The following is a 53955-nucleotide window of genomic DNA, read 5'->3' on the forward strand; positions in this document are numbered from 1 at the left end:
ATCATGCTTCACTCTCAAATCAACGCGCATAAAGAAAGCCTCCCATTTCTCATGTCCAAGAAATGGGAGGCAGTTCAACTTCGTGCGGCGGGGGCTTTTTGTGCCGCGCCGATGCCCCGATATGGGCAAAACCAAGGCATGCTGCCCGCTGCGGATAGGTGGTGCACTTCCCAGCGTGCATTTTTGGGAGTATTCAGCAAGCTCTGAAAAATGCATAACGTTGTGAATGGGTCGTAGTGGCCCGCGGCGCCCATCGACAGCACTTGTGGGCGGGCTATCGATGGGCGGAGATGGCTGTCGCCGCGTTTTTGGTTTGCGCCGGCCTGCAACACTGCTGCAACCACATCGTTATGTCGTTTGTGATGGGGCCGTTGGGGCCCACGGTGCTGAATACTCCGTTTTTTGCACGGTCCAAGGTGGGGTACCCTAGGATGAGAGAAATTGATACCTCATATTTATGCATATATCGATATTTCTATGCAAGATTTGGATTGTAAACCGTGCGCGTGCATAAAACCGGTGTGGGGACGTCTGGAGTCGGCTCGGCTCCTGGGGCATTGCACGTGCAGAACGGTTAAAATCGGGACTCGGTCTTAGTTTTACTTGGAAGGATGCATATGGCTTCTAATGTTGATGCTTCTCTAGAGGAGACGCTCTCCTATATTACTGACCAGTTGAAGGCGCTTACCTCGATTGCTTCGCCTACGGGCTATACCCGTGCGGCGACTGATTATCTGATGGAGACCCTGCGCGATATGGGGTTTGGGCCCGAGCGTTCCAATAAGGGCAACGTGTTGGTTGAGCTTGGTGGCGAGGGTGGGCCGCTCGTACTGGCGAGCCATGTCGATACCCTGGGCGCCATGGTGCGTTCCATCAAGGACAATGGTCGCTTGCGTCCCACGACGCTCGGCGGGCATCAGTGGTCTACGGCCGATGGCGAGAACTGCACCGTTTACACGCGCGATGGCAAAGTCTTTACGGGTGTGGTCCTCAATACCGAGCCTTCGGCGCATGTGGCCGATGAGCCGGTCAAGACCATCGAGAAGAACATGGAAATCCTGCTCGACGAGAACGTTGACAGCAAGGACGATGTGCTCGAGCTGGGTATTCAGACGGGCGACATCATCGCTATGGATCCGCGTACCACGGTGACGGAGAGCGGCTACATCAAGAGCCGCTTCCTGGATGACAAGCTGTCGGCGTCGATTCTGCTGGGTCTGGCCCGTTCCGTTGCTGACGGCGAGGTGTCGCTTTCGCGCAAGGTGTCGCTGCTCTTTACCGTGTACGAGGAGGTCGGCCACGGCGGTGCCTTTGTGCCGGCCGACACGCGTGAGATGATCAGCGTTGACATGGGCTGCGTGGGCGACGACCTGGGCTGCACCGAGCGCATGGTGTCGATTTGCGCCAAGGATTCGGGCGGTCCGTACAACTACGACCTGGTAACCACGCTGTCCAACATCGCGCGCGAGCTTGAGCTCGATTACGCCATCGACGTGTACCCGCATTACGGCTCCGACGTCGAGGCCACGCTCTCTGCCGGCTACGACATCCGTCACGGCCTGATCGGCCCCGGCGTGTACGCGAGCCACAACTACGAGCGCAGCCACATCGACGGTGTGCGCAATACCTACGAGCTGGTTCGCGCCTACGTGCAGCGTTAGGGAGCAGCTCGCGACTCGGCTGACCAATTGCTCTAAGGCCCGATTGCTCGGGCCTTTTTTCTCTTTAGGACGTTTAGTATTATGATGTATGTAATCTATTAACTAAACGCGTAAATTACTTAACGAGGTAATGCGGCATATGAATACATCTGAGTACTTATCTATGGGTGACGCCGCCCACCTGTTGGGCGTTACGAAAGCCCGCATATCTCAACTTGCCGCATCGGGAACGCTCGCGTACGATATTGTGGGCGGACGGAAGATGGTTGAGTATGATTCTGCGGTCGCTTATCAAAAGGTCCGCAAACGTGGACGCCGTCCTGCGGCCGATGTGGGACGCAAGTTTACGCTGATGTCGGCCGACCATGAGGTCGCGCATGTCTCATTTGATCCGACACGTGAGTTTCCCTTCGAAATCGCCGAGGTCCTCGATGCGCAACGAATGCCGTTTGGCACATGCTCGAGCTCTTCTCCAACGGTGAATAAGCGGGAGCTCAACGCGTGGTGGGGGCATCGGTCGGTGCCCGATGTTCGCCCTGGGCTTATCTCGCGCTACCGCGAGCTGGGAATTGTCAGCGGCGTTGAGGCGCCGGTTCAGTGCCTGGGCCTCTCGCTTTCGGATTGCTATTGGCTGCGGCCGGCAGAATGCGACGGGCTCGAATGGCGAAACCTCAATTACTTCGAGAATGATTTTGAGCGATCGGCGCCCGAGGGGCGTTCGGGTTGGCTGGAGGGCATCGGTCTTAAAAATCCCGACAACACATCCGAGGGCGAGCTTCCTAAATCGTGGATGATTCGCGACGGTGTTCGCGTTCTGGTCAAGGGGTGCGGCATGGACGACCAACGGCCCTTTAACGAGGCGGTTGCAACGGCTCTACATCGCCGCTTGCTGTCGGAGGGCGAGTTTGTTCCTTATACGGTTGAGCGGATGTTCGATGGCCCCGTGTGCCTGTGCGAGGATTTTCTTGACGGCCGCGAGGAATATGTTCCGGCTGTTTACGTTAAGAACGCCCTTGGCGGCCAGCGAGGAAGCTCGACGTACGACCGGTACTGCCGCTTTCTTGGTAAACATGGAGCAGACGTGGCTGCCGTGAGAAGGTCTATGTCGCAGATGATCGTTTGTGATGCCCTTTTGGCTAACAGCGATCGCCATTGGCGAAACTTCGGCATCATCCGCAATGTCGATACCCTGGAGATAAGGCCTGCACCGCTGTTCGATAGCGGCAACTGTCTGTGGTATAACGTGCCAACTGTCGTGCTCGCAGCTGGGGAGTTTGGGTTTGCCGCTAAGCCGTTTGGGCCCAATCCTTCCGTCCAGCTGGCGCTTGCGGACTCGCTCGATTGGTTCGATTCATCGCGGCTCAACGGATTTGTTGATGAAGCGATCGAGATTCTTTCGCAGAGCAAATGGGCCACGGCGGAGGGCCGGCTCGAGTCCATTCGCCGTGGCCTGGAGCGTCGCGTTATCGAGGTGAATGCTGCTGTTGAAGTGCTTCGACACGTGCAGCGATAAACCCGCGGCTACTTAAGTGCGCCGGTCACCGTGCCGCCGCCGAGGACGATGTCGCCGCGGTAGACTACAACGGCCTGGCTGGGGGCGATGGCGCGCTGCGGCTCGTCAAAGGTCAGCAACATTTGCCCGCCTTCGCCGCGCGTAAGGGTCGCTGCCTGGTCTTTCTGTCGGTAGCGGTACTTGGCGCCCACGCGAATGCCGCCGGCATCCAGCTCGGCCTCCATGTGGTCGGCAGGGGCGCTCCAAATCCAGTCGTTGGCTGTGAGCGCTGTGGCCGTCAGGTCCTCGGCCTCGCCCAGATGCACAATGTTGTTGGCGGCATCGACGCCCGTTACGTACACGGGGTGCGCCATCGCGACGCCCAGGCCCTTGCGCTGGCCGATGGTATAGCGCAAGGCGCCATTGTGGCTTCCGACCACGCTGCCGTCGCGCCACACGATATCGCCCGGTGCAGCGGCATGTCCGCAGCGGCGCTCGATATAGCCCGCGTAGTCGCCGTCCGCGATAAAGCAGATATCCTCGCTCTCGGCCTTTTGGGCGTTGGTAAAGCCCTGATCGGCGGCTATGCGGCGCACGTCGCGCTCTTTGTCCAAGCCTGCCAGCGGAAAAATCGTGCGCGCCAGGCGCTCCTGCGTAAGCGAATACAAAAAGTAGCTTTGGTCCTTTTTGGGATCTTCGCCGCGATGTAGCTGCCAGGTGCCGTCTGCCGCTTGGCTTGTTTTGGCGTAATGGCCCGTGGCGATGTAGTCGCAGCCCATGTCCAGCGCCGCATCGAGCAACGCGCCAAACTTAATATGGCGGTTGCAGATGATGCATGGGTTGGGCGTCAGCCCCTCCTGATAGGCAGTCACAAATCGCTCGATCACGTTGCGGTCGAAGGTCTGCTGCAGGTCGAGCACATGGTGGGGTATCCCCAGGCGCTCGGCGACAGCCTTTGCATCGGCGATGTCGCGGTCGACTTTGCTCATGCCCGTGGCGGGATCGGCCTCGGGGCAGGTGAGGCGCATGGTGGCACCGACACATTCGTAGCCCTGGCGTTTGAGCAGATAGGCAGTCACGCTGGAATCGACGCCGCCGCTCATGGCGACGAGCACGCGTTTATTGTGCATGGGGAGGTTCTCCTTGGTGGCATGTGGCCAAAAAAGAAAAGCGGCGCGGGAGGCTGGTTCCGCGCCGCAGACATTGTAGCAAGTTCGGACGTCTCGTGGGACGCCCTGATGGGATGGGCTCAGACTGCCGGGAGAGAGAGGAGACCGGTTCGTCCTGGGCTCAACCTATGGGCGGCAGACCTTAGTCCTGGAAGAGCGCCGTGGACAGGTAGCGCTCACCGGTGTCGGCGAGCAGGGCTACGATGGTCTTGCCCTCGTTCTCGGGGCGCTTGGCCAGCTGCAGTGCGGCCCACACGGCGGCGCCGGACGAAATGCCCGCGAGCACGCCTTCCTTGTGGCCCACGGCGCGGCCGGTGGCAAAGGCGTCGTCGTTCTCGACGGGGATGATCTCGTCGTAGACCCGGGTGTCGAGGACGTCGGGCACAAAGCCGGCGCCGATGCCTTGGATCTTGTGCGGGCCGGCCTGGCCCTTGGAGAGCACCGGGGAGGTGGCGGGCTCGACGGCGACGACCTGAATCTCGGGGTTCTGCTCCTTGAGGAACTCGCCCACGCCGGTCACGGTGCCACCGGTGCCAACGCCGGCGACGAAGATGTCGACCTTGCCGTCGGTGTCATCCCAGATCTCGGGGCCGGTCGTGGCCTTGTGGATGGCGGGATTGGCGGGGTTCACGAACTGGCCGGCGATAATGCTGTTGGGCGTCTCCTTCTGCAGCTCCTCGGCCTTGGCGATAGCGCCCTTCATGCCTTTGGAGCCGTCGGTGAGCACAAGCTGTGCGCCGTATGCCTGCATGAGCTTGCGGCGCTCGACGGACATGGTCTCGGGCATGGTGATGATCACCTTGTAGCCGCGGGCCGCTGCCACCGAGGCGATGCCGACGCCGGTGTTGCCACTCGTGGGCTCGATGATGGTGTAGTCGCCGCCGCGCACGAGCTTGCCGGCCTTCTCGGCCTCGTCAATCATGTTCTTGGCGACGCGGTCTTTAACTGACCCGGCGGGGTTGAAGTATTCGAGTTTGACGATCACACGAGCCTTGAGGTCCTCGTCGGCCTCAAAGTGGGTGAGCTCCAGGAGCGGGGTGTGGCCGATAAGCTGATCGATGGACGTGTAAACCTTGCTCATGGTGAACCTCCAAAGTGTTCAAATGACTGGATACCGTGTGGTTTCACGGTGTGTGTAGCAGCTAAACCCATAAACCTTATATGTTGTTCGTTTAGCTGTTGGGAAGCATACTAGACACTAAAGCCTAGTAATGCAATAGGAAATAGGAGTTTATTGCAAGTTGATTAACCATCTTGACCGGAACGGGTATTTTCAAAGCCAATTTTTCGGCTAGAATTTCAACGGACTAAAAGACCGAAAGGCAGCACTATATATGTTGGTTTCTACTAAGGGTAGGTACGCCCTGCGCGTTATGGTCGATCTGGCCGAGCACCAGGCGACAGGCCGTATCCCGCTTAAAGAGATTGCGGCGCGTCAGGGGATTTCGGAGAAATATCTGGAGAACATTTTGGCCACGCTCGTGCGCGCCAATATGCTCTCGGGCATGCGCGGCAAGGGCGGCGGCTATGTGCTCACGCGCCCGCCCGAGCAGTACACGGTGGGCGAAATCTTGCGCCTGACCGAGGGCAGTCTGGCGCCGGTCGCCTGTCTGGATGGCGACTGCAAGGGTTGCTCGCGATCTGATGAGTGCCCCACGCTCGACGTGTGGAAGAACCTGGACAAGCTCATCAACGATTACCTCGACGGCGTGACGCTCGATCAACTTGTCGCTCCCAACCATGGCTACGACTACGTCATCTAGCCCCACCTGCCATTTGGGGACGGGGCAGAAATGGTAGATTTTCTTGCCCTCTGAGGCTTGACAAATGACAAGGCCGTCCATCGTTTCGATGGACGGCCTTCTTTAGGCGTGTTGTGGCGGTCCGAATCCGGTCGTTTAGTTTCCGGCGATGCTGTCGAGAATGCTGCGCATGATGGATACCAGGATGCTGCCCATAAAGGCCGATCCAAAGCTGGCGATGGAGATACCCGCGCCCAGCAGATTGACCGACAGGTAGCTGGCCAGCTCGAGCATAAAGCTGTTGACCACAAGCTGAAAAATACCAAGCGTGATAATAGTGAGCGGCAGTGAGATGACCGTCAAGAACGGTTTGACGAGCGAGTCGACGATATTGAGGAACAGTCCCACGAAAGCAAAGCAGACCCAGGCGTCGGCCATGCCGAAGGGCCGAATGCCGGGGACGAGAAACGTTGCGATCGCGATGGCGATTGAGGTAAAGAGCCAGTTAAGCATAAAGCGCATGGTGGAGATCCTTTCTTGCGCAAGACGTGGCAAAGAGGCGTGAGGGGCACATGCCTTTACAACTCGGATAGATGCGCGGGCACGGCCCTGTTTGGGCGCCCATTGTCTCAGATATTCGTGGAGCTTGCGTGCGCATTCGGTTTCAAAACGGCGTTCGTCCTAAAAAACGTGCCGCTGACAGAGAGTCTTGTCACTTTAGTTTGGTGGTGTGCTAAACTGCTACGGGCAAAAGCCACAGGCGTTGCCCTATTGCATAGAACGGGCGAACGATGCCCGATGTCAGTATCAACTTCGATGCCTTTTGGCGGGTTTGGCGGTGATCGATGAATATCGAGAACATGTTTGACAAGCCTGATGTCAAGCAGCTAGTCCACGCATTTAGCCTCTTGGACGACGAGAAAGATATCCAAGCGTTTTTGACCGATATCTGCACGCCGCGCGAGATTTGCGATCTATCACAGCGTCTGCAGGTCGCGCGTTACCTGGACGAGGGCGAGCCTTATGTTGAGGTTCAGGCCCGTACCGGCGCTTCGTCCACCACGGTGAGCCGCGTGTCCAAGGCGCTCAACGGCGAGTACGGTGGCTACCGCAAAATCCTCATTAAGCTGGAGGATGGCGAGTAGGCCGCGGCAAAACGAATTGTGCAAAACCGCTCCTCCGGGGGCGGTTTTTGTATGCCCGCAATCGGCTGGTGCGTTGGGGTCAGGTTGCTTTGCGCCAAAACATGGAGCTGAGGTAGCAATGTGTCCGCGTGGGCGGGTAGGATGGATGCATTGATTATTGCGAACAGTTTGAGCGGAGGACCATGCCTGTTCGAATCTATACCACCAATGCCGGCGCGGATTTGAGCGATGCCGAGGCGGCGCTGCTTGTCGACCTTGTTGCCCGCCACGGACGTGCCGTGCTGTTGGCGCCAACGTTCGCCGAGCTCGACCTGTGTCGTCACGATGCGGCGGAAGCCGGTGTTTCGCTGGGCATCGACTACAAGACACCTGCATCGTGGCTTCGCTCACTGTGGGAGCTTTTGGGCGACGGGCGCGGCTTCGTTGACAACCTGCAGCGCCATATGCTGTTTTCGGACAGGGTCACGCGTCTCGATGATGCCGACCTGCAACCGCTTTCGCGCAGCAAGGGCACAGTGCGCATGCTTGCGCGCATGGCCCGCGATGTGCTGCCGGGCGTGGCGGGGACGACGGCCGAGCGATGCCGTGGCAACAATTGCCAGCCTGAGCCAAAAAACGATGCTGAGGCTCGCGTGTTCGAGCTTTTGCGCGCCTACGCGGGCGGTTTGGACCGTCGAGATATGGTCGAGCCCTGCGAAGCCGCCGATATGATGGCAGAAGCCCTGGCGAACAACCTGCCGGGGTGCGCCCGTGCCGTCTGCGTGCGTGGTGTCACATCGTTTACGCACGGCCTGCTCGAGCTACTGTCTACCGTGGCGAACAACGGGGGAGAGGTCGTCGTGCTGCTTGCCCGCGAGCAGGCGGCGATGCGCGAGGAGCTTGTCGCGGCATTTGATGCCCGCGGTGTGCTGTTTGAGGTCGCGCCGCTGGGGGAGGATGCCGTCGCGTCTGATGCCGCTTGCGGGACCGCTGCTCAGCCTGCCTTCATTGAGGTCGCCGGCCCCCATGCCCGTGCTCGTGCTTATGCGGATGCGATTGAGAACCTTGTGCGTGCGTGCGAGGAGTCCAAGACGGACGGCACCGACGGTGCTCCCGTTCGCGTGCTCGTGGTGTCCGCCCGGGCACCTCAGCTGTTTGGCGAGCTCGCCTCTCGCTTGGCCGCGCGCGGCATTGCGGCCGAGACAACTGAGTTCACGGCGTTTTCCCAGTCCATCGCGGGCAGGCAGTTTACGGCGCTCGCCAACCTGATCGAGCGCATGAAGGCCGCCGATGAGGGCATGGCGTCAAAGACCGAGTGGTGGCCCGCGCCGGAGCTTACCGACTGGATCTACAGTCCGCTTTCGGGCGCTGATGCCGTTAATGCCCGCATCTTCGATAAGAATATGCGTCTCTCGCGCAACAAGACTACCGCGGGCGTTAAGAGCCTGCTTCAGAGCGTCCAAGGCCAGGTGAGGGGCGCGCGCAAAGCGGCGAGCGACGAGAATTGGTTTAAGAACGTGCCGTGTGTGGTTTCGGACGTGTTCCAGGCGCTGTGGCGTGACAAGCCCGTGACGGCGCTCAAGGCCATGCTTGCCGTTGCCGAGGCACTGCCCGATCGCGCACTTGGCGGTCTCGACGGTCAGGCCCGTCGCCAGGCGGAGGTGGCCCTGCTGCGCCACGTCATCGACATCCTTATGAACGATGCTCGCGCGCTCGACGTGTCGCAGGCCGCGACCGTGCCCGTGCTCGATGGCATTCGCACCAAGGTGGACAAGCGTAGCGCCGCCTACGATTACGAGACCTACGAGGTTGACCGTGCGCCACGCGCCCAGGTTCGCTTTGCTTCGCTTGCCGATGCGGCGGCTCTGCGCCCCGGCAGCTACGATGCCGTGCTGTTTGCCGATGTCGATCTGGACAGCTATCCGCTCTCACACGAAGAGGGGCCGCTGACCACGCTGACGGCGAGCCTCGGTCGCGAGGACGTGACGCTTGAGCCTGCGGCCTTGCTGCGCGCACGCTTTGGCCGCGCGATACAAGCGTCGCGTGGTCCGGTTACGCTCGCCCGTGTGACCCACGATCGTCAGGCGCGCGAGTGCTATCCGGCGGCCGTGTGGACCGAGTTGCGGGCGCATGCCGAGGCCGCTGGCACCGCCAAGGTGACATGCGTGGGCGAGGGCGATATCATCGCTGACTTTGATCCAGCGGCCGGCGAGGGCATCGAGTGCAAGCGTGTTGCGTGCGAGGCTCCTCAGCATTTGAGCGAGGCGGCCGTGCCGTATCTGGTGCTTCGCCGTCGCGACGGCGAGGGCGCGCCGCTCGTGCCGCGCCTGACGTCTGCCTCGCAGATCGAGGCATATTCCACCTGCCCGCTATGCTGGTTCGTCTCGTACCGCGTGAAGCCCCAGTCGATCGACGCTGGCTTTGGCAATATGGAGAAGGGCAACTTTGTCCACGACGTGCTGGAACACTTGCATGCCCGTCTGCCCCAGGAGGGCATGGAGCGCGTGACACCCATGAATCTGCCACGCGCGAAGGAGCTGCTGCGCGAGGTCTTTGACGAGACCTTGGCCGAGCATGCGGGCAAGCGCGGTACCGAGGGCCCGCTCGTGCCGCTCTCCCCGGTGGAGGAGCGCCAGGTGGCCGAGATTTTGCCGCAGCTGGAGGGCGTTCTTGCCTACGAGTCCGAGGCGCTCGCGCCCTTCGCGCCGCGCTACCTGGAGTTTGCGTTCAACGAGCTCCAGGTCGAGTATGCCGGCTGGCCGCTCGGCGGGCGCATCGACCGCGTGGATGTGGATGCCGAGAATCGCGCCGTGGTAATCGACTACAAGCATCGCACGGGCGTTGAGGAGTTTAAACTCGCCGACCCCACGGTGCGCGACGAGGAATCGGGCGAGGCCGCCATCGACGACCCGCGGTGGCTGCCGCCCCATACCCAGACGCTTATCTATGCGCAGGCCATGCGCCGGGCGCTGGATCTGGATGCCCGTGCGGCGCTCTATTTTTCGACCAAGGGCGGCAAACCGGCGCTGCGCGGCGCCGCGAGTGCCGAGCTGCTCGAGGAGGAGCGTGGTGACGGCCGCATCCCGGGGTTTAAGAAGGGCTTTCCCGGCGAGGGTGGCAGCATGGACTTCGACGCCCTGCTCGATCGCGTGGAGGCCGGCATCGCCGAGCGCCTGCACGAACTCGAGGCAGGCGACGTTGCCGCCGTCGACCCGACGTCGGCTCAGGCCGCGCATGCGCGCTGCTCGTATAACCACGAAGGAACGTTTGTAAGGAGGGACGTGTAGACCATGGATCTTTCGACTTTGATGCCGCAACAGCTGCAGATCGTCAAAACGCTCGACCGTCCGCTGTTTGTCTCGGCGGGTGCCGGTTCGGGCAAGACCTTTACCCTCACGCGCCGCATCGTCTATGCGCTCTCGCCCGAATCCGGTCCGTTTGTCGAGCATCTGGATCAGGTGCTCGCCATTACCTTTACCAAAGATGCCGCGGCCGAGATTCGCGACCGCGTGCGTCGCGCGCTTATCGAAGAGGGTATGGACGAGGAGGCCCTGACCGTCGACGATGCGTGGATCTCGACCATTCACGGCATGTGCTCGCGCATCCTGCGCGCACACGCGTTGGAGCTGGGCATCGACCCCGAGTTCACGGTGCTCACCGATACCGACGAGCTTATGGACCAGGCTGTTGAGCATGTGCTGGCCCGCGCGACGGCGCCCGATGCCGTCCCCGAGCTCGCGGCATCGCTCAAGGCCCTCTACGCCTGGTATCCCATGGCGGGCGAGGGCGGTCCCTTTGGCGCCGGCACGACCATCAAGGGTCTGGTGCGCGACCTGCTGGAGCTGTCGAGTCAGTTGCCGGGCGGTATGGACGACGTGTGCGTGGCGCGCGGCCAGGCCGATACCTCAGCGCTCGCCGATGCCTATCGCGCGGCGCTGGGCGCAAGCAAGGCCGCGACCGAGAAGGCGCAGACGGCGCTCGATGCCATCGACGCGTTCGAGGCGAGCGGCAAGACCATGGTCGATGCGGCGCGACTTATGATGTCGTGCACCATGCCGCGCGCGAGCAAGGCGTTTTCTAAGGAGCAGGTGGAGCTACTCAAGGCCGAGGCTGCTGATGCATTTATCAATATCGTGCTTGCCTGCGGTGCCCCCGCGCTCGATGCACTGGTGGGCCTGGCCCGTTCCGTGGAGGCCGAGTATCGCGCGCTGAAGGCCGGCCAGTCCGCGCTCGATAACAACGACCTGCTGCGCATGGCGTACGAGGCGCTGCGCGACTACCCGGCTATTCGAGCAGCCTATGAGGGCCGCTTTAAGATGGTCATGATCGATGAGTTCCAGGATACCGACCAGATGCAGGTTGACCTGATCCGTTACCTGACCGGCGCGGGTGAGCGTGCGCTGTGTACCGTGGGCGATGCGCAGCAGTCGATCTACCGCTTCCGTGGCGCCGAGGTTGAGGTCTTCCGCCGCCAGGAGCGCAAAGTGGGCTCCTCTGCTGCGCCCGAGACGGCTGCCGCATCCGATGCCCCCGCCGGCGAGCTCGTCAAACTCGTGCGCAACTTCCGCAGCCACGACGAGGTGCTGCGCTATGTGGCGCGCGTCTTTGACGGCGATACCGGTGGTTTGATGCAGGGGTTCTTGGATCTTGAGCCGAGTGACGATCGCGAGGACAAGCTCAAGGCAAAGGCGTCGCGCCGCCAGGCGGTCTTCGTTGCCGGCGGCAGCACCCAGGAGCGAACGCAGGCGAAAGCTCGTGCGATTGCGGAGCGATTCCAAGCGCTCGTTAAAGCGGGCCAGCCCCAGGGCAGCATGGTACTGCTACTGGGGCGCATGACCAATGCCGATGTCTACGCACAGGCGTTTCGCGACCAGGGGCTCGACTGCGTCATCGCGGGCGGCTCGGTCTTTGCCCAGGCTTCCGAGGTCCAAACGGTGCGTGCCCTGGGGTGCGCGCTTGCTAACCCGGCCGATACGGCGCAGGGTCTTATGCCGCTGCTGGCCTCGCCGATGTTTGCGCTCGGCGCTCAGGAGTTCCTGGCGCTGGCGACCAAGCTGGACGACCAGACGGGGGAGACCTCGCGCCGCAACATCGACGTGGGCATCATGAGCGATTGCGATGTGCCGGGGCTGCGGGATCTGCCGCTGCTGACGCGCGCCCGTGAGGTGCTGCGCTATGCACTTCGTCGCGTGGGGCGCGATTCGTTCGCCGCCATCGCGCGCGATACTGTCAACGCCTCCGGCTGGTTTGTGCGTCTGGCGCAGCGTGGTCCCGAGGGCAAGGCCATCGCCGCCAACGTGCTCAAGGCGCTCGACGCCGTGGCCGAGGCAGAGGCCGAGCTCGGCAATTCTCCGCGCTCCATCGCGCTCGCCTTCGACCGCTTCTTGGCGGGCAAGGAGGCCCCGGGCGCGCTCAACGAGGAGGGCGACGGCGCGGTGCGCATCATGACGGTGCATGCGTCCAAGGGTCTGGAGTATCCGGTCGTAGCGGTTGCCGAGTGTTTTGGCGTGCGCAAATCGTCCGGTGCGGCTCAGATGGGGCGTGTCGAGGGCGGAGCGCAGGTCGTGGCGCTGCCGGCACGCTTCGACGGCGTTAAACTCGCGGACGGCACGTTCGTGAAGGGCGATGACGTCAAAAAACAGTTTGAGCACGCGTTTAAGGGCAAGGGCACGTCGCTGTGGCTGCCGCCAGAGCTCATGGAGGACGTCTGTGCGACGGGCTCTCCCGCCGAGGCATTTGCCCGCCTGCGTAACGACGACCTGCAGCTTTCGCTCGAGGAGCGGGCTCGCTTGCTCTATGTCGCCATGACGCGTGCGCGAGAGCTGGTCATTCTGGCGATGGATGCCGGCGTGAGCCGCGGCAAGGTGACGGCGCCGACCTTCGACGTCGAGACCGATCTGACCTATGACGTGCTGCGTCGTATTCTGCCTACCGACGCTCTGGACATGCCGCAGCTCGATGCCGACCGCCTGGTGTTCGACAACTCCAAGCCGGGCGACTACGAGCTCATCTCGCTGGCGGACTTTACGTTTGGCGAGCAGGCGTTTGAGGCCAATGCTTCTCTGGATGCCGAGGGCAGGCTTGTCCGCGGCGATGCGGAGCCGGGGGGCGCCGGTGCGGATGCCCGCGCCGCCGTTCCCGGCCCTGCCGACCCCGAGCCCGATGCGTTTGAGCTCGTGTATCCCCAGACGGTGGGCGTGCGCATGGGCGCCTGCCCGTATCCGGTGCGCGATTCGTACAGCTACTCGTCAATTGCCGCGGCGCTGCATGCCGAGGCCGAGGACCGTGCCGCCGAGGCGCGCGTGCCCATGGACGAGGCTGGCGATGATGCCGAGTCGGATGGCTCGGAAATGACGGATGCGGACGTGGCCGCTGTCGAGCCCGCCGGCAATCCCATGGCCTTGGGTTCGGCCTTCCATGCCGCCTGCCAGTGGCTGATCGAGATGGGTGCCGATGAGCTGCCCGCCGAGCGTGCCGACGCCCTGGCTCGCCTGTGGCGCCTGACGCCGGAACAGCGCGAACGCTTCGACGTTGCCCTGGATCGCTGGCTCAAGTCGGCGGTCCGTGCCGAGCTACTTGCCTGGCCGTGCGTTCGCGCCGAGGTGCCGTTCTTTTCGCTGGGCTGCGAGGATGAAGACATCGCTCGCTACGGTGCATATGCCGAGGGCGCCATCGATGCTTTGGCGACGAACCCGGCGGATTCGTCATGCGCGCTGGTCATCGACTACAAGACGGGCGGCACGCCGGACGAGACGCCGGAACAGCTGCAGGAGAAGCACGCCCTGCAGGCGCGCGTCTACGCTGATGTTTTGCACAAGGCGGGCTTTGAGGCCGTGACCGTCAAGTTCGTCCGCGTGGAGCAAGTCGACCTCGCCAACCCGTGCGAGCCTCAGGTGGTCACCTACAGCCTCTAGCCCTCAATAACTTGCGGTGGAATACGGACTGTTTTGGCCAAAAAAGCCGCCAAACAGTCCGCATTTCACCGCAACTGCGTGAGTAGCCGTGTGGGTTTGGCTAGGTTCGGGTGCTGTCCGTGCCGTGGGGTAAAATCGTTCAGTCAGAACACGAACCCGCATCGGAGCTCATCACATGGCATTCGTCCATCTGCACAATCACACTGTTTTCTCCATGCTCGACGGCGCAACCCGTATCCAGGATATGGTCAACCGTGCCGTTGAGCTTGGCATGCCCGCCGTGGCCATTACCGACCACGGCTACATGTATGGCGTGCCCGACCTGGCGCTGGCCTGCGACGCCGTCAACCACAACACGCCCGAGTACAAAACCTGGAGCCACGACAAGGCCTTCTTGGAAAAGGATCGCCGCGACGAGCTGGTGGAGCCCGACCCCGAGGCAAGCCCGCGCGAGCATGCCCAGTATGTGAAGGACATGGCCATGTGGGACGAGAAGGGCAACATCGACGAGCTCAAGCCGCCCCTGGTCATCAAACCCATCTTTGGGTGCGAGGTCTACTTTACGCCGGACGAGACGCTCGCCCGCGACCATAAGCCCGAGCTCTACCACATGATCCTTCTGGCCAAGGACCAGGAGGGCTACGTCAACCTGATGCAGACGGTCTCCGAGGCCGCCGTGCAGGGCTTTTACTACAAGCCGCGCGTGACGCTCGACAACCTGCGCCGCCACGCCAAGGGCATGATCTGCACGAGCGCCTGCATCGCCGGCATCATCCCCAAATACATCGACCGTGGTGACATGGAGGGCGCCATCAAGTGGGCCGAGACCTTCCGTGACACCTTCGAGCCCGGCGATTTTTATATCGAGATCCAGGAACACGGCATCACCACCGACAACGGCCTGACCGATGAGCAGATGGACCGCACGCTCATTGACATCGCCAAACAGGTGGGCGTCAAGGTTATCGCCACCAACGACTTCCACTACCTGCGCCGCGAGGACGCGCCCGTGCAGGACGTCATCATGTGCATTGGCATGAACGCCAAAGTCGACGACCCCAACCGCATGCGCATGACTGGCTCGGAGTTTTACATGAAGACCGAGGAGGAGATGCGGGCGATGTTCCCGTATTGCCCCGAGGCCTGCGACAACACGCTCGAGATCGCCGACAAGTGCTACGTCGAGCTGGACTGGGACTCCATCATCCTGCCGCGCTTCCCGTTGCTCGACCCCGGCGAGACGCACGAGAGCCAGTTCCGCCGCGAGTGCGAGAAGGGTCTGCGCCAGCACTATGGCGACGACTGGGCCACGCGCGAGATCGGTGGCGTCAACATCAAAGAGCGCTTTGAGTACGAATACAAGGTCATTTGCGACAAGGGCTTTGCCGCCTACTTCCTCATCGTCGCCGAGTACGTGCAATGGGCCAAGGACAACGGCATCGGCGTCGGCCCCGGCCGTGGTTCGGCCGCTGGCGCTATCGTCGCCTACGCTATGAACATCACCGCGTTCGACCCGCTCGAGAACGGCCTGATGTTCGAGAGGTTCCTGTCCCCGCAGCGTACCGAGATGCCCGATATCGATATGGACTTCGACGATGAGCGGCGCCTCGAGGTCGTGGAGCACGTTCGCCAGCTCTACGGCCCCGAGAAAGTCACCCACGTTATCACCTACTCGACCATTAAGGCCAAGCAGGCCATCAACGACGCCGCTCGCGTCCTGGACTACCCGGTCTACATGGGCCAGCGTCTGTCCAAGATGGTCTCGAGCGACCCCAAGGTCAAGCTCAAGCAGGTGCTCGAAAAGCAACCCGGCAAAGAGGACCTGTTTAACCCCGATTTTGCCGAGGCATATAAAAAGGACGACGACGCCCGCCGCATCATCGACACGGCGCTCTCAATCGAGGGCCTCACCCGTGGCGAGGGCGTGCACGCGTGCGCCGTTCTGATCTGCCGCGACCCCGTCAACGAGCACGTGCCCACCAAGCTCGACACCAAGGGCGGCGTCGAGATTACCCAGTACGAGGGCCATACCGTTGCCGACATGGGCCTGCTCAAGATGGACTTCTTGGGCCTGCGCACGCTGACTGTTATCTCCAAGGCAAAGGCAAACATCAAGAAGAACTTCGGCATCGACATCAAAGAGGAAGAGATTCCCTTTGACGACCCCGAGATCTTTAAGCTCATGGGTTCCGGCCACACCGCCGGCGTCTTTCAGGTCGAGTCCGCCGGCATGACGGCCACGATCAAGAACATGAAGCCCACCGAGTACAAGCACGTCGTGGCATTGATCGCTCTGTACCGCCCGGGCCCGCTGGGCGCCGGCATGGTCTCGTCCTACATCAACCGTATGAACGGCAAGGAACCGGCGGTTTCCTACGACGACCGCCTGGACGACATCCTGGGCGAAACCTACGGCACCATGGTCTACCAGGAGCAGGTTATGCTCATCTCCGTCGAGATGTGCGGCTTCTCCAAGGGCGAATCGGACTCGCGTATCCGTAAACCCGTGGCTAAGAAAAAGATCAAGCTGCTCACGTCGACGGTGCTGCACTGGGAGGATGGCTCGGACGAGACCACCTACGACCACTGGATGAACGGCGCCATCAAGAACAACTACACGCGCGAGGTCGCCCAGAAGATTTGGGACGATGTTCTCGAGTTCGCATCTTACGCCTTTAACAAGTCGCACTCCGCCGGCTACGCCATCCTGGTTATGCAGACGGCGTGGCTCAAGGCGCACTATCCGCACGAGTACATGGCGGCCGTTCTGACGTCCTATACGGGCAAGACCGACAAGATCGTTCACTACGTCTCGGCGTGCCGTCACGACGGCATCCCCGTGCTGTCGCCAGATGTCAACGAGTCCGGTACCGAGTTCACGGCTACCAAGGAGGGTGTGCGCTTTGGTCTGGCCGGCATCCGCGGCGTGGGCACCGGCGTGGCGCAGGCGATTATCGCAGAGCGCGAGGCGGGCGGCCCGTTTAAGACGCTGCACGACTTTGTCGAGCGCGTGGACTCCAGCCAGGCGAACCGCCGCGTGATCGAATCGCTCATCAAGGCAGGCGCCTTCGACTCCACGGGGTATCCGCGTCGCCAGATGATGCACTTTGTGGATAAGAACAACCCCGAGAACATCATCGATGCCGCTGTGAAGCGCCAGAAGGATCGTGCGAGCGGCCAGACGTCGTTCTTCGACATGTTCGGCGATGTTGAGGGTTCGGGCTTCGAGGTCAGCGTGCCCGATCCGGACGGCCAGGAGTGGGACCGCCATCTTAAGCTGAGCCAGGAGAAGGAGGTTCTGGGCATCTATGTCTCGGACCACCCGCTGCGCCCGTTTGAGTATGCACTAGCCAAGGCACGCGACTTCTCGTTCTCGCAGATCGACACCGGCTACGAGGTGCAAAACCCCACGGGCGGTACCATCAACCAGGAGATTCCCGAGGGCAAGGCGCTGTGGTGGGCCGGCATGGTCTCGAGCGTGTCCAAGCGCGTGACCAAAAACGGTGATCCCATGGGTATTGTGCAGCTCGAGGACATGGAAGGCGAGGCCACGGTCGTGGTGTTCCCCAAGACCTATAAAGAGGCCGAGGGGTACCTGTACGGCGAGGTCGATCCCGAGACCGGCGCGCAGCTGTCCGATGCCTTTGTGCGCATTAAGGGCAAGCTCGAGCGCTCGGACCGCGGCGACCAGATCATCGCGCAGGAGATCGTGCCGCTCGAGCTCAACGAGGAGAACAACAAGCCCAAGGTGTTTGAGGTCATGGTGCCCAACAGCCGCTTTAGCCAGGGCAATATGGCGCGCCTGGCCACGGTGCTCACCGCTAACCCGGGCGGCGACCGTGTGGAGATCTTTATCGAGCAGGTGGACGGGCGCGTGCTGCGTGCCGAGGTACCTGCCAAGGTCAACGCGCGTTCGATTCCGCTGCTGGCCGAGGCCAAGGCCATTGTGGGTAACCAGGGCCGCGTGACGGTGATCTAAGCTACCCCGGGTGAGATTGGAGGAAGTGATGGCGCAGGGGACGTTTGTGCAGGCGCTTCGCAAAGAGGCGGCGTTGAGCGGCACCTTTATGAAGGGGCGTTCGCTCATGCTCAACGGTGCCGTGCTGTCGATTGAGGACAGCGGCTCGCGCTTCTCCAAAAACGTGACGATTGAGGGGTCGGTGCGCGGCTCGCGCGGCGACCTGTACAAGACGCACGTGGCGCTCGACATGGACGAGCACGAGGTGATCGACTACGACTGCGATTGCCCCGCCGCCTATCGTTACCCCGGTATGTGCAAGCACGCTATTGCCACGGCTCTGGCGTATTTGGATGCCAGCGGCGCCGAGCCCGTCGAAGGTTTGCGCACGCCGGTCCGCACGTTTACGGCGCAGCCGAAACAGCCCGCGCGCACCGCGTCCGCCGCGCCGGCCGTCAACCCCAACTTTCCCTTCCCGGCGCCCGTCCCCACGAGCCCGAGCCTTGTGGCGGCGCTTTCCGATCTTTCGGACGCGCGCATGGATGAGCTGGCGAGCATGCGCCGCAAGCTTGCCGGTGCCGTTGATCCCGACGCCCCCAAAGCGGCGTTGGAGCCCTCGTTGGTGCCGTACTACAATCCGCTGTTCGCTGACCGCTTTAGCTGGGCGCTCGAGTTCCGCATTCGCTGTGGATCGGTCTCCTACGTGGTCAAGGACATCGACGGCATGGCCGATGCCTACGTGCGCGGCGGCACGTTCTCCTATGGCAAGAAGCTCACGTTTGTCCATTCACCTGAGGCCTTTGACGAAACATCGGCAAAGCTGCTCAACCTTGTTGTGACGACAGTTGCCTATCTCGATGACATCACAAGCTCGCGTTCGGCGTCGTACGACTTTGCCCGCAGTGGTTTTGTTGCCGAGCGTCAGTTGCCGCTGTCCGAGCATAGCATCGTATATGTGCTGGACCTGCTGCGCGGCCAGACCATCTCCTTTGAGCCCGCCTGGTCGCGGGGGATGACGACGCATCGCACCTACGACGTGGCGGTTGAGCTGTCTCCGCAAGGGGAGGACGAGGCATCCGCTAAGCGCCCACCGCTGCTTGCCGCCAAAATCGCGCCGGCGGCTGGTGGTAGCTATGACCTGCGCCTGCCCGCCGATATGTACTGCTTTGCGTCGGGCGATGCCGCCTACTTGGTTGACACGCGCCGCGCGCGCCGTACCGACGCTGCATTTGCTCAGCATGCCGCACCTTTTTTGTCGCGCTTGCTGCCGTGCCGCACGCCCGCCCATATTGCCGCCGAGCAGGTGGGTGAGTTCTGCCGTATGGCGCTGCCCATTTTGCGCGACTACACCGACCTCACCGCGCCCGCCGCGCTCGATACCGTGGCACCCGAGCCGAGCTTTGCTATGGCGATCGGCGTCGACGATGGGCTCGTGACCTGCAAAATTACGGTTACCTACGGCGATTGGTCGGCGGATCTCTTTAGCCTGGGCGCTCCGGGCAGCCCCTTCGAAGAGCAGCGCCCCGGTGTGCCGCCCCGCGACGAGGTGGCGGAGTTTCGCGTTATGGATACGGCGGCCCTGTACTTCGATTTCTACGAGCGCGGCCTGGCGTTTGAGGAGCGCGATGACGCCCGCTTGTTCTGCCTGCTGACCGAGGGCCTGTCTGCCCTGTCCGAACTGGGTGAGATCATGCTCAGCGACCGTCTGCGCCAGATCTCGGTCCGCCCCGCGCCCAAGCTCTCGGTTCGTGCGACCGTTAAGAGCAATCTGCTCGATGTCGAGCTGGGCGCGAGCGGGCTTTCGGCCGCGGACCTTGCCGTCTATCTCGATTCGTACAAGCGCCATCAAACGTTTGCGCGCCTTACGTCCGGCGACATCATTCGCCTGGACGAGGGGGCGCGCGCCGCGTTTGGCCTTGCCGAGGACCTGGGTGTCGATGCCGTCGACCTGCTCGACGGCGTGTCGCTTCCCGCGTCGAGCACCCTGTTCGTCGACAGCATGCTCGCACGCACGCCGGCGCTCGAGGCCGATCGCGACGCTGCGTTCCGCCGTACCGTCGAGCGCCTGGACACGCTCGGCAAGATGGACTTTACGGTGCCGGCATCGCTCAAGGCAACGATGCGCGGCTACCAGGTCGACGGATACCAGTGGCTCGGCTCGCTCGAACACCTGGGCCTTGGCGGCATCTTGGCCGACGACATGGGCCTGGGCAAAACGCTCCAGATGATTGCGCATATCCTGGCGCGCGTGGAGGCGGGGGACACCAAGCCCACGCTCGTGGTATGCCCGGCCTCACTCGTGTACAACTGGACTGCCGAGCTGGAGCGCTTTGCCCCGTCGCTCGATGTGTGCGCCATTGTGGGCGCCAAGGCTCAACGCCGCGTGCAGATCGCCGGCGTGGCCGAGCATAGCGTGGTCGTGACGTCGTATGACCTTATGCGGCGCGATATCGACGAGTACGTCGAGCGGGATTTTGCCCGCGTGGTGCTCGATGAGGCACAGTACATTAAAAATCCGCTCACGCAGGTGGCGCGCGCCGCCAAGCGCCTGCCTGCCGGCGTGCGCTTTGCCCTGACGGGCACGCCCATCGAAAACCGCCTGTCCGAGCTCTGGAGCATCTTCGACTTTTTGATGCCGGGCCTTTTGGGGACGCGCGAGTCGTTTGCCAAGCGCTTTGAGAGCCCCGTCGAGCATGCCGAGGGCGATAGCGCCGCTCGCCTGCAGGCGCTCGTGTCGCCGTTTGTGCTGCGCCGTGTTAAGGAAGACGTGGTGGCCGACCTGCCCGAGAAGATCGAAGACACCGTCATGGCGCAGCTTACCGGCGAGCAGCGCAAGCTCTACCTGGCCAACCAGGACCGCATCGCCCAGCAGGTGCAGCACCGCGAGGCTGGGGAGTTTAAGAAGGACAAACTCAAGGTGCTCGCCGAGCTCACCAAGCTGCGCCAGATCTGCTGCGACCCGCGTCTACACTACGAGGATTACAAGGCGGGGAGCGCCAAGCTCGATACGTGTATGGAGCTCGTGCACGGCGCACTCGACGGCGGGCATCGCATCCTGTTGTTCAGCCAGTTTACGGGTATGCTCGATATCATCGGTAAGCGCTTGGCCAAGGAGGACATCGCCTTCCTTAAGCTCACGGGCGCTTCGTCTAAGGAGAGCCGCGCCAAGATGGTCGCGCAGTTCCAAGCGGGCGAGGTTCCGGTCTTTTTGATTTCGCTCAAGGCGGGCGGCGTGGGCCTTAACCTGACGGCGGCCGACGTGGTCATCCACTACGACCCGTGGTGGAACGTGGCAGCGCAGGACCAGGCGACCGACCGCGCGCACCGTATTGGCCAGCAACATACCGTGACCGTGTACAAGCTCATCGCCAAGGACACGATCGAGGAGCGCATTATGCAGATGCAGGAGTCCAAGCGCGACCTGGTCAACAGCGTGCTCGGCGGCGACGGCATCTCGTCGGCGCTGTTTACCCGCGAAGATGTTCTGGCGCTGCTGGGCGGCGACGGGCGCTAACCCGCTCGGGTGGGGCCGCCAGGGCGGATAGCGCACGCTGCCCCATCGTCCCCGCCCGTTATGTGTTCATTTGCAATGCCGTGGATGGTTTGTCTGCCTTTGGGCATAAGAACCATCAAGAACATTGGCACGTCAGCAAAGGAGAACATCATGGCGAAATTCTTTAAGGACCCCGACGGTAAGCTCATCGCTGCCCTTGGCGACGACGTTGCGACTCCTGCCGGTTGCACGGAACTGACCGCAAACACTGAGGACGCGGCGCACGAGAAGCACGTGCCTGTTGTCGAGACCGAGCGCGACGGTCACGTGATTCGCGCACGCGTTGGCTCGGTCGAGCACCCCAGCCTGCCCGAGCACTATATTGAGTGGATCGCCCTTGAGGCCGAGGGCCGCTTAGAGGTCCATTACCTTGAGCCCGGCATGAAGCCCGCGACATTTTTTGCCGGCGGTTCCAAGACCGGTACCGTCTATGCCTACTGCAACCTGCACGGGCTGTGGTCCGCGACGTTCTAGGAGCGCGCCCCCGCTCGGGGTATCATAGCTAGCATATGCACATGCGAGCGCCGACTGCATCATGCGGCCGGCGCTTTTACTACGATTTCGATGGTTTACGACGGAAAGGGCTGAGCCATGAAGCTCGCGCTTGCACAGATCGATATGCGCCTGGGTGATATTGAGGGCATTTGCGGCCGCATCGAGGACCAGGCTCGTCTGGCCCACGAGCGCGGGGCGCGCGTGCTGTGCGTTCCGGCTCCGCTCTTTATGGGCGCCATGCCCGGTGGCCTGGTGGGCGCTGCCGACTTTGAGCACGACATGCTTGCCGGCTTGACTGGTGTCGCCGAGCGCATCCAGGAGCTTGACATGATCTGCATCGTGCCCGCGGCGGTTTCGTTTGAGGGTCAGCCGCTGCTCGACTACATGATGCTCAAGGACGGTCATGTGGTGCCGGCGCGTTCGAGCATTGCCCTGCAGCGTGGCGAGAACAACGACACGCGTTGGGCGCCGCCGGTGTTCGACGTGGACGGCGTGCGCATCGCCGTGATTTTTGACTTGGACCGCGAACTCGAGATGTTGCCGACCGGTGTTGACCTCATTGCGTATTTCCAATTCAATGCGTTTGACATGACCGACCGCGAGACTGCCGCCATTGCCGCCGTTCGCAGCGGCGCCTACCGCAAGATCGCATCCAAGCGCAGCGTGTGGTTTGCCTGTATGGCGCCGGTCGGTGCTTATGACGAGTCGGTGTATACCGGCGGTTCGTTTGTGCTTGACGACTGTGGTCGTGTGGTGGCCCAGGCGCCGTGTTTTGAGGAGAGCCTGCTGGTTCAGGAGATTCAGCGCGGCGTGATGCTCGATGCCCTGGAAGATCACGAACTGCCCGAGTTCCGTTCCGAGGAGTGGCTGTGGCAGGCGCTGGTGCTCGCCGTGCGCGACAACGCCCGAGCCCACGGTGCGTCGCGTGCTGTGGTGGCGCTCGAGGGCGACTTGCCGTCGTCCCTGCTGGCGGCGCTGACCGTCGACGCTCTGGGCCCGCGTAATGTGATTGGCCTGGTGCTGGGGCGCAACCGTATCTTTACGCCGGCGCAGGAAGAGGCCGAGGCTGCCCGCTGTGCCGCCGTCCGCGCCATCGCCGAGCGTCTGCACATTCGCACCGTCGAGCGCGATGCACCGGATGCGGCGCGTGTGCTCGATCGCGACGTGTCGGCGGGCGATGCCGAGCGTCTGCGCTCGCGCACGCTGGGCCTCATGCTGGAGGACACGGCGCTCGAGCTGGGTGCGATGGCGCTGAGCCCGCTGTCCAAAACCGAGTACGCGCTGGCGGCGCCGGCGCTTTGCGGCGGCTACCAGGGCGATTACGCGCCCTTTGGCGATGTGTACCTGTCGACGCTTGAGTTTGTGGCGCGTGTGCGCAACCGCACGTCTGCCGTGGTGCCCCAAGAGCTCGTGACGCTCAACGCGGTGGAAGATTGTATGGAGCGAGTGCTGGCGCAGGCGCTCTCGACGCTCGACGGTCCGGTCGATATGCTCGACCGCGCGGCACAGCTGCTCGGCGGGCTTGAGCCGGGTGAGGTCGATGGCGCGCTCGAGGCGCACGTGGACCGCAATCGATCTTTCGACGACATCCCGATGGCCGCTGGCAAGCCTGAGGCCTGCTCGCTGCTGCTGATGCTCGTGCGTCAGGGCGAGGCCGCCCGCCGCATGCTGCCGACGGCGTCGATCGTCTCAGCCCGTTCGTTTGTCGAGCGCGCCTGGCCGTACATGCTCGCGTGGTCCGACCTGGGGCTTAACGGCAAGGAGCGTATGACGGTCGATTCGCTGGCGCGCGCCGAGGTGCGCCGTTTTGCTGACGAGGATACGAGCGAGCGCGTGCGAAACGAGATGATGGGCGTGCTGGGCGAGCTACTGGGTATTTCGCCCGAGCAGATGGAGGAGCTGCGCTCCGAGGACGGCCAGCGCCGCCTGCACGAGGGTATGAAGAAGTTTGAGGGCGAGGTCCAGGACGCCATCGATAAGATGATGGGCGGCCAGGGTGGCCCGCAGGGTGGGCCCCAGGGTGGCCCGATGCCGCATCCGCCGGTGGATCCGAGGCAGTTTCCCTTTTTCTCTCAAAACTAACTATGGGATAGGATTCGCTTCCAACCCCGACGCTTCAACTAAGCATCTTGGCCCCGTTGTGTTATTCTAGAACAGACGTTCGTGAATGATGCTCGGGGCCTTGCCTTGTGCTGTACTTGTGACGAGGGGAGGTTGGCTTGGTCATTTTGGGTATCGACCCCGGTTTGGCCCATACGGGTTGGGGGATTATCGAGGAGCGGCGCGGCGAGGTTCGCTGCCGTGCCTACGGTTGTATCGAGACCAGCGCGGGTAGTCCGCTCGCGGTGCGCCTGTCGCATATCGCCCGCGACCTCAAGGGCGTCGTGGAGCGTTATCGACCCGATACTGCTGCTATCGAGAGCATCTACTTTGGCGCTAATGTCCGCTCGGCAATCCCCACGGCACATGCCCGCGGTGCCGCGCTCGTGGCGCTTTCGGAGTGCGCGCTCGAGATCGGCGAGTACACGCCTATGCAGATCAAGCAGGCTGTGGTGGGTACCGGCGCCGCGGACAAGCGGCAGGTCGCCTACATGGTGCGCACGCTCACGCAGCTCGACCACGACCCTCATCCCGACCATGCCGCCGATGCCCTGGCTTGCGCCATCTGCCACGTAAACCTCAGCCGCACCCGCGCCCTCACCGGTGGCGAGTTCTATCAACAGAGAGGAACCGGATACTGATGATTTCCCAGCTCCACGGAACGCTTGTCGAGGCCACGATGAGCTCTGCTGTCGTCGACGTGTCGGGCGTTGGCTTTGAACTCGGCATTTCTGGCGGCACTGCGGCCACGCTGCCTACGCCCGGCGGTGAGGTGCGCCTCTATACCCGTATGCAGGTGCGCGAGGACGCTATGACACTTTTCGGTTTTTCCTCTAAGGATGAGCGCACGATGTTCGACCGGCTTGTGTCCGTCTCGGGCGTTGGCCCGCGCTTGGCGCTCGCCGTACTTTCCACCTATACCGTGGGACAGCTGTATTCCCTGGTGATGGCCGAGGACGACAAGGGCATGGCCAAGGTGCCCGGCGTGGGCAAAAAGACCGCCCAGCGCCTCATCTTGGAGCTCAAGAGCACCTTTGCCAAGGACAAGGGCTTTGTGCCGGTCGATGCGATCCCCGGTCAGGTTGCGATGCCCGTGCCCGCCGCCGCTCCTTCGGCGATCGATGACGCCCGTGCGGCACTCCTTTCCATGGGCTTTAGCCCGCAGGAGACCGATGTCGCTCTGAGCGGGTATGATGGGCAGGATATGCGTGTCGAGGATTTGCTCGGCGCGGCGCTTAAGCGACTCGGAATGGATGCGTGATGTGGGAAGCCGATGACTCTCAGGACCTGTGGGCGACGCCCGGCAACTCGCCGGCGGCATCCATGGCGCACGGCGAGCGCATGGTGGGCTCGGAGCTGACGGCCGAGGACCTCGATGTCGATCGCACTTTGCGCCCCCAGCGCCTGGACGATTACTGCGGCCAGGAGCATATCAAGCAGAGCCTGCGCGTGTTGATCGAAGCGGCGCAGAGCCGTGGGGAGACGCTCGACCACGTGATCTTCTCGGGTCCTCCGGGCCTGGGCAAGACCACGCTGGCCACCGTAATCGCCAACGAGTTGGGCGCTCAGATAAAAACGACGAGTGGCCCGGCCATCGCGCGTACGGGCGACCTGGCGGCCATCCTTACCAACTTGCAGCCGGGTGATGTGCTGTTTATCGACGAGATCCACCGCCTCAACCGTTCGGTCGAGGAAGTCCTGTACCCCGCGATGGAGGACTTTGCCCTCGATATCGTGATTGGCAAGGGTCCGGCGGCGCGCTCGATTCGCCTGGATATCCCCAAGTTTACGCTGGTAGCAGCAACGACCCGCTCAGGCATGTTGACCGGCCCGTTGCGCGACCGCTTTGGCATTTCATATCGCCTGGATTACTACACGGTCGAAGAGCTCGCGCAGATTGTGACGCGCTCGGCAACTATTCTGGGCGTGGCGATCGACCATCCCAGTGCACTTGAGATCGGCTCGCGTTCGCGCGGCACGCCGCGTCTTGCCAACCGCCTGCTCAAGCGCGTGCGCGATTACGCACAGGTGCGCGGCAACGGTCCCATCGAGCTCGATATCTGTCGCCAGGCGCTCGAGTTCTTCGAGATCGACGAGCTCGGCCTGGACTGGATGGATATTCGTATCTTGGAGACGCTTGCCAAGACGTTCTCCGGTCGTGCCGTGGGACTTACGACCCTTGCCAGCGCGGTGGGCGAGGACCCGGGCACGCTCGAGGATGTCTATGAGCCCTATTTGCTGCAGTGCGGGTTGATGATTCGTACGCCGCAGGGCCGTCAGGCAACCCTGCGCACCTTTGAGCACCTGGGGATTGAACCTACCGTTTAGGGCGCTTTGTTTTGGCGGGCTGTTGGGCTATCGCCGGGCATCGGGTAAACATATCGCCGTTCATCGGTTATGGGCGTTTTACTATTGCGCGCCCGTGCTATGCTGAATTGGTCTTTTTCTCATTCGGTAACGAAAGGACCGCCCATGCCTACTGACATCGAAATCGCACGTTCTGTCACGCCGCTGCCTATTACCGAGGTGGCCAAGAACGCCGGCGTCGACGTTAAGCACCTTATTCCGTACGGCTTCGACAAGGCTAAGGTCGACTATTCACTGCTCAACGAGCCGACCGATCACCAGGCCAAGCTCGTCCTCGTGACCGCTATCAACCCAACGCCTGCGGGCGAGGGCAAGACCACCACGACCATCGGTCTGGCCGATGGCCTGCGTCGTCGCGGCGTCAAGAGCGCCGTGGCCCTGCGCGAGCCTTCGCTCGGTCCCGTGTTTGGCGTGAAGGGCGGTGCCGCCGGTGGCGGTTGGGCCCAGGTCATCCCCATGGAGGACATCAACCTGCACTTTACCGGCGACTTCCATGCTATCGGTGCTGCCAACAACCTGCTGGCCGCCATGCTCGACAACCATATTCAGCAGGGCAATCAGCTCGGTATTGACGTTAAGCGCATCACTTGGAAGCGCGTCGTCGATATGAACGACCGTCAGCTCCGCCACGTCATCGACGGCATTGGCGGCAAGGCCCAGGGCGTGCCGCGCGAGGACGGCTTCGATATCACCGTCGCCTCCGAGGTCATGGCAATCCTGTGTCTGTCTACGAGCATCAGCGACCTCAAGGAACGCTTGGGTGAGATCGTCGTCGGCTACAGCTTTGCCGGCGAGCCCGTCCGTGCCCGCGACCTTAAGGCCCAGGGTGCCATGGCCGCGTTGCTTAAGGACGCGCTCAAGCCCAACCTGGTGCAAACGCTCGAGGGCACGCCCGCGTTTGTCCACGGCGGTCCCTTCGCCAACATTGCCCACGGCTGCAACTCTATCATGGCCACGCGTATGGCGATGCGCTTTGGCGATGTCGCCATTACCGAGGCCGGCTTCGGTGCCGATCTGGGTGCCGAGAAGTTCCTCGACATTAAGTGCCGCATGACGGGCGTTCGCCCCAGCGCCGTCGTGGTCGTCGCGACCGCTCGTGCGCTGAAGTACAACGGCGGTGTCGCCAAGGTCGACCTCAACGAGGAGAACCTCGAGGCCCTCAAAGCCGGCATGCCCAACCTGCTGCGTCACGTCGATAACATCCAGAATGTCTACGGTCTGCCTTGTGTGGTCGCCATCAACCGCTTCCCGACGGACACCGAGGCCGAGCTCGAGCTCATCGAGTCCGAGTGCCAGAAGCTCGGCGTCAACGTTAAGCTTTCCGAGGTCTGGGCCAAGGGCGGCGAGGGCGCGCTCGAGCTGGCCGATGAGGTCATGCGTCTGATTGAGCAGCCGAGTGAGCTCAAGTTTGCCTACGAGGACGGTGCCGATGTGGCCGACGCCCTGGAGGCTGTTGCCACCAAGGTCTATCGCGCCGATGGCGTCGACTTTACGCCGGCTGCCAAGCGTCAGCTCGCCGAGCTGCGCGAGAACGGCTTTGGCAACCTGCCGGTATGCGTGGCCAAGACGCAGTACAGCTTTAGCGACAATGCCAAGGCGCTGGGCGCTCCTGAGGGCTTCCGCATCACCGTGCGCGAGCTCAAGGTTTCCGCCGGTGCCCACTTTGTGGTCGCGCTGACCGGCAGCGTCCTGACTATGCCGGGTCTACCCAAGGTTCCCGCGGCCGAGAACATTGACGTCGACAACGACGGCAACATCACCGGCCTGTTCTAAGCTCGCTGCTCATAGCTGCTTGCCCGCCCCGCCGTGCTCACAAGGCATGGCGGGGCTTTTGTTTTCTAGCCGCGCTTGTCTTGTAGATACCGACGGGCTCTGCCCATCATAGGCTTTTGCGCGGGTAGAATGCATGCATAACTTGATGCTTACGGCGACGGAAAGGAATCGTTGCATGGACCAGGATAAGACGACCGTAATGGGTGGCTACGGTTCCGCGCAGGCTGGCGATAGCGCCGATGCGACCCGCGTTGTTCCCAACCCCGGTTATACCGACCCCGCCGCGACGCAGCCTTCTGCCGAGCCCACCCGGGTTATGGGCTATGGCGACTCGGCGCAGGATTCTTACGCTGCATCTTCGCAAGGCCCCTATGGCAACGCAGCTCCGGATCCGTTTGATTACGCGCCGCAGGATTCTTATGCTGCCTCGACGCCGAATCCCTATGATGACCTGCCGCAGAATCCCATTCCGCAGCCTCAGCAGACGACGTATATGCCTCGCACGGCGCAGCCTCGCTACGAGTCACGCGAGCCGTATCGCGAGTACCCCAAGTCGATTCCGCAATATGGCGAGGACGAGGAGAAGAAGCTGTCGCGTTCGTCGAGCGTGATCAAGAAGATTCTCATCGTGCTGGCGATCTTCTTTGCGCTGTCGGTTGTGTTTGCCATTGTGTCGGGCATGCTCAACAAGCGAGGGAGTTCAACGGCCGATACTACTGCCGAGCAAACCGAGTCCGCCTCGTCTAGCACCGTCGATCTGAGCGATATCCCGGGGCAGTACTGGTCCAACGCCAAGAAGCTCCTCAAGTCGCGCGGCGCCGATCTTTCGAATGCCGTGGTCCTGACTGATGATGGCTCAACGCCCGTCGTCGATGCCAACTGGGTCGTTACTTCTGCTTACTATAACGACAGCGGCAACCTCGAAATTCAGCTCACGCACAAGAACAGCTCGGGCAACTCGTCCGACGGCCAAAGCGGTACCGACAGCTCGAGCTCCAATACGCTGGAGGACTTGAGCAACAAGGCACAGGAGCTTGGGGATAAGGCCCAAGAGCTGGGTGATACGGCTCAGAACCTGGGCGACACCGCTCAGAACTTGGGCGACATGGCGACGGATGCCTGGAACGCCCTACAAAACGGCATCTCGGGCGCGCAGGGAAACTAGCTGTTAAGCGGGCTACAGCTGCTCGGCCGGACGCTCGGGCGAGCTGAAGCCCGAATCAAATGTGACGACGCACGAGACGTTGGGCCGGCGCTCGTGCACGATGCGCGTGACGAGCTCCAGCAGCTCCTCGTCGGATATATTAAAGCCGTCGGGACGCACCAGGTCAAACGAAACGAACCCGTCGTGCTCGTGCAGGTCGTGGATGGAGAGTGCGGGGTCGATCTGCATGATGCCGCGCTTGACCCAGCCGCGCAAATCATCGCCGGTTGTCGCGATGGGGTCGCAGTGCAGCGTGATGTCAATGCCCATCTGGCGCTTGATGTCGTGCTCGATGGTGTCCAGGATCTCGTGATGTTCAAACGCGTCGCCCTCGCCGGGCATCTCCACGTGGGCGCTGGCAAACTGACGACCGGGGCCGTAGTCGTGCACCATCAGGTCGTGTGTGCCCAAGACCTGCGGATAGGACATGATCTTGTCGCGGATTGCCTGGACGAGCTTGGGATCGGGCGCTTGCCCCAGCAACGGGCTGATGGCGTCGCGCACCAGGCCCATGCCACTGATGCAGATGAAGACGCCCACGCCCAGGCCCGCCCAGCCGTCGAGGCCAAAGCCGGTCGTCTGCGAAATAAGCGCTGCGGCCAGGACCGATCCCGAGGTGATGACGTCGTTTTTGGAGTCCTGTGCTGTGGCGATGAGCGTCTCCGAGTCGATGCGGTCGCCCAACGTGCGGTTGAACGCGGCCATCCAGAGCTTAACGAGCATGGACAAGACGAGGGCGGCTAAGGAGAGCACCGAATATGCAGTGGGGGAAGGCTTGATGATCTTAGTGACCGACTCGAGGATCAGGTTGATGCCGACGGCGCAAACCAGGACGGCGACGAACAGACCGGCTAGGTACTCGTAGCGACCGTGGCCATAGGGGTGGCCTTCGTCTGCCGGGCGGCTGGCAAGGCGGAACCCGAGCAGGCTCACGATGTTGCTCGAGGCGTCGGAGAGGTTGTTGAAGGCGTCGGCGATGAGCGAGACAGAGCCGGCGAGCAGGCCCGCGATGCCCTTGGCCAGGCACAGAGTGATGTTGAGGCCAATGCAGATGAGGCTTGCGGCGAAGCCCGCGTTGGTGCGGCAGGAGGTATCGACCGGCTCGCCCTCGCTGCCGGGAACAAGCGTATGTACCAGCCGATTTACAAATAGCATAGCGGTCGTCCTCACAATCATGTTTAAGGGGATAGTGTAGCTCGCGCGGAGGCGCTGTGCACCGATGCTCAGAAAATGCAGTAATGGTCTGCCGGTGCTAACGAGCGAGCCTTCTCGTCTGCCTGGGTGGTCCATTTTGGGCCACATGGGTATGGGCATGTGCCTGTTTGCTCGACATACTTAACGTCGATAGCCCCTGTGCAAAGGAGGACGTTTCCATGGACGAGATGTTTGCCATTAAATGTCAAAACTGCGGCGGCCCTATGTACTCGCACCAGGCTAAGCGCAGCTTTGAGTGCGCCTATTGCGGCGCGGTCATTCCGTGGCAGGCGGACGCCGGAGAGCCCAAGAGCGCTTTGGGCATTCGCCATACGCCGTTGACGGTGGTGGATGGACTGCTCAAGCTCACGCATGTGTCGCAACTCGAGCGCCCGGAGGACCCGGACTGGTATTTCTTCAATTCGCACTGGCGCAATCAGTCGGTCCTGGAACATCTGCTGTGGGAGGATCGCGGCACGGCGCAGGAGTTCCAAGAGGCCACGTATGTGAGCATTCCTTGCCCCTTCTGCGGAGCGTCCTTTGAGGGCGAGTCAACGCAGCGTGTGTTTGAGTGCCCGTCCTGCGGCAACAAGATCGGCATTGCCGACCTGCTCAAGCCCGGTACGTTTAGCAAACGTCTGACCATGGGTGTGGGTGCGGAGTATGTGCCGGAGCAGGGTATTCCCTGCGAAATCTCGCCGCAGCAGGCACGTGCCAACGCGCTGCAGCTGGTGCGCCAGTACCCGGATGCCTTTGCCGGGCACGACGTGGAAGACGCGATCCAAAACGACATGATGCTCTTCTATTTCCCCATGGCGCTGGCGGACCTGCGTATGATGGCGAGCTTCCCGGGCAAGGGCCTGAGCAAGGAGACCCTGGTGTACTACGAGGTGCTCGACTGGGCATACCCCAGGGCAAACTACCTGGACGTTCGTCTCATGGGCATTTTGGAGCCGTGGGACTATGCCAAGGTTGGGCCGTTTGACCCTGCCATGCAGGAAGGTGACTTTCGCGTCGTCTCCGTCGATGCGTCTGCCAAGGACCAGGTGGTCATTGATAAGCTGGCGCTCGACGTTGCGGGCAACGACGCCGAGGTTGTACTGGGGCTCAATAAAAAGAGCATCCGCACCTGGGCGCGCAAGGCTCGCAAGCATAAGGACGGTCTGGTGATGGTGCCGGTTTACTTTGTCGACCGTCCGGCAACGGACAGCCGCGACGGCGAGCAGGTGCGCATCGCCGTGAACGGCCAGACGGGCCGCGCGGCCGCGGTGGTGTTTAGCGACAAGCGCGAGACGCATATCGTGGCGCCGCTCAACCTGAGCCTTCATCTGTCCGGCGAGAGCACCGTGCACGCCACGCCCATCGAGGTCAAATACGTTAAGTCGCCGTTCCTATACCAGATTGTACGCCGCGGAGGTGGCGAGCAGCCGCGGCAGGTGGCAGCAGCAGCCGAGGGTTGCTACCGAGAGGAAAAGCCCAAACGCCGCGGTCTGCTGGGTGCGCTATTTGGGAAGTAGGGAAGCGCAGCATGGGACGGCTCGCAGGCATGCGGGCTGCCGTCCGGTAGTTTGGCAGGGGGTAGATGTAAATAAACGGTGGAGCGGCTGCAAAAGAGCCGCCTCGCTGGGCAAAATCAGGTTGTGCCGCGGAACCCGCTCCTCAGTTAGTCACACTTCGGAAGCGCGGGCAACGCAGACGCAAGTGTCTTAAGGGCCGGCTGCAACCGGCCCTTTTCTGTGGCAGCCAATGGGCCCACATCAGACGAAGGTCGCGTTTTTGCCTGTCAGGTCACGCTCGCCAGCCACGGCTAGAATGTCGTTGCCGGCGTCCATGACCGGTATTGTTTCGTAGCGTGCGCCTCAACCGCGGGTGCGCCTGCGACGGCTGCGGTGGTTTCGGTCGCAACGTGCTGCTACCCTTGCGTTTCGCCATTAGTCGCTTCGTTGATGGCGCGGTACTCGGCACTCAGCTCGCGCGCCAGCTCTTCCTTGCTTGGAAGATACGGCAGGTATTTGGCGGTAAACACTTGGTCGTTGTCTTCGGGCAGCGTGTACTCGACGATCGAATCGCTTTTGTCCGCGCAGAGCACGATGCCTATGGGCGGATTGTCGCCTTCGTTCATGAGCTCACGCGTGTAGTAGTTCACATACATTTGCATCTGGCCCAGGTCCTGATGCGTAAGGTCATCGGTCTTAAGGTCGATGAGCACGAAGCAGCGCATCAGATAGTTGTAAAAAACAAGGTCAATATAGAAATGGCGTCCATCAAAGGTGATGCGCTTTTGGCGCGCCTCGAAAGCGAAGCCACGGCCAAGCTCCAGCAGGAACTTCTGAAGATGCGTGATGAGCGCCTGCTCTAGATCGCTCTCGCGAAACGTAGCATCGTCCGAGAAACCTAAAAACTCCAGTACATATGGGTCGCGGATGATATCCTCGGGGCGACGAGCCGGGGCGCTCTCTTGGATTTCCTGGGTGACGGCCTCTTTGTCCTTGCTGGCAAGTAGGCGCTCGCGGAACATGGTGTTGATCTGGCGTTCGAGCTGACGCGTGCTCCAGCGAGAATCGGCGCATTCGTTCATGTACCAGGTGCGAGCTTCGGGGTCAGGAATGCGTATTAACCTGCGGTAATGTGTCCAGCTCAATTCGGGACGCAGTGAGTCCCGAATTGGAAATGCAAGATAGAACTGACGCATTTTGCGCAGCTCTCTTGCTTCAAAACTTTTACCAAAATCCTTGGTAAGTCTGATTGCGAGGGCCTTGAGCAGCGCCTCTCCATACTTGGCGCGCCCCTCTCCGCCCTGTTCATCAACAATACTCTTGCCGATCTCCCAATATGCCTCAACCATCGCAAAGTTAACGGCGGTATAGGCCTTGTCGCGAGCGGCGTTGAGAATCGAGGAGACCTGCTTGTAAAAACCTTCGGGCACGATTGCCGATTCTCCACGGTTTACCAGTTCGCCCATCACTGTCGCCCCACTTTCCTTTTGTGGAATGCGTCTTTATCGCATTTAGTTTAAAGCCTCGCGCGGACACGAATTGCTGTGCTGTCTGACATCTTCGCATGGGGCCTTGCGGTGACTAAAATGTGACCATAGAGGCAGTTTTAGCGAATCCCACGGGAGTGACGCGTATGGACAATAACACGCTGCTATTCCAGGACAAAGGTTCGGGTAGGTATAAAGACGTCAAGATCTACCCCAACCGTATTGAGGTGCTCAAGAAGGGCACTTTTGGTGGCAAGCACACCGAGATTGTCTATCTTAAGGACATTACGGGGGTCAACAGGATCAAGGGCCGCGATGTTTTTCTGCGTAACAGGCTGTTGACTGCTTGTGTTTTTAGCCTGAGCAGCCGTGCGAAGGCCCAGGAGTTTGTTAACGCGCTGAACATGGTGATGTAGCCTATGGCGGCGTTTGGGCCAAGGTAAAAATCGGGGGCACAGAACGGTGTCCTGCGCCCCCCATTGAGTCGATGTGTCTAAAAGGCCGGCTTGCCTATTCGCTACCGTCCCCAGCGTTTTCGCGGTCGTTGGCAAGCATTGCCGCGCCGGCGACCGTTGTCGCTACGGCGGCGGCAGCGAGCCCGGCGGCAATGCCGGAGCCGTCGCCCGTGTCGGCGAGTTTTCCGCCCGAGTTCTTGCCCTTGTTGCCCTTACCGTTCTTATCAGCGCTGCCTGCGTTGGAACCCGTGCCACCGTCGGTGCCGGTGCCGCCTGCACTGCTCGAGGCCGCTACGGTAAAGCTCGCGGCTCCGTCATTAGCAAGCTTGTAGTTTTGCGCCGCGTCGCCCAAAAGACCGTTCGCGTGCACCCAGTACGTTCCCGCGGTAAATGCCTCGCCCTCGACCATTGCCGTGCCCGGAGCGCCGTCCGCGTCGTGCACAAACTCGAGCTGAGCCGTGCAGGCATCGTTTTCGAGTTTGCCCTCGAGCAGCGCCGCGACCTTTGTGCGCACATCCTCGCCGGCCTTAAGGCCTTCGAGCCCCTCAAAGTGGGGTGTCAGTGCGCGCGGATCGATATCGATGGGCACGGATCCCTGCAGCCCCGTAACGGTCTCGTTGCCCAAGGCGTCGACATCCACGTATTCGATGGTAAACGCATGGCCCGAAGCCGCCACGTTGAGTACGTTGCTGCTGTCGACAAGGCGGAAATGGCCCTCGCCAACGGTCTTGCCATCCTGGAGCGAGGCATCGCTCAGCGAGTCGCCGTACGTCATGCGCATGCGGGTCGGGAGGCAGCACGAAGCCGACTGCGTGTGCTTCGTATCGTAATTGTAATTGCGCTGGTAGATGCTCCGGGCCAGCGCCGCATCAACAAAGTCGGATGCGATGATGCCAATGTGCTTGAGGTAATCTGACTTTGTATCCTCGGTGCCGCTGGGATTGATGTACGGGCTCTTGTACAGATGCTCGTTGACTACTCGTGCCGAGGTAAAAGGATTGCCTCCGTGCGACAAGCCCGTGCAGCTGGTGTAGTTGATAGACCAGCAACGCTCCTGGACTTGCACCTCGGCTCCGGCATCGTCCACGACGTCCACCTTGTTGCACGTGCGCCCGGTCGTTTCCTTCAGCGCATTATCGACCCAGCTGAGCTTGTCGGTTCCCGTGAGTTTGTACTTGTCCTGGGCATATACCTTGGTGCAATAGGGCTCTTCATTGCCCGTTTCCCCTATGGCTTCAAATCCCCGCGCGTCTTGGACGAGACACATCGACTGCCCGGAATGCGCCTTGATCTTGTCATCCCATTGGGTGAGGTCGAGGCCCCACGTGTGGCCGCTTACGCTGTTGCCGGCGAGCCCAAATCGACGCAGCAGGACGATCTTTCCGCGCACCTCGCCCAGCGCGGGGACGTGGCTCGACGTGTAGAACAGGTTGGGGTTATCGGCCATAACCTTGGCGAAGGCCGTCGTTATGCTTTCGTCGGTAGCCTCATCGTTGCCGCGCGATGCGAGCATGATGAGCGCTTCTGACGGGTTTTCGTTCAAAAACGTTTTGAAGTACCCGATGACATCGGAGAGATGCAGATAGTTCCCGTCTTTTTTGAGTAGGTAGAAAATCCCGTGGTCGATGCCGGGGTCATCGCCCTTTCCGAGCCGGATATCAAAATAGCGAATGCCTTCGAGCAACTGCGTGGGAATGTAATCCTGCTGGCATTTTACTTGCGAGGATTGGGGCTCAGTGTCGTTGTCCACGCTGCAGGTGCCCGAATCGTGCGTACCCGGGATGCTCAGCTCGTCGAGGAACTTGTTGTCGTCGACGTATTTCATCCAACATGGTCCGTCGACGTAGCTGCTGTACGTGATCCAGTCGAGGCTGCTAACCGTGGCATCGTTCTTTTTCATGTCGTAACCGATAAGTTCGAGCTCCCACGGAATGCTCTTACTCTTATGGCAGATCTTATTGTTGTCCTGGTCTTCGCCGTTCGATTCTATTGCCAGGTACTTAATGTCTTTTTTCTCGGTTTCTTTCTCGACCGTGCGGTCTCGGATGATATAGGTTCCGTTTGATTGACGCTCGAACGCAAAAGCGCGGCTGGGCTTGTTGTCATACTCGCCGCCCCATACGTGGATGACCTTTCCATCTTTGTCAGAGTCGTCGTCGACCGACCAAATGCTGTAGCCCGTCTTTTTATGCTCTTCGAAATTGAGCAAGGTGCGGATAGCATACCAGTTTGTATCGTCATTCTTGGTCGTTACGTTCTCAAGGATGAGCTTGCTGGACGTGCCGTCGTTAAACAGGTGGCAGACGTTGCCGCGAACGTTGCCGTCTTGGTTGACGCTCGCGGTGCGAAAATAGCCCGCGGGGCGAAGGCGAATGACGAAATTGTCGAGGCTGTCCGACGGTGCGGGTGTGTTGTCTGCAAATGCCGCTCGCAGGGGAATGCCCGGCGCTGCGGTTTCGGGCAGGCTTGCAAGTGGTGACAACGCCGCAAGCCCTAGGCCCAGCGTAAACGCTCGGCGGCTGATGGCATGGTGTTCGGTCATAACTTCTCCATTCGCAGAGTGCGGTTATGCGATAGTTTTGGTCACTATACTGCCCAGATGTTTAAAGATGCTGGTTTAATTGTCTGCGCGGCGCAATAAATCGGTGGGCGGACGTGTTGGGGTGTTTGTCGTTTTCGTACTGTTGCCACATTTGGGGCGGTTCCGGCGTCCGGCATCCTCGCGTTCGTCGGCTACAGGCATAAGAAAGGGAGGGTCGGTTTACCGGCCCTCCCTGGGTACGAAGCGCTGGGGTACCGTCGCTTGTTTGCACTGCGACCGTGTTTCCCGTTGCGCTCGCCAGTCGCTTAGCGCTTGATCTCGATATCGTCGAGCTTGACGTCCATGGCCTCGGTCTTGGCCTCGGCGATGTCGTCGGCAAATTCCAGAGACTTCATCATGGTCTCGACGGCGTCCTTGTGCTCCTCGACGTTGTCGATACGCACATACACACTGCCGCCGTCAACGTCGGTGAAGTATTCGGTCGTTACGCCGCCCGAGTGTGTATAGGAAGCGTTGCGCCAAGTCTTGCCGTTGTACTTGACGGGGTCATTCTCGGTCCACTCAAAGTTGGCATTCCACTTTGCCTCGTAGTCGAACAGCTCGTCGGCGTTCTTGTCAGGATCGAAGACGGGGATGAAGCGATCGCTGGCGTGCTCGCTCTCGGTGAACTTAAACTGGGCCCTGTCGGCGGTGTCGCCGGCAACGTCGGTAATCTCGACGCCCTCGGGAACCTCGACCTTAAACCAAATGAAGTCGGTCCTCATATCCACGGCTGGCTTTTCTGCCCCGCCGCCACCGCCACTTCCGGTAGCGTCGCCGCTGCCACCGCAGCCCACCAGGGCAACTGCGGCAAAGAGACTGATGCAGAGGGTGAGAATCGCAAAGGCCTTCTTTTTCATGGTCGTGTCCTCCTCGATCTGTAACCGCCCATGGATTACCTGTCTTTACTGTACGCGTGGACGGCTCGCTAGGGTGGGCCATGTGTCCCATTCTGAGGGCCGGATTTGCGCCGTTAAGTGGCAATATGTTCGGGCGCAAAAGAGGGGAGGGCTGGTGCTGTCGGCCCTCCCCGGGTTGGGCGCCCGTTGTTTTAATGGGGCGCATGTGCGCGGGTGCGCGTAGGCGCGTGCGGGTGTCCCGTTACTTGATCTCGATGCTCGAAATCTCGACTTCGCGTGCCTCGGAAACTGCCTCTTCCATGTCATCGGGGAACTCGATGGAGTTGAGGAGTGCCTCGGCTTCTTTCTTGTGCTGGTCGAAGTTCGAGATGAGGACGTAGACGCTTCCCGGCTCAACGTCGGTAAAGAGATAGGTATGGGTGCCGCGGTTGTCCTTGCACGTTCCGGTGAGCCATGTCCTGCCGTTGTACTCGACGGGGTCGCCAACTTCCCACTGGAACATGCTGCTCTTTCGACCTTCATCGGCAAGAGCCTCTTCTGCCGTCATCTTCTCTTCCCAAACAGGTATGAAGCGGTCAACCGTGGTGTTCTCGTCTTCGGGGAAGGTGAGCTGAACCCTGTCGGCATTCTTGCCGGCGGAGTCGCTTACGCCGACGCCCTCGGGCATCTCGACCTTAAACCAGATAAAGTCGGTCTTCTTGGCGACGGGGGCCTTTTCCTTGCTCTCGCTCTTGGGGGCACTGCCGCCGCCCGATGCGCTCCCGCCGCAGCCGACAAGGGCAAATGCGGCAAAGAGGGCGATGCAAAGGGAAAGAATCGATAGGGTCTTTTTCTTCATGGTGGCGTCCTCCTTGTCTGCCGATGACATCACGACGCCGCATGCTGTTGGGGTACTGATTGCGCTGGCGGCGGATGTCTCTGCGTGCTGTGCGGCTTATGCCTCCGTTCATTGCTTGTGGCCGTTGCCCGGCCGTGCCCCAACGGGTTCCTTGCTTATAGATATGCCCCAGCTTGTGCTGCCCGGGAGTCTCGAAAGGTGGGCCATGTGTCCCATGTTTGTGTCGCTGCCGCCTATCGTGTGCCATAGAAATCCGCGATGGCCAGGTGCGCTGACGCTCGAGTACTTATGGGCTAGACTTAGTACCATTATGTGATCGATGCGGTCGGTCGGCGATTGCCACCCGACCGATGTATATGACTTGAAGGTGCATGTGCATGAGCCAAGAGATGATGGACAAGACCTGCCGCGGGTTTGCCGAGGCGCTGGCCGCGCGCGAGCCGGTTCCCGGCGGTGGCAGCGCGAGCGCCTTTGTGGGCGCGCTGGGCGCCTCGCTGTGCGGAATGGTTGCCCGTTACGGTGCGACCAACCCCGCGCTTGCCGATCGTGCGGATGACCTGACGCGCGCGTTTGCCCAGGCTGATGAGCTGGCCCAGGAGCTTGTCGAGTTGGTTGCCGAGGACGTTCGTGCATATGGGCAGGTGTCCGCGGCGTACGGTATTCCGCGTGGCGATCCGGCTCGAGCGACCGCGATTCAGGATGCGCTGCATGTGGCCGCTATGCCGCCGTATCGCATTATGGATGCCTGCGGGCGTGCACTGGCGCTGCTCGAGGACATGGCCGACAAGGGTTCGCGTCAGCTGCTGTCCGATGTGGCGTGCGGCGCCGTGTTCTGCCGTTCCGCTATGCAGGGCGCGAGCTTGACGCTCTTTGCGAACACCACGTCTATGAAGGATCGCGCTCGTGCCGAGGAGCTCGAGACGGCGTGTGATGAGTTGCTCGACACGTGGTTGCCGCGCGCCGATGCGCTGGTGCGCCGCGCCGCCGACGCTGCAAGGAAGAGGGGATAGCCATGGCTGAACTGCTGAAGGGTGCTCCCGTCGCCCGCGCGCTGACTGAGGAACTTGCTGCTCGCTGCGCAGCCCTGCGCGAGCGAGGCGTTGTTCCGACGTTGGTTATCGTGCGTGTGGGTGAACGCGAGGACGACCTATCCTACGAGCGCGGTGCCCTCAAACGCTGCGAGAAGGTTGGCATTGAAGCTCGCCGCGTTTTGCTTTCTGCCGATGTTTCGCAGGACGAGCTGTTGACGGCCATCGAGGACATCAATACCGATTCGTCTGTTCATGGCTGCCTGATGTTCCGCCCGCTGCCCGCCGGCCTTGACGAGGACGCGGTTGCCGCAGCGCTCGATCCTGCCAAGGACGTTGACTCTATGACGCCGGCTTCGCTGCTCACCACGCTTTCGGGGCGCGGCGAGGGTTTTGCCCCCTGCACAGCCGAAGCCGTGCTTGCTTTGCTGGATCATTACGGCGTTGAGCTGGATGGAGCTAAGGTTGCTGTGGTCGGGCGCTCGCTGGTGATCGGGCGTCCTGTTGCCGCCATGCTTACGGCGCGCAATGCGACCGTGACGACGTGCCATACGCATACGCGCGACCTTGCTGCCGAGTGCCGTGCTGCCGACATTGTGGTTGCGGCCGTTGGACGCGCGCGTACGATTGGCGTGGATGCCGTTCGCGAGGACCAGACGATCATCGATGTCGGCATTAATTGGGACGAGGCCGCTGGCAAGCTGGTCGGGGACGTCGATTTTGATGCCGCGGAGCCGGTCGTTAACGCCATCACGCCCGTGCCGGGCGGCGTGGGCGCCGTGACGACGGCGATCCTCGCCAAACACTTGATCGAGGCGGCAGAGCGCGCGTCGAACTAGGTGTTTTTGGCATTTTTTGCCCACCGGGTTTGCCGAGGCCGTGGTTTCGCCCTTTCTGCGCCGAAGCGATACACTGTTATCGTTTGATTTCTTCGCTCAAGGAGGATGCGCATGCCGTGCACAACGATTTTGGTTGGTAAGAACGCGAGCTACGACGGGTCGACGTTGGTTGCCCGCAACGAGGACTCGTCCAACGGGGTGTTTGAGCCCAAGCGTATGCGCGTGGTGCATCCCGACGAGCAGCCGCGCGTCTACACGAGCGTCCTGAGTCACCTGACCGTTGAACTGCCCGATAACCCCATGCGCTACACGAGCGTCCCCGATGTTGTTCCGGGCCACGGCATCTGGGCCGAGGCCGGTTTCAACGAGCTCAATGTGGGCATGTCCGCAACCGAGACGCTCACCACCAACGAGCGCGTTCGCGGCGCCGACCCGCTCGTCGACTACGTGCCCGCCAAGGGCAACGAGGGCGAGGACGGCTATGTTCCGGCGCAGCCCGGCGGTCTGGGCGAGGAGGACATGGTGACCCTGGTGCTGCCATATGCCAAATCCGCCCGCGACGGCGTACGCATTCTGGGCGACCTGCTCGAGCGCTATGGTACCTACGAGAACAACGGCATCGCCTTTAGCGATGTGGACGAGATCTGGTGGCTCGAGACCATCGGCGGCCACCACTGGATCGCCAAGCGCGTGCCCGATGACGCCTATGTGACCATGCCCAACCAGCTGGGTATCGACAGCTTTGACCTGGATGACGCCGAGGGCGCCCAGGCCGACCACATGTGCTCCGCCGACCTGCGCGCCTGGATGACCGAGTGGCATCTGGACCTGACGCTGGGCGTTGAGGGCGACGGCCCGGCTGCGGTCTTTAACCCGCGCGAGGCCTTTGGCTCGCACAGCGACAGCGACCATGTCTACAACACGCCGCGCGCCTGGTACATGCAGCGCTGCCTCAACCCCAGCGACGTGTGGGATGGCCCCGACGCCGACTACACGCCCGAGAGCGACGACATTCCCTGGAGCCGCGCGCCCGAGCGCAAGGTGACCATCGAGGACATCAAGTACGTACTCTCGAGCCACTACCAGGGCACGGAGTACGACTGCTACGGCAGCAAGGGCACGCCCGCTACGCGTGGCGCCTATCGCCCCATCGGCATCAACCGTAACAGCCAGCTCGCCGTGCTGCAGCTGCGCCCCTATGCGCAGCCGGCCTACCGCGCCGTGCAGTGGATGGCCTTTGGTTCCAACTCGTTTAACGCGCTGGTCCCGCTGTACGCCAACGTCGAGACCATGCCCGAGTACTATGCCGACACGCAGGCTCGCGTGACGTCCGAAAACTTCTACTGGGCCAACCGCCTGATCGGTGCGCTGGCCGACGTTCGCTTCCATGAGTGCGGCCGCGCCGTGGAGGACTACCAGGAGAAGGTCGGCGGCATGGGCCACAAGCAGATTCACGACGTTGACGCTGTCGTAGCCACGCTGCCCGAGGCCGAAGTGCCCGCCGAGCTCGCCCGCGCCAACGAGGCCTTTGCCGAGCTCGTGCGCGTGGAGACCGATGCCCTGTTGGGCAAGGTGCTCTACACCACGAGTTGCGCCATGAAGAATTCCTTCGCGATGAACGACAACGTGAGGTAGGGATTTCCCGTCGATCGAATAGCGCTAAAACGCTTTGTCGCTTTCATTCAATCTTGGGTACAAGAACGCCAATGCAGTTGTTTGTGATTGGAGACAACCATGGTTATGAAACTCGATCAGCTTGTTAACGGCGCCATCAACGTTGGCTTTGGCGCTGCCGCCGTTGCCGTCGAAGGCGGCAAGAAGGTCCTCGACGACCTTAATACCAAGGGCGAACAGGTGCGCAAGGACACCGCCACCCCCGATATCGCCCGCAGTGTGTCCGACATGTTCGAGCAGGCCGGTGGCACCATCTCCGATCTGACCGAGCGCTTGGGCATGCAGGGCGAGACCGCGGCCCAGCGCGTGCTCGACGAGCTCATCCTTGCCCGCGTCCGCGTTATGACCGCTCCCGAGCGCACGGCCTTCCTGGCCCATGTGCGCGACATCGTCGATTCGGTCGAGGACAACGTGACCTCGGTGCCCGTCGAGTCCGTTGAGCCCGACGATGCGAAGGATACCGAAGAGGTCGAGTAGCAGCGCAGATGGCAGATTCCACCACCGATTACAACAATCTAGATCCCTTGGGTGACGAGGCGGCGGTTGTCGATGAGGTCGACGCCGCCGTCTCGGGCGCTCGCAAGAAGCCGCGCGCTGTCGATATGGTCCCCGAGGAGCCCGAGGCGATGGCGCCGGATGAGGAATACCAGCTCACGCCGGCGGGTCGCCGCGAGCGCATCGGGCAGATTGTTCGCCTGGTCAAAAAGTACCGCGTGTGGGATAACCTCACGCCGGTTCGTTTGCGCCGCCTGCTCGAGGAACTCGGCCCCATGTTCGTTAAGATGGGGCAGATTCTGGCTAACCGGTCCGAGATTCTGCCGCAACGCTTTTGCGACGAGCTGCGTCGTCTGCGGTCCGACGTGGAGCCGGTGCCGTACGAGGTCGTACTCAGTTGTCTGGAAGAAGAATACGGCCTGCGCCTGGGGGAGATGTTCGATGCGATCGACCCCAATCCGCTTGGTAGCGCATCACTCGCGCAGGTGCACCGCGCTCGTCTGGTGACGGGCGAGGACGTGGCCGTCAAGGTGCAGCGCCCCGGTGCGCAGCAGGTTATGGCACAGGACATCGATATCATCCGCTCGGTGGTGCGTATCGTTTCCAAGTTCGTCAACACCGATCAATTCGTTGATCTGCACGGCGTAGTCGAGGAGTTGTGGACTTCGTTTCGCGAGGAGACCAACTTTTTGGCCGAGGCCAAAAACCTCAACGACTTCTACGAGTTCCATAAGAGCGTTCATGGCGTGACGTGCCCTAAATCCTATCTGGACCTGTGCACCGAGCACGTGGTGGTTATGGACTACGTCGACGGCATTTCGATCGCCGATCCTGAACGCTTGGTGGCCGAGGGCTATGACTTGGAAAAGATCGGTGCCGCGATTGTCGAGGACTACTCGACGCAGGTGCTCGACGACGGCTTTTTCCATGCCGACCCGCATGCGGGAAACATTATTCTCAAGGACGGCATCGTTTACTTTATCGACTTGGGCATGGTCGGACGCATGTCGAGTCACGATCGCGGTATCGTCAAGGACATGATTTTCGCCGTGGCCGAGGGTGACGTGCCCAAGCTCAAGGATTCGCTCATGCGCTTCGCCGTGACGCGTGGCGACTCGGCTGAGCTCGATCATTCGGCCTTTTTGTCCGATCTTGACTTTATCGTGGCTGACTTTGCGGGCCTTGACCTGAAGGATTTGGACATCGGCGAGTTTTTGACCTCGCTGTTAAACCTGGCGCGCAAAAACGACGTTGAGCTGCCGAGTGTGGTGACGATGTTCGCCCGCGGCATGGTGACGCTCGAGGGCCTGTTGACCGAGTACATGCCCAACGTCAACATGATCCAGATTATCCAGACGCATATCAAAAACGAAAAAAGCACCTATGCGCGCGTGCGTGATATGGGACGCGATCTTGCCGCGAGCAGCTATCGCGCGGCCAAGGGTTCGCTCGAGGCGGCCGAGTATCTGGGCTTGGCTTCGCGTATGCTCACGCGCGGCCAGCTTAAGGTGAACACGCAGATTATGAGCAGCGATAAGGCGCTGCGACAGCTGGGCGGAATTATCGACCGCATGTCGATGGCAATTGTGATCGCCGGCCTGTTTATCGGTTCGTCGGTGGTGTACTACGCACGCATCGAGCCGGTTGTGTTTGGTATCCCGGTCATTGGCTTTATGGGCTACGTGAGCGCGCTGGTGCTGGCGCTTATGCTGGGTCGCAATATCTGGCTCAACAGCCACGGCGGCAAGCACTAGAGGCTGCGGCCGTCACCGCATTCTCCTATCGCAAACAATAGCTTTTACCTTGGGCTTCGCCTGCGTGCGAGGCCCTTTTGCGTGATACCATACTGACGGTAATAATCGATGGCCTAGATGGTGGTGCGGAGACGCACGAATGCGCGGTTTTCCTGCGCGTTTGGGAGAATCGGGGTGCAAGTCCCCGGCTGTACCAGTAACCGTAATTCCTCTTGGCTCGGGATGTTCGCGTCGCAGATCGGACGGCGCGCCTGAGCCGTTAAGGTTAAGTCGGATCGCCTCCCATCTTGCATGCGGCTGCGGCGTATGCTGCCGGTGTGCATAGGGCTCTGGAGGGAAGAGAGATCCCGATGGGGGAACTCGAGCGCAACATGCGCGATGACGCGGGGCAGCCTCAAGGCAACGCTCCAAGTACAGACAATGGGGGACAAATGGATATGTTTGAGGACGAGCGCGAGCGCGTCTCGTTGCATCGCCGTGGCGCGATTGCACGCGGTGTAGCCAAGCGCGGCCTGGTGGCATTCCTGGCCTTCGCGATGGCCTTTGGCACCACGCCGGCTCAGTTGTGGGCCGAGGGCGCCGAGGGCATTGCCGAGGCCGTGGCTCAGGCTGCGACGCCGGGCGAGGACGCAGCGCTTGCGGGCGGCACCGCTGAGCAGAGCGGCGCCGAGGTTTCGGATTCCGAGGGCGCGCCTGCAGGTAGTGCAGCCATAACAGAGGCAGCAACTGGCGACGAAGGCTCGGCGACGGGGGAGAGCCCTGCTACGAGCGAGCAGTCTTCGACGGCATCCGCTGGCCAAGCAGGATCTGCCGCCGCGGCTGCCGTTCAGACGGAGAACCCGACAGAAACTGGCGATGTCGCCAAGAAGCAAGTCGAGGTCTCGTTCTCGATTATCGGCACCGATGCCGACGGCAAGGCTCAGACCTGGGTGGCGCCTACGCAGCTCAAGCTCGACGAGGGCGCGACGGCTGCGGATGCCTTCATTAAGCTGCAGGAGAAGACGGGCTTCAAGGCGAAGTACGAACCGAACACGGCATACGGTTTCTACCTCGAAAGCATCACATCCCCGAGCGATGGTCGCACGCTTGCCTACGATCCGACGACTTATGCCTTCTGGCAGCTGTTCGTCGACGGCGCGTCTTCCTCGGTTGGTGCGAGCAGCGTCAAGCTCACCCAGGGGCAGAAGATTGAGTTTGCCTATACGGCTGGTAGCTCGTCCCCTGTCGTTAAGGACCAGGTTGCCGCAAATGTGACCGTCATTGGTCGCGATGCCCAGGGCAAGACTCAGACTTGGGTCGATAACGCGCAGTATGTGGTGACCTCCGGCTCGAGCGCACTTGACCTTACGAAGGTCGCGCTTGAGGCGAATGATATTGACGCCGTTGCTGCGGGCTCCTTCATTCTGAGCCTTAAGTACAACGGTGTTGAGCTGGGTACGCCGCTCGATTATTCGACCTATTGGCAGCTGTTTATCAACGGCAAGTCGAGTGACTATACGGCGGACAATGTCACCATCCATGCCGGCGATACCGTCACGTGGTTCTACGGTGGCTGGGGCGACCAGTTGCCGTCCGATTCTGTCCATGCTTCCGTTCAGGTGCTTGGCAAGGACAAGGACGGCAAGCAGCAGGTTTGGGCTTCGACGGGTCAGACGAGTCTCAAGGCGGGCTCTACTGCCAAGGATCTCCTTGAGCAGACCGGCCTTAAGCTCGATGCTGGCGAATCGTCTTGGGGCTGGTTCCTCAACGGCATTTATTCGCCGTTCGATGATGAGTCCTATTGTGGCTATGATGCTGCGACCAATAGCTATTGGCGCTTCTACGTAAAGGGCAAGTCCGACGTAAAGTACAAGCTCGCCGACGTTGGCGCCGGTGCCTACGAGCTCCATGAGGGCGATGCCGTCACCTTTATGTATGGTGCTGACGCCGATGCCCTTCCTGGCCAGGTTCTTGGGTCTGTCGATGTTATCGGCCCCGATGTCAACGGCAACAATACTCGCTGGGGCTCGGCAAGCAATGTTTCTCTGCCCGAAGGCTCTACGGCCCAGGACCTTATTGAGACGGTTCTGAAGGCGAAGAGCGTTGATTACAACGCCTCCCAGAGCGGTGCATACTGGTTCCTGAATTCCATTACTTCGCCGTTCGATCACAAACCGTATGTCTGGGATGCTGCGACCAATAAATATTGGCATCTGTATATCAATGGAGAGCCCTCCTTACTCTGCGCCAATCAGATTACGCTCAAGAGCGGCGATAAGGTTACGCTTGCCTATACCACCGACGATTCGGCCATGCCCGATCCCGACAAGATCGCCGTGAACCCGAGTGCGACGACTCCTGATTGGGATACCGAGTGGGCCGGCTACGGCAACAGTGGCAACGGTTCGACCGTAACGGATGCCAAGACGCCTGCGCAGGCCGCTGGTCTTAAGTGGGCCTTCGATTGGAAGGCCGAGTCTGGCCAGCAGTATGCCAACTGCAGCGAACCTGTCATCGCTAACGGCTTTGTGTACATCGCGACCGAGAACGAGCTCATTAAGATCGATTCGTCCACGGGCAAAAAGGTTGCCTCTGCGCCGCTTGCCTCCAAGGTGAGCTATACCTCTCGTCCGATCTATACCAATGGCCTTATCATCGTTCCGCTCAACGGCGGTGCGGTCCAGGCGATTACTGCTGACAAGCTGATCTGCAAGTGGCTGACGCCTGGTTTGACGGACTTGACGCAGAGCTCCTGCACCGTCGTTTCGGACGGCGAGTACGTCTATGTAGGCTCGGTCGATATTTCGTATGACGAGAATTACAACGCGACCTACGGCAACGGCTCCTTTGCGCGCATTAAGATTGCCACGGGCGAAGTTTCTTGGCAGAACATCGACCCTGCCGAGGGCTATTACTGGACTGGTGCGGCTTTGACGGATAAGTATGCCATCGTTCCTACGAGCGCGGGTACGCTTAAGTGCATTGATAAGACGACGGGCGATGTCGTTTCGACCATGAAACTCGGCGCCCTTGCGAACGCTGACTGCGTCGCCGATCCGTCCAATGGCTCGACCTTCTATCAGATGACGCACGATGGAAAGCTCCATGTGATTTCGCTTTCGGCGAAGGGCATGCTGAGCGAGCAGAAGACGGTCGACCTGGGTCTTACGAATAACATGAGCGCCCCGGCGGTCTCTGGCGACAATCTGATTGTCGGCGGACAGACGGCTACTGGCTCTGCTCTGGTTCTCTATAACCTGAAGACGGGTAAGACCACGATGGTCGCTGCTGCCGACGGCAAGGCGCTGCCGGCTGGCCTCAACGGTATTGCTGCTACTCCGCTGGTGAGTGTTCAGGGCGGCAAGACCTATGTGTACTTCACCGTGAACAGCGCGGATAGCAAGGATTACGTCAACTACTCTGCTGGCGGTGGCGTGTATCGCTATACGCTTGGCGACGCAGAGGCGACGCAGATTTATGATGCGGCTGGCCATTACCAGTACTGTGACTCTCCGGTCATTGCCGATGCTTCTGGCAACCTCTACTACATCAATGATTCGGGTACGCTGTTCAAGCTCGGGGCTGTTGAGTCTTGGACGGTTGCCTTTAATTCCAACGGCGGGTCTGCTTGCGACACTAAGTTTGTTGCTACGGCCGACGGCAAGCTGGTCAAGCCGGCCGATCCGACGCGCGATGGCTACACTTTCGGCGGTTGGTTCACCGATGAGGCTTGCACGCAGGCGTATGACTTCAGTACGCCGGTGACGGCCGATCTGACGCTGTATGCCAAGTGGACCAAGAATGCTGTTAACCCTGGCGGCAATGGTGGTTCTGGCACTAATGGTGGCAACGGTGGCGCTGGCAACGGTTCCGGTGCTGGCACGGGCACGGGTTCCGGCTCTGGCACGAAGGGCCAGCAGGCCGGCGGCGCTATCGCCCCGGGTCATAAGCCGACGACCAAGACGACGGTGTCGACCAAGACCGAGACCAAGGACAACAAGCCCAACAAGAAGGACTCCGATAAGTCCGATAAGAAGGACGAGAAGAAGTCTGACAAGAAGTCTGACAAGAAGGACAGCAAGTCCGACAAGAAGTCCGATTCCAAGTCCGATACGGGTGCTGCTTCTACGACCACTGCTAAGAAGCCCTCTAGTGCTTCCGAGCAGGAGACTGGCGCCAACCCGCTCGCCATTGTTGGCGTTGCCGCCGGCGTCATCGGTCTCGCCATCGTCGGCGTGTTCGTGTTCACCAAACGTCGGTAGGTGAGGGCTGTGTCCAATAAATCCAAGGACGCTGACCCCAAGCAACCAAATTCCTCGTTCATTCAGTTCGACGATGCAAAGCAACAGGGCGCCGCTTCGGCGGCGTCCGCCCCTCGACGGAAGGCGCTTACTGGCGTCCTGACCGCCGCGTGCGTTGCGCTAATTGTCATATCGCTGGGCTTCGTCCATCCTTCCGAGAGCGGCGCCTGGTCCATTGACTGGATCGTTCAGACCGTGACGGGGGAGAGCGTCGTCGCGAAGGACGCCAAGGGGTCTGACTCGACCGTCGCTTCGGGTAAAGCTGGCTCCAAGGATTCCAAATCTTCGGATGGTGCGAACGACGAGTCTAAGGGTTCGGATAAATCTGACTCTAAGAAGGAGTCCGAGTCTTCGGACAAGGAATCAAACAAGGGCTCGGATAGCAAAAAGTCCGAAGACAAGGATGGCAAGAAGTCTGGAGAGAAGAACAGCAATAAAAAGACCGACGGCAATCAGTCGACTTCTCAGAACTCGACTTCTTCTGGCGGGGCCGGCTCTACGCCTGGCGCCTCCTCCTCATCCAGCGGGGCATCTTCTGCCCCCGATAACGGCAACGCCTCTACTGGCGACCAGGGCAGCTCGCAGCAGCCTAGCTACGTTACGGTGACGGTTTCGGTCACATCGAGCTCTGTGGGCAATCCTGTGTCCTCTGGTGGCACCTTTACCTTTAACGAAGGCGCTACCGTCTACGATGCCCTGTGCGCGCTGGGCCTTTCTGTCAACGCACATGGCTCGTCGTACGGTACGTATGTCTCCGCGATTGGTGGTTTGGCCGAGAAACAGTACGGCGGCACGAGCGGCTGGATGTACTCCGTCAACGGCACAACGCCCATGACGGCCTGCAGTAACTACGTTCTCTCCAATGGCGACAACGTTGTTTGGTATTACGTAACGGGCTAGAGGCCTCGACATAGCGCGCCAGACGGGCGGTTCGGACCAACATCCGGACCGCCCGTTTTTCATGCGAATGGGACTGGGTCGCCGGGTCTCTCTGCAAACAAAAAAACCGGTTGGAACGGGAATTCCAACCGGTTATACATTCAAGCAAATAGTGAATCGACTATGACCGTGCGCCCTCGAGGAAGAAGCGGCGGCTGAAGTAGTTGTACCAGGTGACGAGGAACGTGGCGATGGCCTTCATGGCCTGGTAGCCGATGCTCAAAAACGTGACGCCCACAAACATGTACAGGTCGTTGAGGCCCAGGCCGATCACCGACAGGATGGTGAAGATCGTGAACTCGCGCTTGCGGCTCATGCCCTCGCGGTGGTCGAACACGTACTTCATGCTGAGCCAGTAGTTGACCACGACGGACGTGATAAACGAAACCGTGGTGCTCATCAAAAAGTCGAGGTGGAACAGCTCGACGAGCGCAATGAGCATGCCCCAGTCGATGCCAAAGGAGATAAGACCCACGACGGCAAACTTGAGGAACTGCTTGGTATGAGGTTGTGCCAGCGCCTTGCGCACGTAATCACATCCAATGCGTTGATGAATCGAGCAGGGGATACTTTAGATCTTTTGCAAGGGAAACGTAAGGTCTTTGCCAAGAACTATACGAACTCGTCAAATTTTCAAGAGCTAATCCGTAAACGTTGAAAATTTGCCCGTAAACGAGCGGCACCCACGGACGATACTGCGCTGAGTGCGCGTCGTCCGTGGGCGCCGTAATGCTGCAGGGGTTTCGAGCTATTTTGTCTCGTCGCCCTCCAGGAAGATCTTGCGGGTCACAAAGTTGTAGACCATGACAAGCGCGGTGGCGCAGATCTTGGCGATATTGGCCTCGAGCCCCAGACCGGCGTTGAGTGTCAGCACGATACCGTCGTTGAGCGCCAAACCGATTACGGACAGCACGACAAAGATGATGAACTCGCGGCGGCGGCTCATGCCTTCCTTGTGCGCAAACACGTATTTCATGCTTGCGAGGTAGTTAAAGATGAGCGAGATGATAAAGCCGCTGGTGTTGGCGATTAGGATGTTGAGGCCCAGACCGTAGTGGAGCAGATTCATAATGCCAAAGTCGATAACCGTGGCAATGACACCGACGACGCCAAATTTCATGATCTGCGCAAGGAGCTTTTGCATGGTACCTGCCTTAAGCTGGCGCCGAAGCGCCGCGGGGATGACAAACTTAGCAAGTTTAGCCAATCCCCGCGGGTGGTGCTAGGCGCGCTCCTCGATAGCACCGTTTCTATATGCATCGAGCAGCTGGCGCAGGTCCTGGATCTGGCTGCGAATCTTGGCGCCAGTATCGGTGTCGCTCACCATGCGGCGACGGTCTGCTTGGTCAAAACGGTTGGTCTCGCTCTCGATGTCCACGTTGCGCGTGAGTGCCTCGGCGACTGTCGTAAAGGCCCGGTGCGACTTGAGGCGGCAGCCGCGCGAGCTCGAGATGAGCGTATAGCCGGCGATGCCCGTCTTGGGATGGTAAGCGCGGCAGAAGCCGCCATCGATGACCAGTAGCTTGCCCTCGGCGCGGATGGGCTGCTCACCCTTGGTGGTTTTAACGGGCGTGTGGCCGTTGATGATGTGGCCGGTCGGCGAACATGCCATGGGCGCGACGCCAAACTCGCGCATGATGTCGTCGCAGACCGAGGGCGACTTGGTAAGCGTAAAGTATGGGTCCATCGGCTCGACCCAGGTGCTCTTATCGGCGATATAGGCGCGCTCAAAGGTACGCACCAGGCGTCCGCTGGCGGGCGAGTTAAAGCCAATCCACAGGTACCACATCCAGTCGAGAGCGTCGCGGTCGCCCACGCGCCAGGCGCGGCGGGCGATGTGGTCGCAAAAATCGAGATAATCGCGCCCGGCGTGCCAGGTGCCCAGACAGTTCATGCTGCTAAAGGTGCCGTCTTCGTTGAGCGGAACGCAGCCGTGGAAGAGCAGGTTGCCGTTGGCGACCTTGTACATCGAGCCGTGGGAATAGAGGAAATCGATATGGCGATGCAGGTGATCGGCGGTGACAAACTCGGACACGAGCTTGTCGATGATGTGCTGCTCCTGGGGCGTGAGCGTATAGGGGTCCGCCGGGTCGACGGTGGGGAAGTCGTTGGTCGTGAGCGGCCACACGCTGCCGTCGGCGAGCGTGACCGTGCCGGTGTCGTGTTCGATCTTGTCGAGTAACAGGCGGTTGGTCATATCGAACTCGGGGTGGCGCTGGATAATCTGGCCCTCGAGCTTAAAGAGCAGCACGTTGATGGCCTTGATCAGCGGGGTGATGGACTCACCGGCGGTGTAGGTGGCATCGGCAAAGGCGACAAGCTCACGCAGCGAGATACCGTAGTCATTCTCCAAGATCTCGTAGTTGTCGTAGCGTAGGTTGTTGCGCAATACCGTGGCGATGCAGGCGGGCTCACCGGCCGCAGCGCCCATCCACAGCAGGTCGTGGTTGCCCCACTGGATGTCGAGCGAATGGTAGGTGAGCAGGCGGTCCATAATCTTGGCCGCGCCGCCGCCGCGGTCGAAGATATCGCCCACCAGGTGCAGGTGGTCGACGGCCAGGCGCTTGATGAGCGAAGCGAGCGACTCGATAAAGTCGTCGGCGCTGGCGGTCTCCAGGATGGACTCCACGATGCGCTCGTGATAGCGCACGCGATAGTTGTTCTCGTCCGGGTGCGTGTGCAACAACTCGTCGATGATATAGGCGTAGTCGCGCGGGATGGCCTTACGCACCTTGGAGCGCGTGTAGCGGCTTGAAAGCGAGCGAGCGACCATGATGAGCTGGTCAAGCATCGTCTTGTACCAGGTGGGCGAGTCCTCGCGCTGGCTGCGGACCAGCTCGATCTTCTCGCGCGGGTAGTAGATGAGCGTGCACAGCTCGCCCTTTTCGTCAAAGGTGAGCGTGTCGCCAAAGATCTCGTCGACATGTTCGCGCACGACGCCCGAGCAGTTGTTGAGGATGTGCATAAAGGCTTCGTACTCGCCGTGCACGTCGCTCATAAAATGCTCGGTGCCCTTGGGTAGGTTGAGGATGGCCGAGAGGTTGATAATCTCGGTAAATGCGGATTGTTCGGTGGGGAACTGTCTCGACAGCAGGCGCAGATACTTGAAGTCTTGCGGGTTGCGATCGAATGCGACCATGAAACACCTTCCGATGGGGCTGGTAAAACTGATAAACAGCGTCAAACGTTTATCAGTATGCGCCGCTTTTGTTTCGATTTTGCGCCAGCGGCTGAATTGTCGGCTGAACGGTTTGGTAAATCGATTTAGTTGAGGTAGATATGGCGGTTGAGTGGAGACAACAGAGGGTGTTTTCTCAGATATTTATGCGTGGGGTCGGTGGAGACGATGGTGGTAAAGATGTTCGCTATTTTTGGTTCGATTTGGTAAATAGTGGACATATGTACCGTATGTAGGCTCACTGTGCGATAATTTGCGCAGCAATGAGTAAGGAGCCTCATATGAGTGATTTTGTCCTGACCTGTGAATCCGCCGCCGACCGAACCCGTGAGTTCTTTGCGTCGCGCAATATCCCTGTCGTGTGTTTTCATTACGAGATCGACGATGTTGTCTATACGGACGATCTGTATCAGTCGATTACGCCGGACAAGTTTTTTGCCCAGATTGCCGCGGGCGCCATGCCCAAGACGTCTCAGGTGAGCGTGGGTGAGTACGAGGAGTTTTGGGAGCCGTTTGTTGCCGAGGGTAAAGACGTGCTGCACCTGACGTTGTCGTCGGGCATTTCGGGCACGTATGGATCGGCCTGCGTTGCGGCGCAGATGCTCGCGGATCGCTATCCCCAGGGCGGCAAGGTGCGCGTCGTCGATTCGCTGGCGGCGTCTTCGGGCTTTGGCCTGTTGCTGGAATATGCCGCCGACGTGCGCGATAGCGGGGCTTCACTCGACGAGACGGCTGCCTGGATCGAGGAGCACAAACTCAACCTGCACCACTGGTTCTTCTCGACCGATCTGTCGAGCTACCTGCGCGGCGGTCGCATTTCGGCCGCGAGCGCGATCATCGGCACGGCGCTTAAGATTTGCCCGCTTATGACGGTCGATTGCGACGGCAAGCTGTCACCATGTGAGAAGATTCGCACTAAGAAGCGCGCGATTTCCGAGATGGCCAAGACCATGATGGCACACGTGCAGGACGGTGCGGATTATTCGGGTAAGTGCATCATGTCGCACTCGGCGTGCCGCGAGGATGCCGAGGCAGTTGCGGCGCTGATTGAGGAACAGGTTCCGCAGCTTAAAGGCAAGATTGAGATCAATGACATCGGTACTCTGATTGGCTCGCATACCGGACCTGGTACGGTGGCGCTCTTCTTTATGGGCGACAAGCGCGTGGATTAATTTGCCCCATCACGTCGCTGCATGATTGCTCAAACGATAACGGCCCGCCTCACGTTTGTGAACTGCCTCCCATTTCTTGGACATGAGAAATGGGAGGCTTTCTTTATGCGCGTTGATTTGAGAGTGAAGCATG

General features: G+C 60.8%; 37 protein-coding genes. 26 read left to right on the forward strand and 11 right to left on the reverse strand.

Annotation, left to right across the window (positions count from 1 at the left end):
* From ACRX4W_RS07540 to ACRX4W_RS07550, 3 genes are all read left to right on the forward strand, one after another.
* A partial coding sequence (locus ACRX4W_RS07540) for a hypothetical protein (RefSeq protein WP_204987079.1) occupies nt 1-207 on the forward strand: 207 nt, incomplete at its 5' end.
* 410 nt (nt 208-617) lie between these two features.
* A complete protein-coding gene (locus ACRX4W_RS07545; protein WP_432299877.1) occupies nt 618-1661 on the forward strand; it encodes a M42 family metallopeptidase in 1044 nt (347 codons plus the stop codon).
* A gap of 262 nt (nt 1662-1923) precedes the next feature.
* On the forward strand, nt 1924-3174 hold the full coding sequence (locus tag ACRX4W_RS07550; protein WP_432299879.1) for a HipA domain-containing protein: 1251 nt from the start codon (nt 1924-1926) through the stop codon (nt 3172-3174).
* Nucleotides 3175-3182: 8 nt separating this feature from the next.
* On the opposite strand, the gene mnmA is transcribed toward ACRX4W_RS07550, so the two are convergent.
* Complete coding sequence (mnmA, locus tag ACRX4W_RS07555) at nt 3183-4406, reverse strand: tRNA 2-thiouridine(34) synthase MnmA (RefSeq protein ID WP_432299914.1); 1224 nt, start codon at nt 4404-4406, stop codon at nt 3183-3185.
* Nucleotides 4407-4464: 58 nt separating this feature from the next.
* Nucleotides 4465-5403 carry a cysteine synthase A gene (cysK, locus tag ACRX4W_RS07560; RefSeq protein WP_432299881.1) on the reverse strand — a complete coding sequence of 313 codons (939 nt, stop codon included), beginning with the start codon at nt 5401-5403 and terminating at the stop codon, nt 4465-4467.
* A gap of 253 nt (nt 5404-5656) precedes the next feature.
* On the opposite strand from cysK, the gene ACRX4W_RS07565 reads away from it, so the two are divergent.
* Complete coding sequence (locus ACRX4W_RS07565; protein ID WP_432299883.1) at nt 5657-6085, forward strand: RrF2 family transcriptional regulator; 429 nt, start codon at nt 5657-5659, stop codon at nt 6083-6085.
* Between the two features lie 135 nt (nt 6086-6220).
* Here the strand turns inward: ACRX4W_RS07565 and ACRX4W_RS07570 are convergent, their stop codons facing one another.
* Entirely contained in the window at nt 6221-6586 is a 366-nt protein-coding gene (locus tag ACRX4W_RS07570) for a phage holin family protein (RefSeq protein WP_118335139.1), read from the reverse strand.
* A 323-nt stretch (nt 6587-6909) separates the two neighbouring features.
* On the opposite strand from ACRX4W_RS07570, the gene ACRX4W_RS07575 reads away from it, so the two are divergent.
* From ACRX4W_RS07575 to ACRX4W_RS07630, 12 genes are all read left to right on the forward strand, one after another.
* Nucleotides 6910-7209 carry a YerC/YecD family TrpR-related protein gene (locus ACRX4W_RS07575; protein ID WP_022094855.1) on the forward strand — a complete coding sequence of 100 codons (300 nt, stop codon included), beginning with the start codon at nt 6910-6912 and terminating at the stop codon, nt 7207-7209.
* A gap of 182 nt (nt 7210-7391) precedes the next feature.
* Nucleotides 7392-10475, forward strand: a complete 3084-nt coding sequence (locus ACRX4W_RS07580; protein ID WP_432299885.1) for a PD-(D/E)XK nuclease family protein — start codon at nt 7392-7394, stop codon at nt 10473-10475.
* 3 nt (nt 10476-10478) lie between these two features.
* Entirely contained in the window at nt 10479-14102 is a 3624-nt protein-coding gene (locus ACRX4W_RS07585; protein WP_432299887.1) for a UvrD-helicase domain-containing protein, read from the forward strand.
* Between the two features lie 175 nt (nt 14103-14277).
* Nucleotides 14278-18081: a DNA polymerase III subunit alpha gene (gene dnaE / locus ACRX4W_RS07590; RefSeq protein WP_117797809.1), complete on the forward strand. Its 3804-nt coding sequence runs from the start codon at nt 14278-14280 to the stop codon at nt 18079-18081.
* 28 nt (nt 18082-18109) lie between these two features.
* Nucleotides 18110-21574 (forward strand): DEAD/DEAH box helicase, encoded by a 3465-nt coding sequence (locus ACRX4W_RS07595; RefSeq protein WP_161194644.1) that lies wholly within the window; start codon nt 18110-18112, stop codon nt 21572-21574.
* A 150-nt stretch (nt 21575-21724) separates the two neighbouring features.
* Nucleotides 21725-22087: a desulfoferrodoxin family protein gene (locus tag ACRX4W_RS07600; protein WP_055285739.1), complete on the forward strand. Its 363-nt coding sequence runs from the start codon at nt 21725-21727 to the stop codon at nt 22085-22087.
* Nucleotides 22088-22204: 117 nt separating this feature from the next.
* Entirely contained in the window at nt 22205-24190 is a 1986-nt protein-coding gene (locus ACRX4W_RS07605; protein WP_161194643.1) for an NAD(+) synthetase, read from the forward strand.
* Between the two features lie 137 nt (nt 24191-24327).
* Nucleotides 24328-24849, forward strand: coding sequence for a crossover junction endodeoxyribonuclease RuvC (ruvC, locus tag ACRX4W_RS07610; protein ID WP_035137351.1), 522 nt, complete (start codon nt 24328-24330; stop codon nt 24847-24849).
* Nucleotides 24849-25469, forward strand: a complete 621-nt coding sequence (gene ruvA / locus ACRX4W_RS07615) for a Holliday junction branch migration protein RuvA (RefSeq protein WP_055250934.1) — start codon at nt 24849-24851, stop codon at nt 25467-25469. The genes ruvC and ruvA overlap by 1 nt, the downstream gene beginning before the upstream one ends.
* A complete protein-coding gene (gene ruvB / locus ACRX4W_RS07620) occupies nt 25469-26536 on the forward strand; it encodes a Holliday junction branch migration DNA helicase RuvB (protein ID WP_117639770.1) in 1068 nt (355 codons plus the stop codon). Before ruvA ends, ruvB begins: the two co-directional genes overlap by 1 nt.
* 144 nt (nt 26537-26680) lie before the next feature.
* A complete protein-coding gene (locus ACRX4W_RS07625) occupies nt 26681-28348 on the forward strand; it encodes a formate--tetrahydrofolate ligase (protein ID WP_432299891.1) in 1668 nt (555 codons plus the stop codon).
* Nucleotides 28349-28523: 175 nt separating this feature from the next.
* A complete protein-coding gene (locus ACRX4W_RS07630; RefSeq protein WP_432299892.1) occupies nt 28524-29513 on the forward strand; it encodes a hypothetical protein in 990 nt (329 codons plus the stop codon).
* Nucleotides 29514-29525: 12 nt separating this feature from the next.
* On the opposite strand, the gene ACRX4W_RS07635 is transcribed toward ACRX4W_RS07630, so the two are convergent.
* Nucleotides 29526-30707: a cation diffusion facilitator family transporter gene (locus tag ACRX4W_RS07635; RefSeq protein WP_432299893.1), complete on the reverse strand. Its 1182-nt coding sequence runs from the start codon at nt 30705-30707 to the stop codon at nt 29526-29528.
* 218 nt (nt 30708-30925) lie between these two features.
* On the opposite strand from ACRX4W_RS07635, the gene ACRX4W_RS07640 reads away from it, so the two are divergent.
* Complete coding sequence (locus tag ACRX4W_RS07640) at nt 30926-32263, forward strand: TFIIB-type zinc ribbon-containing protein (protein WP_432299895.1); 1338 nt, start codon at nt 30926-30928, stop codon at nt 32261-32263.
* Nucleotides 32264-32658: 395 nt separating this feature from the next.
* Here the strand turns inward: ACRX4W_RS07640 and ACRX4W_RS07645 are convergent, their stop codons facing one another.
* Nucleotides 32659-33708, reverse strand: coding sequence for a PDDEXK nuclease domain-containing protein (locus ACRX4W_RS07645; RefSeq protein WP_192923906.1), 1050 nt, complete (start codon nt 33706-33708; stop codon nt 32659-32661).
* Between the two features lie 167 nt (nt 33709-33875).
* Between ACRX4W_RS07645 and ACRX4W_RS07650 the strand changes: the two genes are divergently transcribed.
* Complete coding sequence (locus tag ACRX4W_RS07650; RefSeq protein WP_138112918.1) at nt 33876-34145, forward strand: hypothetical protein; 270 nt, start codon at nt 33876-33878, stop codon at nt 34143-34145.
* A 94-nt stretch (nt 34146-34239) separates the two neighbouring features.
* On the opposite strand, the gene ACRX4W_RS07655 is transcribed toward ACRX4W_RS07650, so the two are convergent.
* From ACRX4W_RS07655 to ACRX4W_RS07665, 3 genes are all read right to left on the reverse strand, one after another.
* On the reverse strand, nt 34240-36726 hold the full coding sequence (locus ACRX4W_RS07655) for a phosphatidylinositol-specific phospholipase C (RefSeq protein ID WP_432299897.1): 2487 nt from the start codon (nt 36724-36726) through the stop codon (nt 34240-34242).
* Nucleotides 36727-37031: 305 nt separating this feature from the next.
* Complete coding sequence (locus tag ACRX4W_RS07660) at nt 37032-37625, reverse strand: hypothetical protein (RefSeq protein WP_432299899.1); 594 nt, start codon at nt 37623-37625, stop codon at nt 37032-37034.
* A gap of 241 nt (nt 37626-37866) precedes the next feature.
* On the reverse strand, nt 37867-38463 hold the full coding sequence (locus ACRX4W_RS07665) for a hypothetical protein (RefSeq protein ID WP_432299900.1): 597 nt from the start codon (nt 38461-38463) through the stop codon (nt 37867-37869).
* Nucleotides 38464-38840: 377 nt separating this feature from the next.
* Here ACRX4W_RS07665 and ACRX4W_RS07670 point away from each other — a divergent pair, with 377 nt between their 5' ends.
* The 7 genes from ACRX4W_RS07670 to ACRX4W_RS07700 all read left to right on the forward strand — a co-directional run bounded on the left by ACRX4W_RS07670 (nt 38841) and on the right by ACRX4W_RS07700 (nt 49433).
* A complete protein-coding gene (locus ACRX4W_RS07670; protein WP_432299902.1) occupies nt 38841-39473 on the forward strand; it encodes a cyclodeaminase/cyclohydrolase family protein in 633 nt (210 codons plus the stop codon).
* 2 nt (nt 39474-39475) lie between these two features.
* Complete coding sequence (locus ACRX4W_RS07675) at nt 39476-40330, forward strand: bifunctional 5,10-methylenetetrahydrofolate dehydrogenase/5,10-methenyltetrahydrofolate cyclohydrolase (RefSeq protein WP_432299904.1); 855 nt, start codon at nt 39476-39478, stop codon at nt 40328-40330.
* A 111-nt stretch (nt 40331-40441) separates the two neighbouring features.
* Complete coding sequence (locus ACRX4W_RS07680) at nt 40442-41965, forward strand: C69 family dipeptidase (protein WP_432299906.1); 1524 nt, start codon at nt 40442-40444, stop codon at nt 41963-41965.
* 99 nt (nt 41966-42064) lie between these two features.
* Complete coding sequence (locus tag ACRX4W_RS07685; RefSeq protein WP_161194634.1) at nt 42065-42481, forward strand: hypothetical protein; 417 nt, start codon at nt 42065-42067, stop codon at nt 42479-42481.
* A gap of 8 nt (nt 42482-42489) precedes the next feature.
* The gene (locus tag ACRX4W_RS07690) at nt 42490-44253 is read left to right on the forward strand and encodes an ABC1 kinase family protein (protein WP_117734461.1); all 1764 of its coding nucleotides are present in this window, start codon (nt 42490-42492) and stop codon (nt 44251-44253) included.
* Between the two features lie 431 nt (nt 44254-44684).
* Nucleotides 44685-48494, forward strand: coding sequence for a DUF4430 domain-containing protein (locus ACRX4W_RS07695; protein ID WP_432299908.1), 3810 nt, complete (start codon nt 44685-44687; stop codon nt 48492-48494).
* Between the two features lie 9 nt (nt 48495-48503).
* Nucleotides 48504-49433: a DUF4430 domain-containing protein gene (locus ACRX4W_RS07700; protein WP_158554592.1), complete on the forward strand. Its 930-nt coding sequence runs from the start codon at nt 48504-48506 to the stop codon at nt 49431-49433.
* Nucleotides 49434-49593: 160 nt separating this feature from the next.
* On the opposite strand, the gene ACRX4W_RS07705 is transcribed toward ACRX4W_RS07700, so the two are convergent.
* The 3 genes from ACRX4W_RS07705 to ACRX4W_RS07715 all read right to left on the reverse strand — a co-directional run bounded on the left by ACRX4W_RS07705 (nt 49594) and on the right by ACRX4W_RS07715 (nt 52611).
* Nucleotides 49594-50001 carry a GtrA family protein gene (locus ACRX4W_RS07705; protein ID WP_022095123.1) on the reverse strand — a complete coding sequence of 136 codons (408 nt, stop codon included), beginning with the start codon at nt 49999-50001 and terminating at the stop codon, nt 49594-49596.
* Between the two features lie 219 nt (nt 50002-50220).
* Nucleotides 50221-50616: a GtrA family protein gene (locus ACRX4W_RS07710; protein ID WP_006235398.1), complete on the reverse strand. Its 396-nt coding sequence runs from the start codon at nt 50614-50616 to the stop codon at nt 50221-50223.
* A 78-nt stretch (nt 50617-50694) separates the two neighbouring features.
* Nucleotides 50695-52611, reverse strand: a complete 1917-nt coding sequence (locus ACRX4W_RS07715; RefSeq protein ID WP_432299911.1) for a fructose-1,6-bisphosphatase — start codon at nt 52609-52611, stop codon at nt 50695-50697.
* Nucleotides 52612-52931: 320 nt separating this feature from the next.
* Here ACRX4W_RS07715 and ACRX4W_RS07720 point away from each other — a divergent pair, with 320 nt between their 5' ends.
* Entirely contained in the window at nt 52932-53822 is an 891-nt protein-coding gene (locus ACRX4W_RS07720; RefSeq protein ID WP_432299912.1) for a DegV family protein, read from the forward strand.
* Nucleotides 53823-53955 lie beyond the last annotated feature (133 nt).

The sequence above is a fragment of the Collinsella aerofaciens genome, assembly GCF_964283865.1.
In the GTDB taxonomy this organism is placed as follows: Bacteria; Actinomycetota; Coriobacteriia; order Coriobacteriales; family Coriobacteriaceae; genus Collinsella.

Bases quoted from the DNA above. Each gene is read 5' to 3' on its own strand.
- ACRX4W_RS07720 (WP_432299912.1), top strand. From the start codon at position 52,932: ATGAGTGATTTTGTCCTGACCTGTGAATCCGCCGCCGACCGAACCCGT.
- ACRX4W_RS07625 (WP_432299891.1), top strand. From the start codon at position 26,681: ATGCCTACTGACATCGAAATCGCACGTTCTGTCACGCCGCTGCCTATT.
- ACRX4W_RS07665 (WP_432299900.1), bottom strand. From the start codon at position 38,463: ATGAAGAAAAAGACCCTATCGATTCTTTCCCTTTGCATCGCCCTCTTT.
- cysK (WP_432299881.1), bottom strand. From the start codon at position 5,403: ATGAGCAAGGTTTACACGTCCATCGATCAGCTTATCGGCCACACCCCG.
- ACRX4W_RS07685 (WP_161194634.1), top strand. From the start codon at position 42,065: ATGGTTATGAAACTCGATCAGCTTGTTAACGGCGCCATCAACGTTGGC.
- ACRX4W_RS07675 (WP_432299904.1), top strand. From the start codon at position 39,476: ATGGCTGAACTGCTGAAGGGTGCTCCCGTCGCCCGCGCGCTGACTGAG.
- ACRX4W_RS07600 (WP_055285739.1), top strand. From the start codon at position 21,725: ATGGCGAAATTCTTTAAGGACCCCGACGGTAAGCTCATCGCTGCCCTT.
- ACRX4W_RS07585 (WP_432299887.1), top strand. From the start codon at position 10,479: ATGGATCTTTCGACTTTGATGCCGCAACAGCTGCAGATCGTCAAAACG.
- ACRX4W_RS07645 (WP_192923906.1), bottom strand. From the start codon at position 33,708: ATGGGCGAACTGGTAAACCGTGGAGAATCGGCAATCGTGCCCGAAGGT.
- ACRX4W_RS07570 (WP_118335139.1), bottom strand. From the start codon at position 6,586: ATGCGCTTTATGCTTAACTGGCTCTTTACCTCAATCGCCATCGCGATC.
- ACRX4W_RS07605 (WP_161194643.1), top strand. From the start codon at position 22,205: ATGAAGCTCGCGCTTGCACAGATCGATATGCGCCTGGGTGATATTGAG.
- ACRX4W_RS07655 (WP_432299897.1), bottom strand. From the start codon at position 36,726: ATGACCGAACACCATGCCATCAGCCGCCGAGCGTTTACGCTGGGCCTA.
- ACRX4W_RS07695 (WP_432299908.1), top strand. From the start codon at position 44,685: ATGGATATGTTTGAGGACGAGCGCGAGCGCGTCTCGTTGCATCGCCGT.
- ACRX4W_RS07640 (WP_432299895.1), top strand. From the start codon at position 30,926: ATGGACGAGATGTTTGCCATTAAATGTCAAAACTGCGGCGGCCCTATG.
- dnaE (WP_117797809.1), top strand. From the start codon at position 14,278: ATGGCATTCGTCCATCTGCACAATCACACTGTTTTCTCCATGCTCGAC.
- ACRX4W_RS07690 (WP_117734461.1), top strand. From the start codon at position 42,490: ATGGCAGATTCCACCACCGATTACAACAATCTAGATCCCTTGGGTGAC.
- ACRX4W_RS07630 (WP_432299892.1), top strand. From the start codon at position 28,524: ATGGACCAGGATAAGACGACCGTAATGGGTGGCTACGGTTCCGCGCAG.
- ACRX4W_RS07575 (WP_022094855.1), top strand. From the start codon at position 6,910: ATGAATATCGAGAACATGTTTGACAAGCCTGATGTCAAGCAGCTAGTC.
- ACRX4W_RS07670 (WP_432299902.1), top strand. From the start codon at position 38,841: ATGAGCCAAGAGATGATGGACAAGACCTGCCGCGGGTTTGCCGAGGCG.
- ACRX4W_RS07680 (WP_432299906.1), top strand. From the start codon at position 40,442: ATGCCGTGCACAACGATTTTGGTTGGTAAGAACGCGAGCTACGACGGG.
- ACRX4W_RS07715 (WP_432299911.1), bottom strand. From the start codon at position 52,611: ATGGTCGCATTCGATCGCAACCCGCAAGACTTCAAGTATCTGCGCCTG.
- ACRX4W_RS07710 (WP_006235398.1), bottom strand. From the start codon at position 50,616: ATGCAAAAGCTCCTTGCGCAGATCATGAAATTTGGCGTCGTCGGTGTC.
- ACRX4W_RS07545 (WP_432299877.1), top strand. From the start codon at position 618: ATGGCTTCTAATGTTGATGCTTCTCTAGAGGAGACGCTCTCCTATATT.
- ruvA (WP_055250934.1), top strand. From the start codon at position 24,849: ATGATTTCCCAGCTCCACGGAACGCTTGTCGAGGCCACGATGAGCTCT.
- ACRX4W_RS07550 (WP_432299879.1), top strand. From the start codon at position 1,924: ATGGTTGAGTATGATTCTGCGGTCGCTTATCAAAAGGTCCGCAAACGT.
- ACRX4W_RS07565 (WP_432299883.1), top strand. From the start codon at position 5,657: ATGTTGGTTTCTACTAAGGGTAGGTACGCCCTGCGCGTTATGGTCGAT.
- ACRX4W_RS07635 (WP_432299893.1), bottom strand. From the start codon at position 30,707: ATGCTATTTGTAAATCGGCTGGTACATACGCTTGTTCCCGGCAGCGAG.
- ACRX4W_RS07650 (WP_138112918.1), top strand. From the start codon at position 33,876: ATGGACAATAACACGCTGCTATTCCAGGACAAAGGTTCGGGTAGGTAT.
- ACRX4W_RS07580 (WP_432299885.1), top strand. From the start codon at position 7,392: ATGCCTGTTCGAATCTATACCACCAATGCCGGCGCGGATTTGAGCGAT.
- ACRX4W_RS07595 (WP_161194644.1), top strand. From the start codon at position 18,110: ATGGCGCAGGGGACGTTTGTGCAGGCGCTTCGCAAAGAGGCGGCGTTG.
- ACRX4W_RS07660 (WP_432299899.1), bottom strand. From the start codon at position 37,625: ATGAAAAAGAAGGCCTTTGCGATTCTCACCCTCTGCATCAGTCTCTTT.
- ruvB (WP_117639770.1), top strand. From the start codon at position 25,469: ATGTGGGAAGCCGATGACTCTCAGGACCTGTGGGCGACGCCCGGCAAC.